The sequence below is a fragment of the Acinetobacter sp. AR_0276 genome (assembly GCF_003000705.1).
Classification (GTDB): Bacteria; Pseudomonadota; Gammaproteobacteria; order Pseudomonadales; family Moraxellaceae; genus Acinetobacter; species Acinetobacter nosocomialis.
Window position 1 is genome coordinate 3,859,940 of the sequence record NZ_PSQO01000004.1, and the last position, 57,671, is coordinate 3,917,610.

The window sequence follows — 57,671 nt, forward strand, 5'->3', positions numbered from 1 at the left end:
ATCTAAAGTAAAAATAAGCTGATCAGGAATCTCTATATCAGCTTATTTTTTAGACCACAACTAGTTAGCTTTTAGATATTCCTCCTCCTAAAGCTTTATATATTTCGATTTGGTTATTGAATTTCATCTGTTCAAGCGCAAGTAAGCCTTGTTGTGCTGCATAGGCAGAACGCTGCGCATCTAAAACCGTAAAATAGCTATCAACGCCTGCTCTATAACGTGCCATGGAGAGTTTATAGGTTGCATCAGTCGCAGAGACTAAGCGACGTTGTGCATCTAACCTTTCTCCGATATGTGCATGCGTAGCCAAAGCATCATTGACTTCACGGAATGCCGATTGAATAGCTTTTTCATATTTAGCCAATGCAATTTTCTGGTCAGTTTCTGCAATTTTAATATTAGCTTTTCGTGTTCCCCAATCAAAAATTGGTAGATCAACACTAGGTCCAATCGACCATGCAAAATTGCCTGTTTTAAATAAATCTTTCAGTTCAGACGATGCATAACCCGTCGAACCTGTCAGGCTGATGGTCGGGAACATGCGTGCCTTGGCAGCACCAATATTCGCTCCGGCAGCACGTAACTCATATTCGGCAGCTTTAAGATCTGGACGATGATTTAATAAATCACTTGGTAAACCGGCTGCAAAGGTTTTCTCAAAGGTAATATTTTGAATTGTATGATCAGGAAGTAAATTTTGCGGAACAGGATGACCTGCTAGCAAATCCAGTAAATTTTTTGCCTGTTGAATCTGAGTCTTATACGTGGCCACATCATTTCGTGCTGTTTCAACCGAAATTTGTGCCTGTTTTAACGGAACTTCACTATCAATACCAACTTCAAAACGCTTTTTATTAAGATGATAAGAATCGAGTTGTGTTTTTAGAGTCTGCTCTGCAAGATTTAAATTAGCTTGAGCAAAAGCATAGTTTAACCAAGCTTGCGTGACATTGCTGATTAAACTAATTTGAACTGCTTCTTTAGCACTTTGTGTTGCTAGATAATTATTTAATGCCGCATCTTTTAAATTTTGCACACGTCCCCAAAAGTCTAGTTCATATGCGGTCATTCCTAAACCAACCTGAAATGTAGAAGCTGGGTTATTAGGATTAATAGACGGATCAACTTGTCTTGCTGCACCTCCCATTACACCAATGGTGGGTAACTGGCTATTTTTTGTGATTTGGTATTCTTGCTGTACACGTTCAATATTGAATGTGGCAGTACGTAAATCACGGTTGTTATTTAAAGTTATTTCAATAACCTGTGCTAATTTCGGATTAGAAATAAACTCTTTATAACTTTGTTCAGCAATCGTTTTTCCAGAAGTATTTTGAGAAAAGTTGTGTGGAATATGAGATGTAATTGCAGGTTGTGGAGCTTGCATATTGACACATGCAACGAGTGCAATTGAGAGTGTAGAAATAACGAGTCCACGAGATACAGTTGCCGATTTCGACATAGTATTCTCCAAATAACAAAATGAGTTGAGTAGCTGTGTAGATCAGAGGAAATTTAGTATTCCCTCTGATGCATTGAATTTAGGAAGAGATTTTTTTCTTAGAGGAAAATAGCTTTTCTACTGCACCCAGAATGAAGATAAAGAATACGGGAACAAAGAAAATAGCCAGAATGGTTGCTGAAATCATGCCGCCAAAAACTCCTGTACCCAAAGCATGTTGAGTTTCCGAACTTGCACCAGAAGCAATCACCAAAGGAATTACACCACAGGTAAACGCAAGAGAAGTCATCAAAATTGGACGTAATCGAAGTTTAGCTGCTGCAACAGTGGCTTCAATCAAACTCATGCCTTCTTCTTTCAGCATTTTTGCAAATTCAACAATCAAAATTGCATTTTTTGCCGATAAACCAATAATGGTAATGAGTCCAATTTTGAAGAACACATCATTCATTAAGCCTCTAGACATAATGGCAATAATTGCGCCGAAAATACCGAGTGGCACAACCAGCATCACAGAAAGTGGAATTGCCCAGCTCTCATAGAGTGCAGCCAATACAAGGAAAACAACTAACATGGATAAACCAAGTAAAAAGGCCATTTGAGATTCAGACTGTTTTTCCTGTAAAGAAATACCCGTCCATTCATAACCAATACCTTTCGGTAATTTCGCAATCAATTGTTCCATTTCACGCATTGCCTCACCCGATGAAGTATCGAAGTTCGGAATACCGGCAATACTCAAAGATGGACGTCCGTTGTAACGGTTATATTGTTGCGGTGCTTTATTCCATTGTGGCGTCACAACTTCAGATAAAGATACTAATTGACCGCTTGAACCCATGACTTTCAGATTCAATATATCTTTCAATTGCATACGTGATTTGGCCTCAACTTGTACAATGACTTGTTGCATGCGTCCTTGATTAGGAAAGTCATTGATATACATTGAACCCATTGATGTAGAAATGATGTCTGAAACATCAGAAAACTTAACACCAAGTGCACTCAGCTTTTCACGGTCAATTTTTAAAGAAATATTGTCACCTTGTGGCAACCCCTCATTCCAAACCATATAGAACTTTTTATTCTTGGCTGCCATTGCCATAAGTTCATCTTGAGCAGCCAATAAAGCTGGCATACCTAAGTTAGCACGGTCTTGTAAACGTAAACTGAAACCAGAAAAAGTACCTAACTCATCAATAGCAGGTGGCAATACAGCCATGGTCTCACCTTCCGTACTATTTGCCATCGAGGTATTCACGGCGTTCGTCATTTCTGATGCCGTACCAGTTCGTTCTTTAAAGTCTTTAAGGGTAGTAAAAGCCACCGCTACGTTTTGTCCTGCACCACTAAAGCCCCAACCTAAAATAGTGGTATTACTTTTTACATCGGGGTTATCTTTCAAATTATATTCAAATTGATTGACTACATTTCGGGTACGTTCCGTAGTTGCATCTGAAGGTAATTGAAATGAAGTCATGAACCAGCCCTGATCTTCCTCTGGCATAAATGCAGTTGGCCAATATTTCATTCCGGCAAAGGTAATACCGGTAATCACTAAAAAGATCACCATCATTGGCACAGTATGTTTGATGATTTTAAGCAGCATCAACTCATACTTTTTAGTGACTTTATCGAAGCTGCGGTCAAACCATGCAAAGAAGCCTTTCTTCTGATGATGCCCATCAATTGGTTTTAGAATCGTAGCGCAAAGTGCCGGTGTTAAAATGAGTGCCAATAGCGCTGAAAATAAAATAGACACCGACATGGTCAAGGTAAACTGTTTATAGATAACCCCTACAGAACCACTCGCAAATGCCATTGGTAAAAATACTGCTGCCAATACCAGTGTAATACCAATAATCGGGCTGGTAATCTCTTTCATTGCTTTAGATGTTGCTTCTTTAGGATTTAATCCCTCAGTCGCCATAATCCTTTCTACGTTTTCAACCACGACAATCGCATCGTCGACAATAATCCCGATGGCAAGCACCATACCGAACATGGTGAGTACGTTAATTGAAAAACCGGCAAGTAGCATTACGGTAAAAGTACCGAGTAAGGCAATAGGTGCCACAATTGCTGGAATAAGCGTATAGCGGACATTGTGCAAAAATAAATACATCACAATGAAAACCAGAACCATGGCTTCAAGTAATGTATGAATTACTTTCTCAATTGAAATTTTAACAAACGGCGCGGTGTCGTAAGGAATACTAAACTCCATGCCTTCTGGTAAATTTAACTTTAGCTCTTCAATTTTTGCTCGAACACCTTCGGCAGTTTTCACGGCATTCGCACCGGGACTTAACTGAATTGCTGCCGCAGTCGCAGGTTTACCATTTTCCAAAATAGCAAAGTTGTAGGCTTGGGAACCGATTTCAACATTTGCAACATCAGATAACTTGATAACGCTACCGTTAGTTTTACTTTTTAAACTGATATTTTTAAATTGCTCGACACTAGACAATTGCCCTTGTGCAGACAGTGGAATAGTAATGAGTTGCCCTTTCTCAGCGGGTAAATCACCAAGTCGACCGGGTGCAATTTCGACGTTGTTTTCTCGAATTGCATTATTCACATCACTAATTGATAAACCGTAAGAAACTAACTTATTTGGGTCGACCCAAATACGCATAGCTTTCTCGGCACCAAAAGATTGAACCTTCCCTACACCTTCGACACGTTTTAGCTCTTCTACAACATTACGAACAAGGTAATCACTTAAATCAACTTCGGAATATTGATTATTTGGAGAGTTAATCCCGACCAGCATTAAAAATCCGGACGATGAAGCTTCCACCTGTAAACCTTGCTGACGCACAATCTGCGGTAAACGAGCTTCTACAGCCTTGATTTTATTTTGAACGTCGACCTGAGCCATCTCGACATCCGTGCCCGGTTTAAACGTAGCAGTAATCTCTGCTGTACCGGAGGTATCTGTTGTCGCACTATAGTAGAGTAGATTTTTTACACCCGATAATTCGCGCTCAATTAAGGTGACGACACTATCGTTAATAGTTTTAGCTGTAGCACCCGGATAAACCGCACTAATATTTACTTGTGGCGGAGCTACACTTGGAAAGCGCGCGATTGGTAATTTAGGAATACTTAGCAATCCAAATATAATAATAAAGATCGCGATAACCCATGCAAAAACAGGACGACGAATAAAAAATTGTGACATCATGATTGAGCTCCTTCAGTTGTAGAAGCTTTCTTTTCTATACTTGGAGCGTCATTTACAACGGCTGGTGCTTTCCATACAGCCATTGCCAATTTTTGATTTGGCTTAATGCGTTCAATGCCTTCAACAACAACTTTATCGCCAATTTTCAAGCCTTTGTTGGCAATGTAATATTGCTCATATTGTTGTCCAATTTCGATAGGACGAATTTCCGCTGTGCCTTTAGCGTTAATAACATATACCTGCGGCTCACCATTAATATTACGTTGGATCGCTTGTGCCGGAACCAATAACGCTTGAGGAATAGAAGCACGGTCAATATTGACGCGCACATACATGCCAGGAAGTAATTTTCGTTCAGTATTATTTACCTCTATACGGAACGTAACATCGCCCGTTTCAGGATCAACATTAATATCTTCAAATAATATCTTTGCTGTTACGTTATAAGGCTGCCCATGACTGTTAGTAATACGAACGGTTTTGTCACTATTTGCTGTTAGCTCACCGCTTTGCAAAGCAGCTTGTAAACGCTCATATTCACTAATTGATTGCTTTACATCAACATAGACTTTATCAATTTGCTGGATGGTTGCCATGGTATTGGTATCACCTTGACCAACCAATGCACCTTCAGTAACAAAAGATTGTCCAATCCGGCCGGAAATAGGCGCTCGAACTGTTGCATATTGCAGATTCAAGTTTTGTCGAGTCAATACTGCTTTCATTTGAGCGACATCAGCTAAAGCTTGACGATATTGAGCTTGGGCATTACTTACTTCTTGCTTACTAATTGCATTACTTGGTAAGAGCTGCTCATAACGTTCTAGCTGAACTTTGAGCCTCGCAACCTCTGCTTCAGCCTTATTTAACGAAGCCCGATTACTATTTACATCTGCCTCAAAAGTTTCTGAATTAATTTTATATAAAGCTTGCCCTGCTCTAACTTCACTACCCTGTTTAAATAAAACCTTTTCAATGATGCCTCCCACTTGTGGACGGATCTCAGCCGTACGGAACGCATGTACCCGTGCAGGAAGATTTTCACTAAAGTTTACCGATTGCGGTTGAATACTTAATACACTGACTTTAGCCGGCGGTGGCTCAGGTTGAGTTGCTTCTTTTGAATCACACCCCTGTAATATAAGCCCAATAGATAAAAATAAAGGAAGTAAAAGATGCTTTTGCATACTGTCCGAACCTAGGGAGTTTTTTGATGGTCGTATTATTTTTGATGAGTGTGTAGGGATAATCGCTAAAGTGTGGAGGAAGTGTGGAGAAACACGGATAATTTAGCGTATGATGGATTGAAGCGCTTTAATAGATAGATTTTCTATGTTCGATCATTCTTTTTCTTTTGATTGCCAAGATAAAGTTATTCTTGTGGTAGAAGACGACTACGATATTGGCGACATTATTGAAAATTATTTAAGACGTGAAGGAATGAGTGTGATTCGTGCCATGAATGGAAAACAGGCCATTGAATTGCACGCTAGCCAACCTATTGATTTAATTTTACTTGATATTAAATTACCCGAGCTAAATGGCTGGGAAGTGCTAAATAAAATACGTCAAAAAGCTCAAACTCCCGTGATTATGCTAACGGCGCTCGATCAAGATATTGATAAGGTGATGGCACTACGCATAGGTGCAGATGACTTTGTGGTTAAGCCATTTAACCCAAATGAAGTGGTCGCTAGAGTTCAGGCAGTATTAAGAAGAACTCAATTTGCAAATAAAGCTTCTAATAAAAATAAGATCTATAAAAATATTGAAATTGATACTGACACTCATAGTGTTTATATACACTCTGAGAATAAGAAAATCTTGCTTAATTTAACGCTGACCGAATATAAAATTATTTCCTTCATGATTGACCAACCACATAAAGTCTTTACACGTGGTGAACTCATGAATCATTGTATGAATGATAGCGATGCCCTAGAACGAACCGTAGATAGCCATGTCAGTAAACTGAGAAAAAAATTAGAAGAACAAGGAATCCTTCAAATGTTCATTAATGTACGTGGCGTGGGATATAGACTGGATAATCCACTAGCTGTGAAAGATGATGTCTAAATAATATAAAAATATAGCTAGAGAATATGTTATGAAATATAAGTTAGGAATTAGCAAACAGCTTTTTATCGCATTAAGTATCGTTAACTTAAGTGTTACCCTATTTTCTATTTTAATGGGGTATCTGGTTTATAATTATGCGCTTGAAAAAGGCTGGATTACTTTAAGCTCAATTCAAGAAGACTGGACAAGCTTCCACCTCGTAGATTGGATCTGGTTATGTACTGTAATCTTCTGTGGCAGTATGATTTCCTTAGTGATCGGTATGCATCTTGCGAAGCGTTTCATTATACCGATTAATTTCTTAGCAGAAGCAGCCAAAAAAATTAGTCAAGGCGATCTCTCTGCTAGAGCTTATGACAATCGAGTTCATTCTGCTGAAATGTCAGAACTTTTATATAACTTTAATAATATGGCTCAAAAGCTAGAAGTTTCTGTTAAAAATGCGCAAGTTTGGAATGCTGCCATAGCCCATGAGCTAAGAACTCCCATAACCATTTTACAAGGTCGATTACAGGGAATTATTAATGGTGTTTTTAAACCTGATGAAGTTCTTTTTAAAAGCCTTTTAAACCAAGTTGAAGGATTATCACACTTAGTCGAAGACCTACGGACTTTAAGTTTGGTCGAAAACCAGCAACTCAGATTAAATTATGAATTGTTTGACTTTAAGTCGGTACTTGAAAAGGTTCTCAATGCATTTGAAGATCGCTTGCAACAAGCGAAGCTAGTGCCAGAACTAGATCTGACAACGACTCCTGTTTTTAGTGACCGCCGTCGTATAGAGCAAGTTTTAATTGCTTTAATTGACAATGCTATTCGTTATTCAAATGCAGGTAAACTTAAAATTTCTTCAGTAGTTGATTCACAAAACTGGACATTGAAAATTGAAGATGAAGGCCCGGGAATTGCAACCGAATTCCGAGATGATTTGTTTAAACCTTTTTTTAGATTAGAAGAATCAAGAAATAAAGAGTTTGGTGGTACAGGCTTAGGACTTGCTGTTGTACACGCAATTATTGTGGCAATGAAAGGTACTATTGAATACAGTAGTCAGGGTCCAAAAAGTATTTTTACCATAAAAATTTCTATGGGTTAGCGAGAAAAACCTTAGCGTTACAACTCTTCACTCTCATTTATTTTTCTACGAATTTCTTCTCGCCACTTTGTGGCGTTTTCCTGTTGTTTGTTTAAGAGTACACCTAACACATAAGCTGTGACTGCTGCCCCAATTAAGGCAATGCCGGTTTCATAAATAATATCTATCACAAACTCGAGCACGCCTTCAGACAAAAAATCTAATGTGCCAGAAAATTTGAAGAATTTCGCTATAGCGACCACCACAATTCCTAAAAAAGCACCCGTCCACAAAAATACTTTATGAATGTTTATAGGTGCTGTGACTTGATCAATTTGATCGGGATATTTTCGATAGTATTCAACCTCGTCTTCGGTTACTTCCGATGAGGACTTAAATAGTAATTTAATAAACAACTTATCTTGATCAAGTTTTGTATTTTTCTTCATAGATGCGATGTGTAATAAGTCTTTTAACATTTAATGTTATACATTTTTTTCTTTATTAAGTAAGAGGTTTCGTGTTCTGTAGCAGTTTAAAAAAACTTCGGTTTGCATAAGCCAAACACCATTAAGCGCTATAAATTTATAAAATTGACTTAATATTCATTTTTAAATACAATAAAAATGAATAAATAATCACTTTTATTAACTATGACTGAGCCTCAGCTTGTAAAACGTAAACGTAGCCCTAGCCTCGAAAAAACACAAGCAACCAAAGAAGCTATTCTTCAAGCTGCACGTATCCATTTTGCAGAGGTGGGTTTTGCTAAAGCCAAAGTTAGCGATATTGCAAAGAAAGCAAACATTGCCAATGGTACGATTTATTCTTATTTCAAAACCAAAGAAGAACTTTTTGAAGGTGTGATTGAAGATATCTTACAACAAGATCTTCGTTTAATTCGGGCTACAGATTTACAGGAAAATCAAACTGTTTATTCTTTTTTGCTAGAACATCTAGATAAAATTGTGGGTACTGTTGAAAAATCTGGCCGAGATGGCATTTCACGATTGGTCTTAAAAGAAGGTGAAAATTTTCCAAATATTAAGGAAATTTACTTTCGACGCATCCTTTCCCCATATTTGGTTGAATTTGAAAAATTAATCCAAATTGCTATAGATCGCAAAGAAATTGCGCCTGTAAATACAAAAGAGTTTTCTCTATTACTCATTGCACCCACATGGATGGGTGTCTTATATAACGGCATGCTACAAAATATTGAGACAATCAATATCAATAATCTTTTCCGTACAAATTTATATGCGCTATTTCATACAAATTTTCATAAGCTCGAATAAGCCTAGAAATATGCTCATTTCTTAAGAACGAAGCGTACCCAGCTCTCGTTCTTTTTTACGTTCTCACTTATCTAAACGATTGCATTTTAAATGCGTCGGTAGATTTTTACGCCTTAAATTTGTGAAGCAGAGGCTTCAGTTATGCAAAGAACGCCAAAATATTTAGAGCCTATGCCTAACTGGACGGAGACAGAACGTCCAGCATTGATTGGCTCACCTGCCTCAATTGAGCATCCGAATCACCTGAGAGTGGCTTACTTGTTTATTGGTGTATTTATCGCACTCTCGGCAAGTCTAGGAAATGGTTTAATTATTTCCAATGCTTTGCTCTTTCAAGGTGAATTTGGCCTTACCCCAAGTGAAGCAGCTTGGCTACCTGCAGCTTTCGTTATTGGAAACACTGCTGCAAATTTATATGTCATTAAAATTAGGCAACAGTTTGGACTTCGTTTATTTGCTGAAATCAGTTTAGTTTTATGCTGTATCTGTATTGGTTTACATTTACTTGTAAATAGCTATGAAATGGCTTTAGCGGTTCGATTTTTTGCAGGTATTGTCGCAGCTCCTCTGACTTCGATGAGCGCACACTATGTTATTCAGTCTTTTAAAAAACCGTCAGCACTGAAAGGTATTTATGTCATTTTAGGCCTACAACAGTTTGGTTTACCTTTGGCATGGATGATTTCACCCGGCATTACCCACGGTGAAGGATGGACAGATTTAGCCTATTTTGAACTTGGACTTTATCTATGCTGTTTAGCAATGGTGGTCAGCCTCAAATTACCGCGTAGTATCCGAGCTGCCGTATTAGAAAAAGCCGATATTTTTCCCCTTCTTTTTATCTTTCCTGCCATAGCTTTATTCAGTGCAGTACTTGTTCAAGGCCCTATTGTTTGGTGGTTTAACAACACTTGGATTGCTTATGCCCTTGCTTTGGGCTTTGTCCTCTTAGTCATTGGTCTTGTGATTGAACATCATCGCCAACATCCGCTCATCGTGACCCAATGGCTTGTCATGAAATCGACGCTTACGTTTATGATCGGTGCCTTTTCAATTCGCATTCTCATGTCAGAACAAAACTATGCGGTCGGACATTTTTTACAAGCGATGGGCTTATTACCCGAACAATTAGTAGGACTCTACGGCATGATTGGGCTGGGTGTTCTCGTTGGAAGCGTTGCAAGTATCTTAACGTTTAAACAACACCTATTAATGCAGCAATTACTGGTTGCAGAACTGCTTATTCTGATCGGTTGCGGTTTAGATCTTGGCCTCACGCATGATATTCGACCTCATAATCTCTACCTTTCGCAGTTTTTGATTGGCTGCGCAGGCGGTATTTTTATGGGACCACTCGTATTGATTGGCTACTTCCGTGTACTACAACACAGCCAATGGAGTGTGGTGACTTTTGCGGTGTTATTGGGAATTACTCAAAACTTAGGTGGGTTAATCGGTACGTCTTTCTTTTCAACCTACCAGCAACATCAAACTCGTCTACATCAAAATGCGATCTACACAAATCTAGATACAACCAATGCTACGGTAGAGTCTCGGCTTCAGATATATAGCAATCAGGCTCGACAAAACAGTACCGATCCCAATTTTCAGCAGAATTATGCACAAAAATCTTTAAATCAAGTTGTTACCCGTGAAGCTCAAGTTCTCGCATTTAATGACGTAATCAAAATCAATGCGCTACTGGCAACCCTCGTATTTATCTTTGGCGTGACTTCATTGTTATGGACGCGTTATAGCGCACGCAAACAAGCATGAGTGAGTAATTAAAATGGCTGAACAAGCACAAACACTGGGTTCTTCAGCTCAGTTTAGTTCCAAATTAATTAAACCGAAGCAATCGACCCTTATTATTATGGCAATTGTACTACTGGTCGGAGTACTGTTTATTTTCAGGGCATGGCACTTACCGCCATTTGCTCTAAACAGTGAACAAACCGATAACAGCTATATTAAAGGTCAAACCACGATTTTATCCTCACAAATCAATGGTTATGTAAAACGTGTTTTAGTGAAAGATTTTGATCATGTCAAAAAAGGTCAACCGCTCCTGATTATTGATGCTCAAACCTATGATCAAAAAGTAGTTCAGGCACAATCAATGGTTGAACAAGCAAAAAATAATTTGGCCAATCAACAACAGACTATTGCACAGCGTCAGGCCGATATTGCCTCAGCGCAAGCAAAAGTGGATCAGATTCAAGCTGAATATGATCTTTCTGTGGCTGAGTCAAAACGTTATTCACAATTAGGAAGCTCTGGTGCTGCCTCACAATCCGAACAAGATAAAGCTTTTGCCAATGAAAGAAATAATTTGGCACTTCTTAAACAAGCTTTAGCAAATTTGTCGGTTGCAAAGGAGGCTTTAAAAACGGCGCAAGTGGCTAAAGTCGGTTTACAGGCTGAGGTTAATAATGCCCAAGCTCAACTGGATCAGGCAAAAACAACTAAAAATTATAGTGTGATTTATGCACCTATGGATGGACAGTTGGGTGAAGTCAATCCACGTGTTGGACAATATGTATCAGTGGGTTCTCAATTGCTTTTTTTAATTCCCCAAAAGACTTGGGTGATTGCCAATTTTAAAGAAACCCAAATGAAAAACATGCGTATTGGCCAAAAAGCTACTTTTACGGTCGATGCGTTGGGCCATCAAAAATTCACAGGTCATGTAGAAGAAATTTCACCTGCTGCCGGCTCTGAATTTAGTGTTATTAAACCGGATAATGCGACAGGAAACTTTACCAAGGTGGTACAGCGCATTGCGGTGCGAATTGCGATTGATCCAAATCAAAAAGATTTAAATCGCTTAAGTCCGGGAATGTCCGTGATTACCACAGTAATGAATTAATACTTATTATTTCAAATAAGTGCGCTTAAGAAGATCAATCTGATTAAGCGCTATACCTTATTAAAATTTTCTTTTAATGCATTGATTAAGATATTTAATAAAGGCGCTTGCTCACGTCTATGCGGATAATACAGGTGATACGGTTCATAGCTATGTCGCCAGTCCTTTAGCGTTTCTTTCAGTTCACCACTTTCAATATAAGGCTGAACCATATCAATAGGTAGATAAGCGATGCCTACTCCACTTCTTACTGCTTGAAGCACGGGAGATAAGGTTGTGAAAACAATTTTAGCGTTAACGTTAACACTCTGCGTTTTATTTCCTTTGGTAAATTGCCAACGATAGAGTTCACCATGTGTGGGTAACCTTAAATTGATACATTGATGTTCAACTAAATCTTTTGGCTGCTTAGGATGACCATAACGTTCTAAATATTCTTTGGTAGCCACTGTCAGCATTTGTATAGGTTCACTAATTTGTAAAGCGATCATGTCTTTAGAAACCAAACCGCCTCTTCGAAGCCCTGCATCAAAACGACCATCTACAATATCGACCAGACCATAATCAGAGGTAATTTCGACTGAGATTTTTCGAAATTGTTGTATAACTTTTTCAACGGCGGGCCATAAAACAGTCTGGATGCCATATTCATCGGCACTAATACGTAATGTTCCTGCCGGATCATTTTTTAAAGCACTGAGCTGATTCATGCCATGTTCTATTTCTTCGATGGCAGGTTGAATCAAGCTAAGCAGATATTCACCTGCTTCTGTCGGTGCGACACTTCTGGTAGTTCTTGATAATAGCTTTATACCAATTCGGTCCTCTAAATTACGGAGCGTTTGGCTAATGGCTGATTGTGAAGTTCTAAGTTTTGCAGCCGCACGAGTGAAGCTTCGCTCCTGTGCAACCACAATAAATGTATGCAAATCATTCAGATTTTCTTTCATTATTTATAAGTATTCAATATAAGTGCTATCTCATTATAGTGGATTATCATAATGAATCACTAGGGGTATATTGGTTTCATCGAGATAGTTCTTCTCTTGGAGAAAAATGATGAAAACTGTAACTTTTAAAAATAAAGATATTGATGTTTCTGCAACCATACGTTTTCCAAAAGATTTTGATGAAAACAAAAAATATGCAGCGATTGTATGCGCCCACCCAATTAGTAGCTGTAAAGAACAAACTGCCGGCGCAATCTATGGTGAAAAACTTACTGAAGCTGGGTTTATTACTTTAGCATTTGATGCATCGTATCAAGGTGCTAGCGGTGGCGAACCACGTTTCCTTGAAGACCCTGCAACACGTGTAGAAGATTTCCGCTGTGCAGCCGACTATTTAACAACGCTTGCTTATGTCGATGAAAACCGTATTGGTGTATTAGGCGTATGTGGTGGTGGCGGTTATGCTGTTAATGCTGCTATGACTGAACGCCGTTTTAAAGCAGTCGCAACTGTGGTTGCAGCAAACTATGGTCGTTTAATGCGTGAAGGCGACCAAACACCTGAAGCTGCCATTAAAACTTTAGAAGCCATTGCAGCACAGCGTACTGCGGAAGCTCGTGGTGCCGAACCATTTATTACCCAGTACATTCCAAACTCACAACAAGAGCGTGAACAAGCTGGCATTCATGATATTGATATTAAAGAAGCTGTAGATTACTACAAAACCCCGCGCGGTCAGGCAGAAGGTTCACCAAATAAACTTCGCTTTTCAGGTTTAGCGGCTGCTGTTGGGTTTGATGCGTTTCATTTGGCAGATCACCTACTCACCCAACCCTTACAAATTGTGATTGGTGGAGTTCCGGGAGGCTTCGGTTCATATCGTGACGGTTATGAGCTATATAGCAAAGCGGCTTCTAAAGATAAAAACCTCTTTGTGGTTAAAGATGCAAGTCATTATGACTTATATGATCAACCTGAACCTGTTGCTCAAGCCTTAGAAAAAATTATTCCATTTTTTCAAAAACATCTTTAATTCATAAATTGGAAAGTTTCTCAAGCAGGGAAACTTTCCACTCCCTTCACCTCGTGTTTCACCCTCTCTTTATAAGCTGAATATATCTATGAAAACTGTTCTTATCACTGGTGCCAGCTCGGGTATCGGTAAAGCGCTGAGCTATAAATTTGCGGCTGAAGGTTTTAATTTAATTATTGTTGCCCGCCGCATTGAGGCACTTGAGCAAATCAAACAAGATATTGAATCGAAATATCCTGCCATTAAAGTACATATTGAAACTGCCGACTTAAGTAAAGATGGCAGTGCAAAACAACTTTATGAAAAGTTAAATTCTTTCCAGATTGATGTCCTCATTAACAATGCTGGCTTTGGTGATTATGGCTTTCCATGGGATGTTAACCTAGAGAAAGCCAACGATATGATCAACCTGAATATTAAGGCTTTGACGGATTTATCTTTGCTGTATGTAAAAGATTATGCAGACAAAGATTCAACCTTAATCAATACCGCTTCAATTGGTGGATACGCCCAATTTGATATTGCAGTCACCTACTGCGCCACCAAGTTTTATGTTGCCTCGTTTACCGAAGGTCTAGCTTTAGCTATGCAGTCTCAAGGCAAAAAAATGCGAGTTAAAGTCTTGGCACCGGGTGCAACGGCAACCGAATTTGTAGGCCAAGCTTCTGTTAATGGCGGCATAGATGGCGACCACCTATTTAGTCCAGAAGCATTTATTAGCGCTGAACAATTAGCGGATTATGCCTACCAACTGTATCAAAGCGACAAAGTGGTTGGCATTGTCAATGAGCAAAATGGCTTCGATCTCAAAGATCTTATTTACCCTCGAGTAGTTCTTGGCTCATAAATTCAAAAGTTGAGATTTAAAGATGAAAACTTATGGCTATGCTGCTGTAGAGCAAGGCACGTCCCTTGTGCCTTTCACATTTGAACGTCGCGAATCAAATGGCGATGACGTGACAATCGAGATTTTATATTCAGGCGTCTGCCACTCAGATTTACATATGGCAAAAAACGACTGGGGACGCGCGGTCTACCCGTTGGTTCCCGGTCATGAAATTGTTGGCAAAGTAATTGCCATTGGTCGAGATGTGACCAAGTTCAAAATTGGTGATCATGTCGCCGTGGGAACTTTTATTGATAGTTGTATGGCGTGCGATCAATGTCAAAAAGGTGAAGAGCACATGTGCCGTGAAATCCTGACCGAAACCTATAATGGTCAGGATCGTGTCACAGGTGAAAATACCTATGGTGGATACGCCAAACATATTGTCGTGAAGGAGCATTTTGTTTTAAGCATTCCGGACCGTTTAGATATTTCGCGTGCAGCACCTTTACTATGTGCAGGCATTACTACCTATTCTCCTCTACGTACTTGGAATGTTGGCCCCGGTACTCGTGTAGGTATTATCGGGCTTGGTGGTTTGGGTCATATGGCAGTAAAACTTGCTGTAGGCCTAGGTGCAGATGTCACGGTACTTAGCCGTTCAAAAAATAAAGAAGCGGATGCTTTGCAATTGGGTGCCCATCATTTGTTAGATACTTCAGATGAGGCTGCCATGCAACAAGCATTGAATGGCTTTGATGTGATTTTGGATACAGTGCCGGTAAAACATGATATTAACCCTTATATTCCATTATTAGATATTGATGGAACTTTTGTAGTGGTTGGGCAATTAGGGTTACTTGAAGAGCCGTTTACCGTTCCAATGATTATGGGCCGCCGTCGAATTGCAGGCTCTATGATTGGCGGTATCGCTGAAACTCAGGAAATGTTGAATTTCTGCGCCCGTCAAAATATTTTACCTGACTGTGAAATGATTCGTATGGATCAAATTAATGAGGCATTTGAGCGCCTAGAACGTTCTGACGTGCGGTATCGTTTTGTCATTGATATGAGCACTTTATAAACTCAGATAGTTTCTGACTAAATTTTCTAGTTGAGAGTTGTTTCCTTTCTAAAATCAGCGCAAAAGATTGAAGATAATACCCCTCTCAGCTAGAAATTTTTAACTGAATATTTATTTGAAAAGACTTTGAATATAAAAATTAAGTGATCAATGAGTTGCTCTATAGATACTTATAGCAACTAAACAAGCTGCTTATAATAAATGGCTGTGCCGTCATAGTTCCCGTTTGAGCTTAATGCGAAACTTGGAATTACACCTACACGAACAAATCCAATTTTGCTATATAAAAGTTCGGACACATCGCCTTCACGTGTATCTAAAACAAGTAATCGCAAGCCCTTTTCTCGTGCAAAATTTTCTAGTTCATTCATTAGTAATGTTGCTATCCCTTGTTTTCTTGTAGATGTGAGCACCATGAGTTTTTCAACTTCGGCTCTATGAACGCCGTTCTTTTTACTTACTAAGGATAATTGGACACTACCTACGATTTTTCCTTGTTGAATGGCAATCCATAGACGGCTACTACCTTGTGCTAATTTATGGTTGACCTCACCCCAATAATTTAAAACATCGTCCTTTTCTACGGGAGCTAAGAAACCGATTGAAGCTCCGCTATTAATAGAATCTTCTAACAGTAGCGATAAGCCTTCTTCATAATCGCCAATTTCATTTATTTCTAAAATTTCAATATTTTTCATATTTCTTCTCAAAGTTATTTGAAAAAAATTTATTAGGATGGTTCGCAATCCTTAATTAGATTTAGCATGTGTAGAAAAGACAACTTTCAATTAAGCAATTTTCTCATCATTGTTAATATTTTCATAGTTTTATATACTAAATTTATATGATTAATTAACTTAGCCTATAAATTTCAGAGTTTTCAAATGAACAAAAAATTATACTATTGGGGGCATGATTTAGATCAATATTCTTCTGACAATGTGGAAGACTATGGCGAAATTATTGAAATAAAGCGTCTAAATTTTTTTATCGGTAAAAATAATTCTGGAAAAAGCCGTTTTCTTAGAAATTTATTTATTTCCGATTATCCTAGCAATTTTTTTAGACATATTGAAATTTTAAAAAATATCAAAAGATTGAAAAATTTTATGTTAATTAACGATTTTTCTCAACATCGTGAAAAATTAATAGAAATGAAAGGATATTATGATGCTTTTTTCACAAACTCTAAAATAGGTAATTTCAACCAACTTATATATTATATTTCAAAAATAGATCAAATGTTTTCCAGATTACCAACGAATTATCGCTCGGAAGCCAATTATCAAGATATTAATTTTAGTCAAGATGATATAGAAAAGATAAATGATCTTTTTCAAGATAAATTTTATATCCCTACTTTAAGAGGTATGCGACCTGTAACAGATATAAATAATAAACAACCTTATCTGGAACGTGCCCAAAAGGATTACTTTCAAGATAAGTCTAGGTTTAATGCTGAAAATATAATTACCGGTGAATGTTTATACTATGAATTAAAAATTCACTTACTTGGTAAACCTGAACAACGTGAACTTATCAAAAAATATGAAGAAAAATTGAGTCAATATTTTTTTGATAATGATGTAGTTACATTAATTCCGATGTTTGGTAAAGATGAGAATGGAAATGAAAATGACGTAGTCCATATTAAAATTGGTGATGAAGAACAATTTCCAATTTATAAATTAGGAGATGGTTTACAACAAGCTATCATTATGACCTATGAGGCTTTTATTAAAAAAGATAAGACTCATGCTTTTTTTATAGAAGAACCTGAACTACACATGCACGCAGGAATGGTGCGTCAGTTAATGAATTTCTACTTAAATGAAACACAGCATTACTATTTTTTTACCACACATTCTAACCACTTGTTAGATATGGTAGATGAATCAGATCAAGTCACAATTCAAAAAATTATCAAAGTATTAGATGATGATAAGACGTTTTCTTTCAAAATTTATAATTGTGACAAAGACCATGAATTATTAACATCTTTAGGAGTTCGCCCCTCATCTGTTTATCTAGCTAATTGTACAATTTGGGTTGAAGGCGTTACTGACAGAATGTATTTATCTAAATTAATGGATAAATATTTAAAGGAAATCGAATTTTCAAAACCTGAAAAGTATAAAAAATACAAAAGCTTTATGCCTAACTTCCATTATACTTTTATTGAATATGCTGGTGGAAACATAACACATTGGAGTTTTATTGATGATTATCCATCAAAAGAAGAGGCACTAAAATTTCTTGAAAATAGCAAAGGCCTGACTGCCAAAGCTATTTCTAAAAATATATTATTATTAGCGGACGGGGATAATGAAGGAAAAGCAAAAAGATTACAAGAATGGGAATCTGAATTAAAACCAGAGAATGTTTATATTCTACCTTGTAAAGAAATAGAAAATACATTGGATTCATCGATAATTCATAAGGCATGTTTGATAAAGTTTCAAGGAATAAATAAAACAAAGGATCAAATCACATTAAACGATGAAACCATTATCAATCTAAATCATAGAGGATTTACTAAAGATACTTCTAATTTTGATATCGATCAATTGAATTCTTCTACTAATTTTATAAGTAGTGAAGGTATCGGAAAAATTATTGATGAGATTATTATCAAAGATAAGAACTTATTACTTCAATCAAATCCACCTCGCTTATTTTCAGATGCTTCTGGTACAATTGATGACAAAGTCAGTTTTTGTGAAATATGCAAAATTTTAATGACTTACGAAGATTGGGTGCTTACCGAACCTGCAAAAGAACTTTGCGAAAAGATCTTTAAACATATTGAAGCCTGCAATACTTAATTTCTTCTCAGAAAAGCACCTAAACTTACATTTTTAAAAGGGTATTATAAAATAGCTATAATAATACCCTCACCCCATCCCCCTCAAAAACACCTCCAACCCCCTTTCATCAACTTCATCTGAGCTTAAACGCTGAATGACAGCGCCTTCGATCATATATAAAAATAGTTTGGCATCGGTAAAAGAAGCATCGGGGTTAAGTGCTCTAAGCTGGCTATATATTTCGTTGGTGAGCCATGTTCTATATCTCACGGCGGTTGTATAGGCGTTTGGGTAGTTATTTTTCGTTTCAAAAATGGCTTTAAATAATAGGTAATACAGCCCGTCTATGTCTGCGTGTAAGTTATAGAGCTTTTTGAGTTTATCGGCTGCGCTTGTGTCGTGGTCGTATTCGAGCATAGTGACTACTTTTTCTTGAAGTCGTTCTTTTTGCACCATCAGGCAGATTTCAATAAAGCGTTCTTTAGATTGAAAGTAGTTATAAAACGTCATTTTTGGTATTTCTGACTCTTTCACAAGTCTGTCGACACCCACGATATGAAACCCGTTGTAATGGAACAGCTCAATTGATTTATTGACGACTTTTAATGCACGTGTTGGGAGAACTAAATTTGGCATATTTTTACCGTTATAAATTAAATTTTTTGTTGTATATAAATGAGATATAAAAGCCTTCCACTTTTCTAAAGGTGAAAAAAAGGCGTAGCAAAGCCGTAAAGACTGTGCCTAGCACATCTCAAGTTTTAGTTGTTGATGAAAGTTTTAAGTAATAACGAGTTAAAGCCTGAAAAAGCCTTACGGCGACCAAGCTGTGTTAAATGTTTTAAGCTGTGTTGTTATAGCTTTTGGCAATGGGTGCCAAGAAATGATGGATGCGCAAAGCTAACTCCTTATATATGGAGTTCTGCCAAAGCATAAGATTTATGGTGGCAGAACGAAAGAGGGTTAGCAGACTAGTCACTCAACTAGCACACCCGTAGGTGTCCCTCTCCCGTCCTACCGCTACGGGAAAGAGACGAGAGGTACACATAGAACTATCCCTCAGAAGGAATAAATTCTGATGCGGAGTGAACGGTCTGCTAAAACCGTCTGGCGATGTAGGCCAGCCCGCAAATGGTAATCTCCAATATTTGAAGTGTCAATGTGAAATTGGCTAGAAAATATTTAAATAATTATTATTTTTCATTTAATTACATAATTAAGGATATTCTTAAGTAATATTTACAATCTGCTTTTATATCATTAAGTTAAATTTTAAAGTTGAAAAAATTTATATATTAGATTGGTTCAAAAATTATCATTTTAGTGTTCACAAGCGTTCCCTTGTGAACATTTAAATAGTTTCTTACTCGTTTGGCTTTATAATTTTGCTAACAATATGTTCATGCGTAGGTACAAGCCCTGCTTTTAAACCAAGTGGTTTAAACACTTTATCTAACACAGACTGAGTGAGTTTACCTTTATCCTGCTCAATGTCCGTTAAAGTCCGACGGCTTATACCCACCAAATTAGCATATTGTTCTTGCGACAAACCCAACACATTTTTGCGTAAATACGATAGCAATTGCCCCAAAGTAATCTCACTCAACAAATATTGTTTATATAAATCTATAAGAATCTGCTGACGGTCTTTGGTTTGATTTTTTACATTCATAGCAGTTCCCATCTTTTCAATTTAGCTTCTATGTAATCAAATGACAGCGCTGGCATTTCAATAATTTGTTTTGGTACACCTTTATCAACTAATCGTTGCTTTAAGCCAAGCAGGTTATTCGCCAAAGTCCTTAATGTTGCTAGAGATAAATCGGGATCGCACCAAGGAGCAAGTTTTTGTGTAATTTGCGCCCAACGGTATTCACCACCTTCCTCGTACGGACTTCCCCAAGTCGTCGACCTGGTCACAACTTCCGGATCGGCTTTCATAGGTGCAAAGTCATAAATAGGCGAAAGATAAATTTTTCCAGATTTTTTTAGAAATGATGTATTACGCCCATGGTTATCTGAGTTACCAAAAATGATATTGAGTAAATCTCGTTGTAACCACTCACAAATAAATTGTGGTACATCAAAATCTGAATCAATACTTGTGAGTAATCTACATAGATCTTCAATCACTTCAAAATGATTAAGATGACTGCCAGAAGACTTATTTAGTACCGAATACACAGACTCTAGACCATAGCGGTGCCAATATTGATCACACCATTCTGTATCGAATCTTGGAAGCCACAATGACGGATATTTTGTACCTTCAATGAGCTGCATTTGAGTCGTCTCTATCGTATTGAAACCTAACTCATTGAGTATTTGATAGTAATAATATTCAGCTCTGAGAATATCGCAATCAATCTCGCTACGTTTATTTCGCGGAAATTTAACTAAATAATGCTGATCTGGCTGATCAAATTTTTCTTGGTAGGTGTCAATCCAGACTTTTTGTTCTGGTGAAACACGAATAAGCAACTTGGGAGCTTCACCGCCTGCACCAGTTGCACCACCACTAATTGCTCCCATTTGTTGAGCATATTCCAGAAAATCAATATTACGCTCAGCCACATCTTCCTTACTAAAATAACGTAAGTGCAAGGTTGACTCTGGGTTTAGTGGAGGCAATGCTTCTTTAATTCGTAAATTACCAACAGGTGCCATCCCACCTTTTTCTAATAGAATACTTTCTTGTTCCGCATAGGTTAAGCGTTGTAAATCTAGATAATTCACCCAATAACGGCGTGCAGCGCCAGATGGAACAATATCATCTAAAAAGCCAAACCATGTGTCCGATTCGTGTTTGATAAGAATTTGTACAGGAAGTGATAAACTACAGGCGTGCTCATCTCGTCTGTCTAAATATTGAATTGCATAATCCAATTCATATTCTAGTTCACTGGCGCTAGCCGAACCCAACTTAGGTTTCAGCAGTTTTAGTTCTGCTATATCTATCCAGTTTTTATTTAGTAAAGCCTGTATTGTTAATTTTTTCATTCGTGTAAATGAGCAATTATTTTCTCAAAAATACTATAAAAATAAGTTTTTGTGAATATATTTGCTCAATTTGATTTATTTTAGATAAAAGTGAGCAAATTTTTGCGCATCTCATATTTATAGATAGCAATAATTTATTTATCCGTTTTCATATGTTGAATATTACATTGTGGAGATTCACCAAACAAACGAGAGTATTCACAACAAAGTAGCTTATTCAGTATAAAATTATGACTTAAACTACCCATCTCGCCCATTAGGCCGTGTCATATACTTAAAGTAATAAGAGCAAAAAATGACTCAAAATAAAGTTGAATTGGCAGAGAAATTATCAAAAGAATCGCATCGAGGTCAAAAGTATGGTCCTCATGATTACTTTGATTACCATATTAAAGGTGTGGTCAATTCATTAATCGAGCATCAATTTTCAGAAGTCTATATTATTACCGCTCTTCTCCACGATAGTGTTGAAGACACGCCTCTTACCCTAGAAAAAATCGAAAGCTTATTTGGAAAAGAAGTCCGTGATGCAGTAGATGCATTAACTAAACGTGAAGATGAAACACGCGAAGAATATTTAATTCGTTGTGGTTTGAACCCGATCGCTCGAGTCGTAAAACTTCATGATGCAGCTTTTAATGCGCATAATTCACATAAAGAAAATAATCAGTCACGTGTCGACTATTACCTTCAAACCATGTTAACTGTTTCAACGGCGCAAGATAGGTTGGAATAAAAGACAACGAAATGAATCCGTTGTCTTTTTTATTTTTAAGATTGTGCAAATGCCCAAATGTCTTTTGATGCAACCGTGTCAGATACAAGTCTAAAACTCATAGGCTCTAAATCTTCATCTACCACAACATAACCTTTCGAGTTATTTTTTAGCGCATCACACTTGTTATCGGTAAGTTGATAGTTTGCCGTATTGGCTAATGCACTTTCAGTGATCACACCCGTAAACACACAATTTGGATCTTTCGAGACAATTTTGCCTTGTGCATTCACCTCGGCATTTACCGTTGTTCCATCTGGAAACGATAAATCGTAGGTGCCGACCAATTGATTAAGCAAAAGTTTTTGATCAGCAATTTTTTCATAATGTGCCAATTCAACTGTCATCGCTTGATTAGACTGGTTGCTCTTCCAAGTCTTATTTTTGGCATCGTAGCTCATCACAATCTTGGCACGGTTTTCATCATCATCTAAAACCAATAATTTAGTTCCATCTGCGCCAGAATAGTATTTACCCGCCATAGGTAACTCTTCATCAGTTTCGGTACTAATAATATAAGTACCGACATCTAAGCTTGGTGCTAAGGCAGGTTTTTCAGTCGAGACTTGGTCATCATGATCATTGTCATTACAAGCCGCCAATCCAAACCCAAGGAGTAAAACCAATAAACAACGTTTCATGGTCTTTCTCCTTACTTATTAAATAAGCTTTTTAAACGGATTTTAAGCCATTCTTGACCTGCTGGTCGTTGGTCATAAGCAACTTGCATGGCAGTCACAGCAATTTTGCTTTGCATTACAGCACTTTCATCCGACATTTGAGCGGCAGTTGGTGCCGATGGTGCCGCGTCTATTCCTAAACCAAATTGGTTGTTGCCTTTACTATCTTTGGTCACTTGGAACTTTAATTTATATAAGTCATACGTCCCAATTTTTGAAAATGCAAACGGCGTACTGGTTGTTAAATTTTTAGGGAAATTCACATTGAGGGTAATGCCTTTTGGCAACAACTGGCCCTTGCCTGCCTTAGCTTGTAATTCTTTTAATAACACTACGGTTTGCTTTGCCACAATCGCAGAGTTAGGGTTATTTAAAGTTTTGTCATCTACCGTGTTGGTATCGGCACTTAATGCGATAGATGGAATGCCACGACCTGCTGAAAACTGTACATTGCCAATCGTGCCAGAGTGTACAACGACTTTTCCGACATTTTGGCCTTCATTTGGGCCAGATAAAACTAAGTCTGGTGCTTTACCCCAATGCTTTGGTGCAACCACGTCTAGTCCATAAACGGTTGCCATGACTGGCGTACCATGCGTGTAATTCCAGTCGCCATTGGTATAGCCCGCTTTGGTAAAGGTTCCAGCCGCAGGTGCGCCAATCGGTGCTGCACCATTGTGACAACCGTTTTCAGCCGTAATTTGCTTATCATTATCTGCGTTAATCGTTGTTGAACTGTACATGACAATTGCACCACCACGACCACTTTGTGGTGAACATGGTACAGACACAAGCACGTTATGACCATTTGCTTTTAATTCATCATAGAGTGCTTTGATATTGCTGGTTAGACCGTCATCATTAACCAATAAAATATTTAATGCAAAAGCTTGAGTCGTACACAAAGACAGAATAAGGCCGCCCAATAAACTTTTTTTCATCACTTAACTACCATGTTCTTAAATTTTGATTTGTATAGTAGTTGGGCTATATGTAGGTTTAGTGACTAAGCACTCGTAAAAATCCAAATATTTTTCCATTAAAAATTAAATAATTATATTATAAGTTATTGCTATATTTCTTTTTATCAACTAATTATCAGCCTCATTGTTCATGTTAAGAATGACAAAACCCACTTTCGTGGGCTTCATTAAAAGTATCACCTCAGGCTTTAAATTAAATACGCCCAACTTCTAAGTATGGAATTAGGTTTTTATCAAAATTTGGTCGTGGGTCGCCTTCAAAACTAATAAAGCCATGCATACCCGTTAAACGCTCACCTTTATAAAACTGGTTTAACTGATAACGCGGGTCTTTATGGGAAAGCGTAAAACTCACCACGCCAACACCCTGCTGTTTTGACTTGTTATAGGCATCTTCGAGCATTTTATGATGCAAAGCCAAATCTTCGGGATGGCACATAAGCGTATGCAGTACGTGGTATTGAATAGAGTCGCCAAGTTTAGGCAAACGCATGCCCTTAGTTATTGGCGTCAATAAGTTATAAACGGGTCTAAGCACAGCTATGGCCGAGCTGTAATTTAAAATTTTAGTTTGCTTAATACTATGCTGATCCCACAAGCCAAACATACCCACCAGTTTTTCACCCTTAAAGTAAAGTGAAAAGTCCGAAAGTTTCATCCCTGAAAAATACTGATGACCTTGGGCAAGCTCTTCAAAGTTATAGGCCGGAATAAAGTTATAGTGTTCTGCCATGTCGCGAATAAACTGGTTCATAGCTGGTACATGCTGAGCTTCGGCAACACAGCTACGGATCTCTTGAAGATGACTCTGTTTAGCAGTCTGCTTTAAAAAAGCCGTGACTTTTCTTTTTGCGCCAGTGCTCGTCAGGCTGAGTGTCTCTATAAGCCCTTCATCATAATAATCGGGCATTCCCGTTTTGCCCGTTTGTATAGCGGCGCGTGCGGCATGGTTATCATCAAAAATAATCATCTGGCTAAAGTTAGGTGCGTGCATGGTATCTTTCACATGCTTACCTAATACCTTCACCAGTGATTTACCCCGATAGCTATGATCTACCCGTAAATCGCCCGCGTAGCGTAAGTTTTGTATATTTCGGTCGACATAACAAGGACGATAGCCATTGCTATAACAAGCCACTTTCTTTTGGCTTTCGGTATCTTCAATTACTACATGCAGTTTATGCCGATAGACAATGTCGGACGCCTTAAAATAACTCGGTTCACGCTGAAAGCTAATTTGTATACCTTTGGTGGTCATGGGCACCGCAATTAACTCTCGCAAAGCCTCGTCATCTGCCGAAGTCGCTTCACGGGTAATGAGAGTGTTATTCGCAAGTGGTGTATTTGTTTTATTCATTATTCACCTGTTGTGCGGTATGCACAGGAACCAAACTGTTTAAACGTCCCATTTGGTCGAGTAGCTGATAGACAAACACTACTTCGTCTTGGTCATTTACGGTTTTTTGGGTTTGGGCATCGAGTAGTTTCTGCTCGGTGTTGAGCAAATCAAAAGTGGTTTTGGTGCCGACATCAAACTCTTTACGTGTGTAGACGAAAGCAATAGACGCTGCCTCTATAGCGTTTGCCAGTGCGTCTTTATTTTGTCGGATGGTTTGAAGCTGCGCATAGGTGGTACGGGTACGCTTATTTAAGTCCAGTTCAAGACTTCGTATTTTCTGCTGAGCCAAATCGATATCGGCCTGTGCTTTTTTAACATTGGCCCGATTTAAACCATCGTCATAGAGCGGTACATTAAGCTGCACCCCAACCATATAGTTATTACTTTCAGAACCAATATAACTCGCTTCATCTTGCTTTCCGGCACGGCTGGTCAGCATAACCGTTGGCCAAAGCTCCCGTTTAGTTAAGGCATATTGTTTCTCTGCGGCTTGCATTTCATATTTCGCGCGCATTAAAGCGGGATGGTTCTTGGTTTGCGCCAAAATCTCATCTAGTCCATTCGGTATAGCTGGTAATTGTTTTATTGCAACAAGGTTGTCTGGTGTTGTACCTGTCACTTGGTAAAACTGTGCTTCACTTACAGTCAGGTTAGACTGCGCCTGTGTAATATCGGCTTGGCCTTGGGCGACTTGCGCCAAAACCTGAGCCAAGTCTGCACGGGTAATCATACCAACATCAAAACGGCGCTTTGACTCATATAAAGACCGTTGCAGGTTCGCCATGGTCTTTTGTCTAAGTTCTAAAATGGCTTTCTTTTTTAATACGTCGGTATAGACCATCACGGTATTTAAAATGGTTTCCGACCGTTGATCTGACAAGCCTTGGTGTTGGGCAGAAAGCTGACTTTCGGCAATATCTACACCCAAGCGATGCCGCCCAGAGGTATAAATCGGATAATCTGCCTGTAACTGCAAACTTCGTCCTTTACGGTTTCCTTCAGTTGGAAACATGACTTTTGGCGGTGTATCTATTCTTTCATAGTCAAGTTGCCCGACTAAATTGACTTTGAGTCCATCACGCTGTTTGGCCTGCTCAAGCATAGCGGTAGACTGGTTTACACTTAAACGGCTGACTTCAAGCTGGCTTTCATGTCTTAAACTGGCAGACAACGCCTCGTCTAAAGTCATGGCATGTGTATTGGACACAACCAACACGCCTAAATACAAGGCGTGTCGAAGTGTTAAAAAACGAGTATTAAAGTGCTTCATCCCTTTCATAGTTGTTCCAAACTATTGAGGGTGACTTTCTTAAGTGGCTCAGGCTTGATATTGCCTTCGATAATGCCATCAAACATGACCAGTTTTTTATAAGCATTCCAACCATTATTGGCTTGGCGAATTTGCGGCTCATCAAGCTGTCCCAAGTTTCGCGCAAGTTCATAATGGAAGTTTTGACGCAAAATACTGTCGATATATTCATTGTTAATGCTGTGATGAATTTCACCTTCAAAAAGCACGCAATAAAATGGTTTAACCTGTTGCTCCGTATCAATCGCCAGTAAGGAAATCGCTTTTGACTCGGTTTCGTTTAACTGAGACAACAACTGTTGAGCGGTTTCAGGTGCTAACTTTTCACCGACCAGATCTACACCAAAACGGCGGCCTTGGAACTCAAAACACGGGATTTGCTCTATAAAGCCAGTAACTCGTAAACAGTCATCCAGACAGTAACGCAGTAAGCCATTCCCCGAAGTAATCAGTGGGCTGACCACATCACCTTGTTTAAGTTGCCATGAAGGAACAATTTGGCCTTGTTTCTCACCTTCTAAATATTCAAATTCATAGAAGTGGCTTTGGTATGCGAGTGGGTATTGGTCGTTATAGGGAATGGTGACTACACCTTCCGTCGCCCATAATCCTTTGCCTTCAAACTGAACACTGGGCAATTTCTCTTTTAATTTTTCGGCCCAAGCTTTTGAACCTGCGGTATCCCAACTCGAAACCAGACTTAACTTTGGCCAGAGCTTTTTAAAATCGATCTGTGCGCCGTTTGAACTTGCAATTAAGGCTTGAGCACTTTCAGGGCTATGCGGTGCGGTCACTTCTTTTAATGAATCCTGACGATTGCCCCATTTACCACTTTGCAAAACTTCAATGACTTCTTTTTGCAGTGACTCCAAACGCTCAAGTAATTGCAGCGCAAAAGTCGGACTCCACACCGAAATCATGGCTAAGTTGCGGTTTGCGACCAAATAGCAAATGGTGGCAAACAGTGCATCGTCTGCATTGGCTGCAAAGGCAACGTTACTTGGAACCGCTTGGGTAAACTTGGACAATATACGTTTACCCACACCGAGTAATGCACTGTCATCATTTAGATTTTTATCTTTTAAAACTTCACGCTGACTTTCTGGCAACCATGACACCGACCAGTAGTGTGTACCCGAACTCAGCTGTGGGCATTTACGGTATAAACTTGCCATCCACGGTGCAATCGCATGGTCAAGTTCATCTAAAAACAGCTTGGTGTATGGAATAAACTTGATTTGCTCACTCGAACCACTGGTCGGCTGAAAACGAACCAATTTACTGCTTGAGAGTGAAAGCTTGTGTTCACGGTAACGCTGAATGTCTTCTCGCCAAGCGCTATAGCGAGTGGCAGGAAATGCTTTTACAAACTGCTCATAATTTTGAACCTTCTTATCTTTGGCAAAGGTCGAGGTCTGTAATATCGAATGCAAAATTTGACGTTGTGTGGTCTCTAGGGCATTAAACTGCTTTTGGAAATTACGGTCAGATGCATCACACCATTTTTTTAAAATAAGATGCGAGCCGAGAGTCAGCCATTCATTAGATTTCATTGGATAGCCTCTCTACGTTTTGTTTTATGAGTTACACGGGCTTCAAACTTTCCTTTACTGGTCGGCTTAGTCATCAGCTTTACGGGGAAACGGGCAATATCTTTCCAGCCAAGACGACCAATACACGGCAGTTCTGTACCGGCTTTCCAAGTTGGATTTTTCTGTTCAAAGAAATGAATATTTGGGTTCTTTTCTCTCATTTCGGCAGTAATCGGTGCGACTTCGCCTTTTAGTGGCTGATAGTCATCACCAAAGTTAAGCAAGCCTGCTTCACGGTCATAATATTCACCAAAGAATTTTTCACAGTAGTGCTCAACCACTTCCGAAAGATGTTGGTTTTCATCTTTAATGTTTGGGTAATACACATAGTAATTATTGGCTAGTAAGAGATAGGTCTTATAGCCTTTAGAAATAAGGAGCCAATAAAGTTCGTTAAAAGGATATTTGATTCGGAGCTTAATCATGAGTTTAAGCATAGTGCTTTGTAAACTACGCGTGCCCCAGAACTTCTTCAAAATAACCGTATCACCGCTAAAGAGTACGGTGTAGTCTTTACCGTTTAAATAAAAGTGCTGCACAACAACCGTCGAGAAACCGACTATTTCGTCTGTTTCAGAGTCAAAAATTAAAATCGCACCGCTTTTATTTTCAAAATCATCTACAAAAATAGAAAATCTGGTATTTTCATAATACTGTTCGTAAATGGAATACATCACTTTTAGTCGATCAGTATCAATTTGCTCTTTTTCAAAATATTGCCCATAAGTTGCATTTTTCAGGTTCAATTTTGAAATCAGTTTATATGTTGTATTAATCATAATACTTTAATCTCCCACATTCAGATCTGTGAGTTCCAATCGCTTATACGGCGATATTAGAAACTCGTATAAATGTTCTTTTTCTATGAAGGGATACGTTTTGATATGCCCTATTGTTTTTCATTCTTTAAAAGCTGCCCTCTACTGCTAAAACCTTACATATTCATTTTCTTCCCCCTATCCATAAAGATGGTTAAAAAAGCGGTCACAAACATGATGATTGCGAGCATGCGTAATAAATCGTTGAAACTCGAAGTTAATGCTTGAAAGTGAATGTCACGGTAAATCACACTTAGCGCGATTTGCTGAGCATTTGCGCCGACTTCCTGATATTGCGCCGTGAGTTGGTCGAGTCGTTCTGTAAATATCCAGTTTTGCGGTGTCATCGCCTGATTAATCTGGGTGACGTGCATGGCTGTTAGCCAGTCTAAGGATGAGTTGATAAGTGCCAGTCCAACCGCGCCGCCAATATTGCGCATGAGGTTATAAATACCGCTGGCATCGGCTACTTTACTGAGTGGCAAGGTGCTCATAGCCAAATGTGACACCACAATCAGGCAAATCATAAGACCAATACCACGGTAAATTTGCGGCCAAAACATGAAGTCATAATCGCTATGAATGCTGAGGTGCGAATTGAGCCATACACCAAAACCAGCCAGAACCATTCCAACAAATACGGTTTTGCGGGTATCGAAGTTAGGAATAAGCCACGCAAGAAACGGTGCAAAGCAGAACATGACAATGCCTGTCACCATCATGATGTGACCAATCTGGCTACTATTCATTTCACGGACTTGCCCAAGAAACACAGGAATCATGTAACCCAAGCCATACAGCGCCATGCCAATCACAAACGTTGTAATAGCACTCAAAGTAAAGTTTTTATTTTTAAATACCGATAAATCGAGCAAAGGCTTAGGCTGGGTAAAACTTCTAGAGAAGAAAATCATGCCGCCTACAACGCAGATCATAAAAGCAATACGAACGCCCGTGTCTGCAAGCCAGTCATGTCGTGCGCCTTCATCGAGGAAATATTCAAGCCCACCCAAAAACATTGCCATACCGACCAGACTGAGCCAGTCCATGCTTTTGATGAGTGAATAATTGGCACGGTCAATATTTGGGCCTGAGTAAATGACCGTAGCAATGATAATGCCTGGAATAATATTGATCAGGAACATCCAGTGCCATGAGAAGTTATTGGTGAGCCAACCGCCAATGGTTGGACCAATCGCTGGACCTAAAGTACTGATCATGCCAAACATGACCAAAGGCAATGAGCGTTTTGCTTCTGGAAAGAGTAAATACAACGCCGTCATGGAAGTCGGAATCATGCCGCCACCCATAAAGCCTTGAATGCCACGGAACACCAGTAAACTTTCCAAGTTCCATGACAAAGCACAAAGTAAAGAACTCACCGTAAACCCAATTGCACACATGGTGTAATACACCCGTGTTGAAAGCACTCGCGAGACAATACTCGACATTGGAATTGCAATAATTTCGGCAATTAAATAAACCGTTTGTACCCAAGTGACTTCATAACGACTTGCACTCATACCAGCTTGAACTTCGTTTAGAGAACTCGCCACAATCTGAATATCAAGAATCGCCATGAAGTTGCCAAAAATCATGGCAGCAAAAATTGCCCATGCAGTTTTTGCAGGAAACCTCCACTCGGCTTCAACATGCTTATTCATTTTTTTATTACCTAAAATTTTTTTATTAAGTTCTTAGGTCAACGGTGGCACTCACCGACATTCCAGGTTTAATCAAATCAATATGTGGGCTTGAATCTATGGCAATACGTACAGGAATACGCTGTACAACCTTGTTAAAGTTACCCGTTGCATTGTCTGGTGGCATGAGTGAAAAAGTTGCGCCTGAAGCTGGTGAAAAGCTCTCAATTTTTCCGGTATAGGTGAGGCTCGGATAGGCATCAAGTTTTAACTTCACTTTTTGACCGATATGCATTTTTTCAATTTGGGTTTCTTTGAAGTTCGCTTGTACATACAAACTATTTTCAGGAATGATCGCCATTAAGCGGGTTTGTGGAGAAACGCGTGAACCTTTTTGAATTGCAAGGCTACCGATCTTACCCGAAACAGGACTGATCACTTTTGAAGAAGCTAAATCAACCTGATACAAGTTTAAATTTGCATTGGCACTTTGAATATCTGCTAAAAGCTGCGCTCGGCTCGCTTGTAAGCTCCCCAACTGAGCTTCTGCTGCATTTACGGCGGCTTGTGCTTTGCTGAGCTGTGCTTGAGCTGTTAAATATTGAGACTGGATCCCTTCAAAATTTTGTCGGGTAATCACGCCATCTTTTAATAAGTCTTGATAACGCTCGAACTCTTTTTTCAAACGAGATAGGTCGGCTTGTGCTGCCACTACACCACTATTTGCTTCGGTAATTGAAGACTTGGCAGACTTTTCATTTTGTTGTTGTACGCCCAGTGCGGCTTCTTTTAAGCTGACCACAGAACGGGCTTGGTCATAACGAGCTTGATAGTCACGATGGTCTAATACCGCTAAAGTTTCCCCTTTTTTTACCACCTGATTATCGTTAATTAATAACTCCATCACTTCGCCTGAAATTTTTGGCATGACCCAAGTCACATCGGCTTGCACATAAGCATTATCAGTAGATTGATAGAATCGGTATACCAAAAAATAATATACGATACCGGCAACTAAAAATAACAGCAGGACACTAAAAACACCCCAAGTTATTTTCTTTCGACTTTGGAAATTAGTATCAGTTTCTAGCTGAGCTACGTTATCCATATTCATTCCGCTTATTTGTAATATTCGATTTTTTATTTAAGCCAATAAAATTATTGGTTTCTTTTTTACGTAACTTTTCACTTGGTTTTATTCAATGAATCGTGACAGCGTAAAATTTGGTGCAAATTATGGTTCTGAAGTTAATTAAATATCATTGACTTCTTTGCCATATATTTTTTCTATTTATGTCAATAAAGCATATTATATAAACTATGTTTAAAAATTATGTAATTCGAACTAGTGTAGATTTCTCGTAATTAATCCATCTAAAAATTCAATACAAGCTATTGTTAATAAACAATTTAATTTTTATTTAAGCTTCAATAAAACTCCTTTAATAAAAGCAATATATTGCAGAAATATTAAGAATAAATTTTATTATGTAATATTTAAGTATTATTAATTAAAATAATATGTAATTTAAAAATGAGTTAACAATAAAAATTGTTATACTTATAAAAATAGAATATATATGATTTATAAATATTATATTTTATAAAATTAACAACAACAAACTGACAAAATATTAAATCTAACAAGCAATGATTGCTTAATAAATAAGCCATTATAACAAGTAAAATGGCTTATAATTTTTTGGATAAAAAACAGTCTTAAAATAAATTTAGACCTATTATTAAAAGACAAACAAAGCTTTAAAAATAGTGATTTAAGCGGTTTTGTCTATTGATTTAAAACCTTAAAAATTTCTTCTAAAGTTATTCCAATCGCAAGCAATTCACTATCTTGATGAGCTAAGCCATCTATTTCAAATCCGATTGGCAGTTTTGATTTCGCGCCCTTTCCAATAGGTAAACTCAGGCCCGGTATTCCAATATTACTGCCGGGGTCTGTATTTCGCATGAGTGTCTGGAAAGTTTCAATTGAATAGACGTCTTCGTTTGCTAGTGGTGCAACAATCGGTGATGTCGGAAATAATAAAGCATGTAAGTTATGCGCTTTAAATGTGTTTTGGTAGAGTTCAATCAATTGTGGACGAGCTTCACTGATGGCTTTTTCATAGAAAGTAAATAATTCTTGATCATCAATAACAGCTCTAGCCATGTTTAGGGTTTACGTTAATAACAAAAAATAATTTTAGTTTTAAATTTTGTCAAAATAAACAGAAATAAAATATTTTATCTCACTAGCAGTTTTACTAAAAATTAAAAAAAATCTTGCACCTTAAAACTTCAGGTGAAATTAAATCTAAAGCCCCCTAATTGAGAAGTTAAAGAACCCACCATAAGGAGGGTTCACAATATAAACTAATGTTAATCTGCTTAGCTAGGCTAGCTATTACCACATGAGACTATACAAAAATTTACTTCTACATATTCAGAGAGAATAGTATTTGATTCATTTTTTAGAATAATATGACATGAGCCCGTTTTTATATTTGAAGCTCTAACTGAATATAAATCAGAATTACCACTCGGCATACTTCTCACATTTACAATCACCACATCATCCTGATAAATGAAATTGTTTTCCAACACGAATGCAACAGAAGAATTAGCTCCCAACGCACTTGCGGCCATGCGAACGCAACCGGATGGAAAGTTACAAGTTACCGACCTGTCTTTGAAACTATACTGCAGAATATAAGATCCTGCTCCTCCACCATAACCAATCTTACCTTTTCTTGAAAGAAAATTACCTGATAAGTCTAGTTCCACCATACCAGCTGAATTAACAAGATATAACCGTCCATTTTCTTTGTTTTGTATCATTAGGTCTGATTCAGTGACATAGATCAATCCACCATTATTTCTATCTTCTGAACCAGTAGAATCAGATGTGAGTTGTAACATCGGCAGACTCTTATCATGAATATGTAGAGTACTTTTAGGTTTATCCACTCCTATACCAAGACGAGTTTTAGAATCTTCGCTACCTACTACCACTACATCAATCGTTCCTGAAATATATCTAGCTTCAGAATTCATAGATTGCGATGTACCATTAACACGATCAATAACTACTTGGTTTCCTCCGTTTTCTTCAAACCAAGAATTCATTATAATAATCGGAGAAAATAAAGTACTTGGGATATCAAAGTCCATAAATAACCCAAAGCCTTTATTGAATTGAAATGTACAGTGATTAAATAACCACTGTCCCGTTCCATGGGTTTTATCATAATAAGCTGCACCCGCAATAGCATTCTCACTAAAATTACAGCTATAGTACATATCACAACCCGAATGCATGATTGCAAGTGAGTTAGGGATAGCTACTTGGTTACTTGATGCATAAACACCGTATTTGCAGTTTTCAAAATTACAATTGTAGTATTTATTACCGATGTTTCCATTTACTTTTCGAATACCGTGCATAAAACCACTAAACCACACGTTATTCATAACCACTCGGCCAACACCATAATAATCATTAACTGCAGGTAGCACACCATAACTGAAACCAACTCCTGTGAAATTCGATGATTTTAAAGCTAGATTAGATACAGAATCGTTAGACCAACTTAAAGAAGATATATTGATGTTAGTTAAAATAGGCTTATTAATGTCGTAAGGTTTTAATATAGACTCTTTCCCAGAACCAGTGATATTGAATGATTTTTTAAGATTCACATTGCATAGGAACACACCTCTAGGTACATATAGATCAGTAACTGCATCTACAGCTTTTTGGAATGCATCTGTATCATTATTAGTGTTATCTCCAATTGCCCCAAACATAAAGACATTAGGTGTTTAGTCCCAGATTTTAATGGTGCAATATTCTCAGATAAATGGAAGGAAGCACTATGGGACAAGTTCTACACAGCAGCGCCACAACGACACAGGCAGTGCGTCGAGCAATACAAAATAGTCAAGAGAGCTTAAGAACGCTAGCCAAGCGTTACGGCATCAATCAAAAGACCGTCGCAAAATGGAAGAAACGTACTTCAGTAGATGATCTTACAACCGGCCCAAAGAATCCTCGCTCAAGCGTGTTATCGCCTGAAGATGAGGCGGCAATTGTTGCTTTTCGAAAACGCACTTTGTTGCCGCTAGACGATTGCCTTTATGCATTGCAGCCGAGTATTCCTTATCTGACACGCTCGTCGTTACACCGCTGCTTACAGCGGCATGGTATTTCACGACTGCCTGAGGTACAAGGTGATCGCCCTGTCAGGAAGCGCTTCAAGAGCTACCCCATTGGTTACTTTCATATCGACATCGCTGAGATGCAAACAGCACAGGGTAAGCTTTATCTCTTCGTTGCCATTGATCGCACTTCCAAGTTTGCGTTCACTGAATTGCATACTAAAGCCAGTAAGATGGCAGCCGCGGAGTTCATGCGCAATCTGGTTAAGGCTGTGCCCTATAGAATCCATACGGTGCTAACAGATAACGGCATCCAGTTCACGAACCGCACCTGTGATCGCTACGCCTCTGAGCACATCTTTGATCGGGTTTGTACTGAATGTGGCATTGAACATCGTCTTACCAAGGTTAAGCATCCATGGACCAATGGACAGGTCGAGAGGATGAACCGAACGATTAAAGAAGCTACTGTCAAACGGTTCCATTACGACGATCACACTCAGCTATGCATTCACCTTGCTGATTTTATTGCTGCATACAACTTCGGCCGCAGACTCAAAACACTCAGGGGCCTGACTCCCTACGAATTCATCTGCAAACAGTGGACAGATGAACCTGAACTTTTTAAAATTGATCCGATCCATCAAATGCCGGGACTAAACAATTAGGTACACAATCAAACTCCCGTACCCAGCCATTAATTGTTAATCCATAATCATTTATGGCTTTTTTTCCAGATGCATAAATAAACTTACCACCACCTTTGTTTAATCCTTGATAATAAGACTTCACATATACGGTCTGTCCTTCTTCTGGACTTTGAATAGCCGTTAGTTCTGCAATACTTTCTACTGTTGTAACTGTACTCATAACCTTATCCACATATAAAATTTTAGAGCGCAAAAAACCAATACAAATATATGTTTTATTTTGATAAATTGATTATTTACTTATTATTAATATATGTTTTAAATAATTCAAAAGCAATGCAACTTACAGCACAAGCGACATTAATTGTCGCATATACAAATTAACCTCATAAAATTAATTAAAAATAAAAAGCCCATCTATTATTGATGAGCTTTAATACCTGTAAATCGCTTAGACTTCAACTACTATAATGCAAAAATAATATTACTCTATACAGGATCAAGTTTTGTATACAATTTATCACGTTTTTAATTGGTTAAAATTCATTAGATTTAAGAATTGATTATGTCGTTCCCAAGCTGTCTTGTATTGTTTTTGCCACCCTTACTATTTAAATGGCTTATGCCCTTAGAAGATGCCAATTCCAGCAAAGCCCCGTAAACTGTTACTTTCTCGCCATTTTTATAAACTAGAATAGTAGTATCTTCCAATTGCTCTATCAAATAATCACTATATTCAACTTAACGTTTCAACTGATCCTTTGAAGTGTTAATAATTTCATAGTTAAAGTTGGCTGCAATTTCTATTAACTGATAAATATTACCTTTTCCCCATTGGTTGGAAACAACATATATATCTCCATTACTCATCTGTAAATGATGTTCCTTCTCAATAAAATAGCGGTCATATCTTTGTTCATCCAGTTGGTTAATTTTAACCAGCAATCTATCCAGATTCGGATATTCATTAAACTCTGCTCTAAGATCTTCGATATTCTTATTATCGATTTCATCAAACCGGCATTTAATAATTTCCAGAGCCAGGTAACGTTTATTCAGAGTTTTACCATTGAAGATGAAGCTTGAGTAATCCCTTGCATTCGTAAGCTTGGCTTCTCGTCTTTCTTCTGATTTTTTCTGTGCCTTAATCTGATAATCCTTTGCTTCCGGTAAAGGGATGATTTGTTGAATATCAACCAGAATCTGAGAATTGTGAGTATATAATCTATATTTAAAGGGGCTTTTATTCCGGAATTAATCTATCCGCCACCTACAGTATTAGCTTTTAAAAAATTTCTATGAAAATTATAAATCAGCTCTCATATTTATTAAGTTTATTCAAAAAAATTAAAAATTTGAATTATCGCCGTCCTTAAGGGTTAATACAAAACTTAAGCCTCAGCCCCTAAATACCAATTTTTCCAAGAACTGGTTCCTCTCGTTTCAAGTGGTACCGTTGGAATCAGTTTTTCTTTTAGCACTTCGGTTTGCTTAACAGCTTTAGCAAGTCTTGCTTTAACGGAATGAATACATTCACGGTCACCAAATTCGCAGCGGTCTAAAGTTGTACCGCCACAAGGCCCGTTGGCTAAACCTTTTGGACATGTTTCAGGGCAAATATATAAGGTGTCACTTAAACGGCACTGACCACAGCTTTCACAGCCCACTAGGCTATGTTTACTCAGCACTTCTGTTTTAAGTAAGAGTTTAGCGATCAAAGCGTTTTCCCAAAAAAATGCTTTGAAAATAAAACGTCCAAATCCTTTGGCAATTTTTGATCCAAACATTGCTTCATGCATAACATGTAGCTGACGATATTTAATTAATTGTTTAGATGTTGGCTGACGTGAAAAACGAGCAATTTCAGGCGAAAACTCTTTACCTGTAGTGACTTGCCAAAGTGAATTCCAAAGCTCTTCTAAAACGTTAAGCTCCAGATGTCTGTATTGCTCAATGTAGCTTTCAAGCAACATTTGTTCTTCTGGCTTATGGCACGCAGATAAGTGGATTCCTGCAAACCCTAAATGTTTACATATTAAAATTTGTAAAGCGCAGCGCAAATAAACTCGGTCTGTATGCCCTGCCTGTTTTTCATCTGCCAAGACTTTTAGCATGTGTGGAGTAATTACAATACCTGCAACTTTATGCTTTACCATGAAGTTGGCACGACCTAAAGTCAGTGGCATGACACAAGCCAGTATTTGCTGTGAATAATTGTTCTTGGTTAAAAATGATTTGGCTTTCTTTAAGGCTTCAATGTCATAGCCCAATTGGGTAATGATAAAGTCAGCGCCTGCTTTAATTTTCTTATGTAGTTTTAAATACTGTGCATCACGCTCAGCTTCAACATATTTAAATGGGTTAAAAGCCACCCCAATACGAAACCCGCCATGTTGCTTGGCAGCCATTACGGCGTTTACTGACTCTAAGTAACGACTACGAGGCTGTCCATCTCGACCATTATGGTGTTCTTTAAGTTTATCGCCTGTAAGCAATAACAAGTTTTGAATATTGGCTGCTTGAGCTTGTTCTAAAAATTGTTCAAAGTCTTGTATGTCTCGGGCCTTACCTGAAAAGTGTAAAACTTTCTCTATTGAGTCAGGGTAGCTTTTGCTGGCTTCAAGCGGCGCAATATCATGATCTGAATGTACGCGATCAGCCAATGTTATTGCAGCCGGATATCCTGCAAACTCAAGTCTTACAGGATAAATTTCATGTAGTGAAGTGAGGTACTCCACCAACACAAAAAACTGGTTTTGCTGGAAGCAGGGAGAAACGTGTGACATAGGCAAAGCGCTTATCAAAACATGACATCAATCATAAGCGCGGCATTATAAATCAAAGCGCATCAAGATGCTCTAGTCAGAAAGCTCATTGTTTTGCTTATCTTCACCCTCTTTATTTCGAGGTAATTCGAGTGAGCGAGGAAATATAAAATCGAAAGAATCAAGTGCATAGCGGTAAAGCTGAGCTGGTCGTTTGCCTACAATTTTACTGTGGTTGGTTTCTTCAACTGCGCCTGCTTCTATCATACGGCGTCTAAATGCTTTTTTATCTAAGGATTGCCCAAGAATAATTTCATAAATAGTCTGTAGCTCGGTCAGTGTAAATAACTCGGGCATGAGACTCGCTGGCAAAGCGGTATAGCGGGTTTTATTGGTTAAACGCTCTAAAGCTAATCTGAGCAATTCATTATGATCAAACGCCAATGCTAAATCTTGTGCTTTTGCTACAGGCACCCATTCGCTGTACTCAGCTAAGGCTTGATGTTGATAAGCATTAAAATCAATTAAAGCAAAATACAAAATCGTCACTGCCCAACCACGCGGGTCACGTTTGGCATTGCCCACAGAGGCAACTTGTTCCAAGTAAGGTGAAGCAATCCCTGTTTTTTCGACCAGCTTACGATATGCGGTGGCCATCAAATCTTGATCGTGCTTTAAATCGGCAAAACCACCCGGTAAAGCCCATTGGTCTTTAGCTGGAAAGTTGGGCCGCTTAATGAGTAATACCCGTAACTGACCATTAAATACCGAGAAAATAGCCATATCTACAGTGAGTAAAGGTGCGTCATAATCTCGGCGATCATAACTGGCAAGGAATTCTTGTTCAGTTTGAATAGTCACGTTCAGTCTCTCAATGAAAATGATGAGCCGATACACATGCAACGGCTCATCTAAACTCAGTTATGCGATGGATAAACGCTCACGTATTTGATCCAAAGTACACTCATATTGAAGTTTACCATTTTCAAAGACAGTTTTTAGTGCTCCACCTTGTTCTTGTTCGGCTGTTTGCTCATCAAACAAGGTAAAACCATTTTCACTTTCTTCAATGCGTAACAGACCTTTCGCAGATTTTTTTACACCTGAGTCAGTAATTGGGTCTTTAAATAGTTCTCGGCCTACACCATTCACTTGTCCCCAAGTTGCTTTCACAGCAAACCCAAAGGTATCGCGAGTTAAGTAGTTATAGGTAAAACTGCCTATACCAAACACCAAGTTGTTTGAAGCGAAACCTTTGGCTTCAAGCCCTTCTAAAATACGCTGTGCACGGTCTAGGGTAATTGAGTCACCATAAATTAAACCAACACGTTCATTGAGTACTTTATAGCCTTGATCAGTTGTTGTACCGCCAAACACTTCCCATAAACATTCAACTGCGCCTTTATAAGCTGGGCTGCCACTTTCCGCGTCTGGATCACCACAAATAATTTTAACTGGGTCACCAGAGTCTGGACGGAAAACCAATTTAGCCAAACCTAAAGCATTGGGTTGTCGCGCCAGAATTTCAGATTTTAAAGCCACCGTAAATTCTGTAATGACTCGCCAAAAGTCCCAAGTATCAGACACAATACTGACAACACCCGACGGATAAAGCTCGCAAATTAAACGTTTAAATGTGTCTAGCTCACTGTTTTCTGTACCCATACACATCACACTGTGTTCGGTCGCTGGTACAGAAACCCCAATCACACCTGTGGCATTGTAATATTCTTCTGCGTAGTCAATTGAAGCAACCGAGTCTGTTCCAATAAAACTGGTTAAGTGCCCCACACCCGATTGTGCCGCATCATAAACTCCACTCATGCCACGGCTACTAAAATCGTGTCCTTGCACAGGTACAAAATCGAGTGGTGCGCCAGTTTTTACGGCATATTGCGTTAATAAACGTTTGTACTCGTAGGCAATCGTTGCTGTAGTGCAGCTTTTCCAAAGTTCAGCACTTAATACAGTTTCAATATAGTTGGTTAGCCAAAAGAAACGCGGGTCTGTATTAATGACGGTAAGCACAGGTACACGCATATTGACGCGGCTACCTTCCGGCAAAGCTTTAATCCGTAAAGGTAAATAGCCCAAGTCATGTAATGCTTCAATGTGATCGACTGGTACAGCACCTTCACCTAGTGAACTATCCATACGGCGTTTATAAGCAGCCACGACTTTGTCTTTAGGTTGTTTGAAAAAGCCTTCATTCCATGTATCCATTAAAAAGTGTTTAATAAAACCTTGAAGCCCAAAGAACACAACTTTATCGTCAAAGTCAGGCAACATTTTTGCGAGTCGAGATGACCGTGGCGTAAAGTTTGCGTAAACGTACTCTGTACCTGCCGGATACTGACGTCTGTGATCAGCTTTATAAAAATCGATAGCGTTTAATGGATTAAGTTTAATAGTCATCTTTATTCTCTTTATTTTGCTGCAAAAGCAATTACTGAAATTTTGTCTGATGGTTGTTGAGGAAAGCTGTCTGAGGTAAACAGTTGGTCAAGCAATCCATCAAAAACCTCTATTCCTTTACTGAAAATACCGTGGGTCACGTATAGAACGACCTTATGGCAATTGAGACGACGCAGTTCTTTGGCAATACCAATAAAGGTTGCACCGCCGTCGCAAATGTCATCGGTAATGACCGCTGTTAGGCCTGATAAATCAGTTGTATGTACATGTGTACCCAAAATTTTGCCAGTCACTGGATCACGTTTTTTATCGCACTGAACAATATTGATTGGTTGTTTGCGCTCAGAATTAAAAGCATCTGCAACCATTTGTGTACGTGCTTTTGCGCCTTTGTCTGGGCAAATCAGTACTGTTTTTTCATCTTTTAATAATGTACTTAGCGCTTCACTCTTTTCGATGATGTCGACTGAACTCACATTTACAACTTCACTAAAAGACGTATTGGCAGCAAGTAAGGCTGTAGTGACTTCACTATGGCAGTCCCAAACAGTCACTTTGCCTTGTTTGCCTGCTTTTTTATCTGCATTAATGTTGAGTAACTTAGTCATCACATCAAGCGAGAACGCTTGGCCTACTGCACAAATACGGTCCTGACGTGCATATGGAAAATACGGAACTTCTAGGTCAATGGTTAAACCTTGAGTCAGCAATATATTTTCAAGTAGTAAATAGTCCATCACATCGTGACTTGAGGTCATTTGCGCGCGGACCAATACCTTGCCAGATAGTGAACCTAAGGTTGTCTCATCAATTTGAACATGACGCTCGCCACCAGAAAACTGCGTAAATTTCACTGGAATTTCATTTCTTGCCGCATCTAAAAGCTGGATAGCCATATCATCCTCTTTTTGTCTGATGACCTTCGATGAATATATAGTGGCATAAAGCCACTATATATTTCAAGTCTATTTTTCAAACTTTTTTCAAAGCCCTTTAAAACATAAAATTTGCAGTTTTAGAGCATTTAGAGATTTGTTATTTAAGAAAATTTATTCTTCAAACATTTGAAATAAAAAATTAATTTACGAAAAGCATGACGAGTAGAACTATTATTAAAAGTAGCGGATATAACTTTGCCCGCCATAAATCAGGTAGTTTTGAAATAAATTTTTCTGAAAAATATAGTCCGATCCATGTTCCAGCAACCAAGAATAAAGCAGCTTCAAACCAGATTAGTCCGATAAATCCACTAGGTGCCCATGTAGATTGCCAAATTGACAATACACAGTAAGTAAACGTTGCAGTTAAAGACAGAGGCAGTGTGAGAATATTTGCAATAGCCGCGGCCTCTGCCATAGAACTACCCCGCCGCCGCAACAACGGAACTGTCATTACGCTGCCACCCACACCTAAAAGTGCCGCAACCCAACCAATTATTCCGCCTTTAATCAGTTCACTGTTTTGACCATGGTCTTGCTTTTGTTTTGATGCAACCATAAAGCCTGGTCGGTAATAACAATCTAGAATGGTTATGAATACATAACCCATAAATATCCAGCGAAGCCAATTTCCATTAAACAATGAGGCCATTACTGCACCCACAATTCCCCCAAATGCGATACCACCCCATAAAAAATTGATCTTTTGCCAATCTATGTGTCCAGACCGATAGTGTCGAAAGGTTGCAAAACTTGCCGAACACAGCATGACAAAAGCGGACGTAGCAACGGCGATTTGCATGGCATGTATGCCGACACTACTTTCACTGCTCCACTTTTGAATAATGACTGCATAAAGCAAAGGCACAGCAACAAATCCGCCACCAAAACCAAATAACCAAGTGGTAACGCCTGAAAGCAATCCAAATAAAAATAGCTCATATAGCATCGTTATCTTCCTCACGTTTATAGAGGCATGATATAAAATAGCTTTATGGCAAACTAACGTATAAAAGCCATATTTTTATTTATTTCAGACAAAAATATATGCGTAATATTTCAGTTAACGATGTAGACCATCTACAGCAAGCGGTTCTAGCGTTAGGATCGGACTATCCTGCTGATACCTTGTTAGATACGCATAGCCATCGCCGTGCACAGTTCTTATATGCACCCGAAGGCCTCATGAAAGTTGAAACTGAAGATGGACAATGGCTCGTGTTACCGTACAGCGGTGTATGGATACCGGCAGGCAAACCACATCAGGTATGGTTATCTAAAGTCAGTACTTATAGTTTGTATATAGAAGTGAGTAATGCCCCAAGACAAGCAAACTATTGCGAGGTTATACAAGTCTCGCCTTTGTTACATCAACTGCTCATTCAAGCAAATCAATTATCTATTGATTACTCGCACTCAGGCCGTGACGGTGCTCTTATCGATTTATTGTTATATGAGTTAGAAGCTGCACCAGCCCTACCTCTATTTATTCCATTGCCTCACAACACATTATTATCTAAACAGTGTGCTGAGTTTATGGAGCAACCCGATATTCATAGCAGCCCTAAAGATTGGGCACATGACCACAATAAAAGTGAACGAACTTTTCATCGTTGGTTTAAGTCTGAAACTGGCTTGTCCTTTCAAGCTTGGCGTAATCGAGTCTGCATTATTTATGCTTTAAATGCCTTAAAAGAGAATATCTCAATTACAGAAATTGCTTTTAGTTTAGGCTATGAACATTCGGCAGCTTTTACCGCAATGTTCAGTAAAATTATGGGTTATCCGCCTACCCATTTTCAAAAAAGATTTCATGCACATAATAAATCGCTATAAAGATTTACTCATGTGTATAGTGTCATAGGTATCGATCCATTCGCGTTGAATAACCTCAAAGCCTTGGAGCCGCCAAAACTCTTCAGCCGCAGGTAAAAATGGATGGGTATGCAAATACAAAGTTGTAATTGCTCTGTTTTTTGCATGACTAAACAACATGTTGCATAGCTGAGTCGCGATGCCCTTACGGCGGTATTCAGGCAATACAAACAACTTAACGACTTCTACCGTATTGGACGGTAAATTTAAATCAAAACGATGGTCATACGCCCGATATGCAATGGTACCAATAATACGGTTTTGGTCTTTTACCGTAATAAAGCAGCCCAATGGGTCTTTAACATAGGACTGCTCAAAATTCTGTAAATCTTTAGGAATTTGCCCATGATAGATTTCTGGGAATAACAACTGTCTTGTATAAAGTGCAAACTCCACCGCAGGCTCATAATCTGTTTTGCCAACCACCTGATAATTCAACATATTCATAGCCAAGAATGATCAGGAATCACAATGGTTTTGTCTTGAATCATGGCTTCATGAAACTCAACATCGTAGACACTTTTTAAAAACTTCGGATCGGTGATTCGAGTTTTTGACTCAGGCTTAACCACCTCATGTTGGCGCATAAAAAATAGATGATCTGCAAATAAAAAGGCCAAATTGGGATCATGCATAATTGCAATCACCGTAAAATTTTGCCGCGACAACTGACGCAACTTTTTCATTAAATAAGACTGGTAATAAACATCGAGATGATTGGTTGGCTCATCGAGCAAAATAACTTTTGGAGCTTGCACTAAAATACGGGCAATCATAACCAATTGCCGTTCACCACCCGATAACTCGGTATAAGGACGGTCACGTAAATGCTCAATATCTAAATCAAGCAAAGCTTGGTTTACACGTTCCCAGTCTGATTTTGAAGGTCTATATCTGCTAAAAGCAGCACGCCCTGTAATCACCACATCTTTAACCAAAAATGGAAATACGGTTTTATGAAACTGCGGTAAAAAGCCAAGTAACGCAGCCCGATCTTTTCCTTTAAAGTCCGATAATGGTTTTCCAGAGTAACGAATCAAGCCATCTTTTACGGGTTCTAGACCCGCCATCAATTTAAAAAGTGTCGATTTACCACAGCCATTACGCCCTAAAATCACTGAAAACTGATTTTCGGGAAACTCCAGATGAATATTTTTAAGAACCTGTTTGTGCCCATAGGCATAATTTAACTGATCAATTTGAATCATGCCCAATGAGTCCTCTGTGTTTTCATTAATAATAAGAAAAATGGCGCACCAAGTAACATGGTAAAAATACCAATTGGTATTTCAAACGTCAGTAAAACCCGAGAAAAGTTATCAATCAACAGTAGAAAACTGCCGCCCAGCACCATATTGGCAGGAATACTGTAGCGGTGATCTGGTCCAACCAACATTCTCACAATATGCGGCATAAATAGCCCATATAAACTAATAATGCCAGCAGCAGCCACAGACGTTGATGTACATACAGTTACTAGTACAATTAAAAGAAGCTGTTCCCATCTTGGATTAACACCAACCGCCTGCGCTTCTTCAGCACCGAGTGCCATTAAGTTTAAACGCCAACGCATCGCAAATAATCCGGCAAGGCCAATACAGATTGGTAGCACGGCGTATTGAACTTTTTGCCAAGACGCCTGATGTAAGTTGCCCATCGTCCATTGCACAATCGCTTGTAGTTTAAATGGATCACTTAAGTATTGAATAACGGTAAGTCCTGCCAAAAACAGCCCCGAAACAATCATGCCTGATAAAATTACCATGACTAAAGACGTCTGGCTTTCATGTTTCTGGTGCGCAAATAAATAGGTTAAGCCAACAGCGCATACACCAAAAATAAAGGCTGATAGATTTGGCGAAAGCCAACTTAATGAAAGCGCTAAAGCTGCACCGAACGCTGCACCAGATGAAATACCGAGTACATACGAATCGACTAAGGGATTACGAAACAATGCTTGCAAGCCATTACCCGCAGTTGCTAATGCGGCTCCCACCATAAAGGTCAGTAAAATTCTAGGCAATCTGACATTCACAATAATGTTCTGCATCAGCCTAAATTGTTCTGCATCAAAATATGGTGTACCAAAGACTGCTTGTACCCCCCACCGCAAATAATCCCATGCACTTAATGTTTGAGTTGGTCCAATGAGCAAAGAGATAAAAATCATGAGGAAAGGTAACGGGTAAAACCAATAATATTTCAGCTTTTCCATATTTATGACACCAACACTTTGGCAAGCTGCTCACCATACAACTTGGTTAAAATACGCTGTTGTAAAGCACTTACAGGTAAGTCGGACTGTTCAGGATAAATACTGTGATTTAGATAAATCGCCGTAATAATAATTTTGATGGTATGCGGGTTATATATAAATGCAGGACTCAAATTAAATACCTTTCGGTTTTGTACGGCACTTAAGTCTTGTAATTCTTTTCGTTCATAAATTAGTTTGGGATTGGTATTCCAAAGCACAATATTGTCAGGGTTCCATTCAATTAAAGTCTCAGGGTTTACGTTGGGCTGGTTAGCAGCAGTCTGAACAATGTTGTAAGCACCAGCCAGCTCAATAAAATCATTGGTAATCGACTCCCGTCCTGAAGTAGAAAAAATTCGCCCTCCTGACCATGCATAATAAATCGATTGTTTATTTGGCTGACGTGCAGTTTTGGCTGCGACCTCCGCCACAATTTCATCAGAGAAACTTAAGATTTCTTGAGCACGCTTTTGGGCACCACTAAGAAGGGCAATTTCAGATAGTTCTTCTTTCACCTGTTTATAGGTGCCTGACTCCATTACATATACAGCGATGCCAAATTGCCGTAACAGTTCAATCGTTTGGGTTTGCCCACTTCCCAAAATGACCAAATCTGGTTTTAGCAACACGAGACTTTCAATATTAGTTGCATTGGCTCCTTGTGAAGGTGCTGCAAGCTGCTTATTGGCAATGCGTTGATCTATTTTTGAATAGGCATTAAATAATAAAGGTTGAATATATACTTCGGCAGGTATACCAATCACTTTATGACCTTGCCCTAGCATATAGAGGCCATCTAAACCCGACTCAAACAGAGAAACGATTCTTTGCGCTGGTTTAGCTACACAGACTTTAGTATTTGTACTATCAAAAACACATATTGAATGGGAAGTTGAGTTTTCTTGAGTTTTTCTATTTTGCTCAGATGAAGAGCATCCGCATAGAATCAACAATGTGAGTATGGGAGCCAACAACCTCATGATGGCCCCAAATGCACAAACATAGTGCAAAATAAAAAGATGTGTTTATTTAGTGCATTTTTCATGTGAAAAAAACACCATAAGTGAGCAAGAGTGTTGGAATTATCATTAATACGTTAGCAAATTAAAAGTTGTGAAGAAGATAATTATGATTAAGCAATAAAAATGCCAGCACTACAAATGAGTTTGAATATGCAGCAGAACGAATCTGCTGCTTTTTTATAAAAAAATTAAAATTTACCAGTCTTAAGTAAAGCAATAATTACATATGATTCATGCGTTCTAATTCACGAATTAAGCCAGAATGATCAAGCTCACCGTCTCCGGCAGTAAGCATATTTTCGAATAATTGGCTGACTTTTTGGGCAATAGGTAAATTCAACTCAAGCGATTTAGCATAGCTAACGGCTGTATGAATGTCTTTATGCTGGTTTCGAGCTGTACCTCCCGGTTTAAAATCTCGATTTAACATGCGTTCGCCATGCTGTTGCAAAATCGGTGAATCAGCAAAACCACCTGTTAGTGCTTCTTTTAGTTTTATCGGGTCAGCTCCTGCTTTAGTGGCAAGCAATAAACCCTCACTCACGGTTGCAATGGTAGATGCGACTATCATTTGATTGACGAGTTTTGCCAACATTCCACAGCCAGCATCTCCAACTAAAATTGGTCGCCCCATGGCAGATAGAACATGTTCAGCATGTGAAAATATTTGAGCATCACCACCTACCATAATTGCCAGACTTGCATTTTGAGCACCTTTTTCACCGCCAGAAACAGGTGCATCTAAATATCCAAGTCCTCTTTCTTTACATTTTTCACTTTGTGTCTTTGCAACTTCAACAGGTATCGAACTCATTACTATGACCGTGCTTTCGGGTTTTAGCTGTGAGATTGCACCACATTCTTGAAATAGAATTTCATCACAGGTTTTTCCATCACTGAGTATACAAATCAGAAACTCTACATCTTTTCCAACTTGTTCAAGTTCACTACAAACATGTGCACCAGCTTCTTTTAAACTTTCTGCTTTAGATGAAGTTCGATTCCAAACCTTAACTTGATGACCAGCTTTTAATAAGTTCATGGCCATTGGCATTCCCATAATGCCCGTTCCAACAAAACCAATTCGAGCCATTATTTCATCTCCGTAGCAGTCCGCACTTTAAGTCGCTGTTGTTCTACTTTTAGGCTATCAGACTTTAACTTTGCCAAAAGCAGTAACCCCAAACCGCCCATGGCAACAAATCCGGCAATGGCAAGGAACGCTACTGTATAGGTGCCCGTGGTGGTATATAAGTAGCCTGTTAAATATGGACCAGTAAAACCACTTAAATTACCTACAGAGTTAATTAAGCCAATACCGGCTGCAGCGCCCACTCCTGTTAGAGTCTGCCCAGGGATAGTCCAGAAGATATTAATCGCACTAAATACACCGATTGCGAGCAGAATAAAGCCCACAATAATTGCCCACGGTTGATTCACAATCAAAGCAATCGCGATTGCGAAAGCCGCCATAAGTGCAGCACAAGCACCGTGTTTATAACGTTCTTGTTTACGGTCAGAACGGCGGCTCCATAAAACCATTCCAACCGCCGCAAATGCATATGGAATAGCAGTGAGTAAGCCATTTTGGATAAGGCTGATTTGCATACCGAAGGTATTACGGAACGACTCTAAAACACTTGGTAAGAAGAAGAACATCGCATTTGAACCAGACGTAATTCCAAAATAAACAATTGCCATAATCCACACTAAAGGATTTTTAAACACTTGTTTAATGAGTTCACCTTTTGTTAAAGCAGCATCGGCAGATTGCTGTTTTTCTCGTTCTTCACGCTCTAGCGTATTCATGAGCCATTGACGCTGCTCAGCTGTTAACCACTGTGCTTCTTTTGGGTTATTGGTTAAATATTTTAGGCAAACTAGTCCTAAAATAATGGAAGGAATCCCTTCTAAAACATACATCAAACGCCAGCCTTCATAGCCAATGGTATTGCCCCATTGCATAAGACCGACCGAAATTGGTGCTCCGATAATTTGAGCAATTGGTAACCCTAAATAGAAGGTCGCGAAGACACGGGCACGATATTTAGCAGGAAACCATAAGGTTAAATAAAAAATAACTCCCGGAAAGAAACCCGCTTCTGCAATACCCAGTAAAAACCGTAAAATAATAAATTGAGCCCCACTATGGATAAATCCCATAAGTCCGGCAATAATTCCCCAAGTAATCATGATTCGGGCAATCCAGATCCGTGCACCAAACCGATGAAGTAAAACATTACTCGGTACTTCTGCAATAAAGTAACCCAAGAAAAATACACCCGCACCTAAGCCAAAAATAGTTTGGGTAATTCCAATTGCATCATTCATATGTAGCGCAGCAAAACCAATATTGGTTCTATCTAGAAAGGCCATAATGAATAAAATAATAAGAAACGGGATAATTCGACTCGAAATACGCTTAATTGTCTGCTCTTCGAGAGCAGTGACATTTTTGATATCTTCCATAATAACTCTCACATGAATTGGCGATCACTGCCATTAATTTTGGGTATCTTCTATATGTGCCTGAATGATGCTTTCAAAATTCTCATCTGCTTGGAAACCTAAAGATTCGGCATATTCGGCTTTCACTTGAACCGGCCAACTTTGAACAATCCTTTGAATCGTTTTATCTTCCTGCCACTGCACTAAATCAGTTGCTTGTTTACCGGCAACTTTTTCAAGAGCCTCAAGCATTTGCTTAACGGTAACGGTCAATCCCGGTAAGGGAATAATTCGGTTATCTTGGAGTGCTTCTGAAGAAATTGACGCAGCCTTAATCATTGACTCAACACAGCGTCGTGGTGAAGTAATGAAAACTGGAGTATCTGGTGGGACTGGACAAATAGCCGTTTCACCTTTTAAAGGCTCGCGGATAATTGAACTAAAAAATGTAGATGCAGCTTTATTAGGCTTACCCGGACGAACCACAATTGTCGGTAATCTTAAAACACGGCCATCAATAAAGCCTTTACGCGAATAATCTGAAACGAGCAATTCTCCTACTGCTTTTTGCATACCGTAAGAGGACTTTGGTGTAACCACCGTATCATCTGTTACAACTTCTGGTAATTGACCACCAAATACAGCGCAGCCACTCGCAAAAATGACTCGAGGCATTGTTTGTTTTTTTCTTAATTCTTCTAATAAATTTAAAAGGCCATAAAGGTTTACATCCATTCCCAAGTCAAAATCAGCCTCTGCTGCCGAACTCACCACAGCAGCCAAGTGCCAAACAACATCAATATTTTCTGTGATGTTTGCGACTGTGGTTTTGTCGGTAATATCCCCTACAATCACCTCAATCTTAGGGTCTTGCGGTAAATCATCACCAGCAAATGCATCAAACAAAATAATTTTATCGATAGGCTTAGCTTGATTACCGTCTAAGGTTAGGCTTCCGGTTTTTAAAATCTCTTTGGCAATTTGCTTTCCAATAAAACCCGTGCCACCAGTAATTAACACATTCATACAGGGATCCTTTCCTAATTCTTATTCACTTAAAGATTTTTAATCATCATGAATTAAACGATAAGGAGTCCCTGTAATAATTTCCAATGAATAATTTCTAAATATTGATAACTTTTTAATATCAGTTTTATGATGAAACTTTGACTAAATTAAGTAAGCTTTCTTTTAATTTAAAAGCCCCAAGTCTTCTATGACTTGAGGCTGAGGACTTTACTTACGTTTTGCATTTTTAAGTAAAATATTGATAAATGCTGCGGCTATATCAGACACTGGTTCATCTTTACGTGTCAAAATTCCATAATCTTGGGCATCTAAAATCAGGTCTGTTTCTAAAATCTGTAGTTGTCCTTCTTTCACCTGATCAATCACCATTGCTTCTGGCAACATGCCCACCATAGGTGCACCTTTTAAGATCTGTAAAAAGGTTTGCATCGACATGGTATTTACCGTATTTAAAGGAATTTTGACTTTAGCTCGGGCGAATGCACCTTCCATACGCTCCCGAATGGGTGTGCCTTTAGGATAAAGTACCCACGGCCATTTTAATAATTCTTCTAATGTACAAAACTTTTTCTGGGCACATGGGTGCGCATTATTGACAACAATGCAGAAAGGTTCAGGGCCTAAAGGCTGGAAATCGAAAAACTGGCTTTGCGTAACATCGGTAAAACGGCCTATGGCTAAATCTAGAGTATGTTCACTCAACATTTCCATTAAATGGTCACTGGTCTGTTCAACAACATCGATAGAAAGTAGCGGCCATTGTTTCTTAATTTCGATAATTGAGTTTGGAATTACCACGGCGGTTGCTGCAAATATTCCCCCTACTTTTAAAAACCCATGTCCACCCAATCGTAAAATCTCGATGTCTTCAACAAAATGTTTTGCGTCATTCAAAACACGCTGTGCATAACGAATGACATGTTCACCCAATGCCGTTACGGGCATATTTCGGGGCAGACGCTCAAAAACCTGAAACCCAAGAAGGCCCTCAATTTCCTTTAGCATTTTACTTACAGCAGGTTGACTTAAATTCATCTGCTCGGCAGCCAAATGCATGTTATTGGTTCGAGCTAACGTCTCTAACAAAACCAAGTGCTTGAATTTAAGCCAGTTATTTAAACTTGAGTAAGTCAGATCTGCCATTTTTAAAATTCCTTTTCAATAACCACAGGTTATTAATAATTAAATTATTACGATTGGTGTTTATTAAATAAGAAACATATCATGATTTCAAATAAAAGAAGGATGCTTTAAATGAACTTTACGTTAAATTCCCAGAACTCATTACCAGACGACGCGACTCAAGGATGTTTAATTGGCCGTGCGTGGATTCCAAGTCAAATTTCGGGTCCATCCCCTATTATTTTAAGAGGCAATCAAGTTTTTGATATTTCGGAAAAATTTCATACTATTTCCGAGCTACTTGAAAGCGTTGATCCTTTAAAAGCTTTATCTGAAATTGAAGGAAGACAAGTTGGTTCAATTGATGAGTTATTTGCCAATACTGTCGCCGAGCCAGATACCAACAAGGCATACTTTTTAGCCCCAATTGATTTACAAGTAATTAAAGCGGCAGGTGTTACCTTTGCTGCAAGTATGTTAGAACGTGTGATTGAAGAACAAGCTGGTGGCGATGCACAAAAAGCTCAATCGATTCGTGAAGTTGTACAAGGCGTAATCGGTGATAGTTTAAAAACAATCGAACCCGGTTCTGAAAAAGCGCTACAACTCAAAGAATATTTAATCGAACAAAAAATGTGGTCTCAATATCTTGAGGTGGGTATTGGTACAGATGCCGAGATTTTTACTAAAGCCCCTGTTTTAGCAGCTGTAGGCACAGGACAAAATATTGGTATTCATCCAAAGTCTGAATGGAATAATCCAGAGCCGGAAGTCGTATTAGTTGCCAATAGCCAAGGTAAAATTTTAGGCGCGACTTTAGGTAACGATGTGAATTTACGGGACTTTGAAGGCCGTAGTGCCTTACTGTTGAGTAAAGCGAAAGATAACAATGCATCTTGTGCGATTGGCCCATTTATTCGCCTTTTTGACCATACTTTTACTTTAAATGATATTCGTGCTTGCGATGTTGAACTGCAAATTCAAGGCACCGATAACTTTGTGTTAAATGGGGTGAGTTCTATGTCGCAAATTAGCCGAGATCCTGAAGATTTAATTCAACAAACTCTTAATGAAAACCATCAATATCCAGACGGTTTTGTTTTGTTCTTGGGTACTTTATTTGCACCTACTCAAGATCGAGAACAAGCTGGGGCTGGCTTTACCCATAAAGTAGGAGATGTTGTCCGTATTCATTCACCTAAACTTGGTACTTTGTACAACACGGTTATGACCAGTGACAAAGCAACGCCGTGGAATTTTGGAATAAATGCTTTGATGCGTAATTTGAAGCAGCGTGAATTACTATAATTTTCACGTATTATCGATCGGTTGAATTGCAAGATTCATCTCGTAAATAAACTAAATTTCAAAAAGTATGAGTGAAAGGATCAAAAAATGAATGATCAAAATAAACGGATTTTTTTACGTAGCCAAGAATGGTTTGATGATCCTGAACATGCCGATATGACCGCTTTATATGTTGAGCGTTACATGAATTATGGCTTGACCCGTGCCGAGTTACAATCAGGTCGCCCAATTATTGGAATTGCACAAACCGGGAGTGATTTGACCCCATGTAACCGTCATCACAAAGAACTTGCTGAACGCGTTAAAGCGGGTATTCGAGACGCGGGTGGTATTCCAATGGAATTCCCCGTCCACCCGATTGCAGAACAAACCCGTCGTCCAACTGCTGCACTTGACCGCAACTTAGCCTATTTAGGTTTGGTTGAAATCTTGCATGGTTATCCGCTTGATGGTGTGGTGCTGACCACTGGTTGTGACAAAACTACTCCTGCATGTTTAATGGCAGCAGCCACAACAGATATACCTGCAATTGTGTTGTCTGGTGGGCCAATGCTAGATGGTCATTTTAAAGGTGAATTAATTGGCTCCGGCACTGTGCTTTGGCATGCGCGCAATTTATTCGCGACCGGTGAGATTGACTATGAAGGGTTCATGGAAATGACCACTTCTGCTTCACCTTCGGTCGGACATTGTAACACCATGGGTACAGCGCTTTCTATGAATGCTTTGGCAGAAGCGTTGGGTATGTCTTTACCAACATGTGCCAGTATTCCAGCGCCGTATCGCGAACGTGGTCAAATGGCCTATATGACTGGCAAAAGAATATGTGAAATGGTTTTAGAAGACTTACGTCCTTCTAAAATTATGACCAAACAATCTTTTGAAAATGCAATTGCTGTAGCCTCCGCTTTAGGCGCATCGAGTAACTGCCCTCCTCACCTCATTGCAATTGCCCGTCATATGGGGATTGAGCTGAGTTTAGAAGACTGGCAACGTGTTGGGGAAAATATTCCGCTTATTGTGAACTGTATGCCGGCGGGTAAATATTTGGGTGAAGGTTTCCACCGTGCGGGTGGTGTCCCTGCCGTTCTACACGAATTACAAAAAGCTGGTGTATTACATGAAGATTGTGCATCGGTTAGCGGTAAAACAATTGGGGAAATTGCCAAAAATGCAAAAACCTCAAATGCAGATGTCATTTTTCCTTATGAGCAACCTCTTAAACATGGTGCCGGTTTCATTGTGCTTAGTGGCAACTTCTTTGACAGTGCCATTATGAAAATGTCCGTGGTGGGCGAAGCATTTAAAAAAACCTATTTATCAGATCCAAACAATGAAAATAGCTTCGAAGCACGTGCAATTGTTTTTGAAGGTCCCGAAGACTATCACGCACGTATCAATGACCCTGCCTTAAACATTGATGAACATTGTATTTTGGTTATTCGTGGCGCAGGTACAGTGGGTTATCCGGGTAGTGCTGAAGTCGTCAATATGGCTCCTCCAGCGGAGTTGATAAAAAAAGGGATTGGCTCACTGCCTTGCTTAGGAGATGGCCGCCAAAGCGGAACATCTGCCAGCCCCTCTATTCTTAATATGTCACCCGAAGCGGCTGTAGGCGGTGGAATTGCCTTACTTAAAACCAATGACCGTTTACGTATTGATTTAAATAAACGTTCTGTCAACGTGCTCATTTCTGACGAAGAGTTAGAACAACGCCGCCGTGAATGGAAACCGACGGTCTCTGCCTCTCAAACACCTTGGCAAGAAATGTATCGCAACATGGTAGGTCAATTATCGACTGGCGGTTGTTTGGAACCCGCAACTTTATATATGCGAGTCGTAAACCAAGACAACCTTCCAAGACACTCTCATTAATTTCAGGATATTTGTTATGACCATTATCGGACACAACTTTATTGGCGGTTCACGTAGTGCACAAAGTACAAGCTTATTGAAAAGTGTAAATGCAACAACGGGCGAAACTTTGCCTTATGAGTTTCATCATGCAACCGAGCAAGAGGTTAATCAGGCCTGTGAAGCAGCCAGTCAAGCGTTTAAGACTTACCGTCATACGTCTCTTGAACAGCGTGCTGTTTTTTTAGAAAACATTGCCGATGAACTTGATGCATTGGGTACAGATTTTCTTGAAATTGTCTCACAGGAAACCGCTTTGCCACTTGCACGTCTACAAGGTGAACGTGCCCGTACCAGTGGGCAAATGCGTTTATTTGCCAAAGTGCTGCGCCGTGGCGACTTTTTAGGTGCCCGTATTGATACTGCTTTACCAGAGCGTCAGCCTTTACCTCGACCAGATCTACGCCAGATTAAAATCGGTGTTGGCCCTGTGGCAGTATTTGGGGCAAGTAACTTTCCTTTAGCATTCTCAACTGCGGGTGGTGATACTGCTTCGGCACTGGCAGCGGGTTGCTCTGTAGTGGTGAAAGCCCATAGTGGACATATGGCCACAGCAGACTTTGTAGCGCAGGCAATTGAACGTGCTGTAGAAAAATCGAATATGCCTAAAGGTGTGTTTAACATGATCTATGGTAATGGCGTAGGTGAACCACTGGTTAAGCATCCTTTAATTCAGGCTGTAGGTTTTACGGGTTCATTGCGAGGTGGTCGCGCTTTATGTGACATGGCTGCAGCCCGTCCACAACCGATTCCGGTGTTTGCTGAAATGAGCAGCATTAACCCGATGTTGATGTTGCCAGAAGCCTTAAAAAACCGTGGTGAAAAAATTGCACAGGACTTGGCAGATTCAGTGGTTTTAGGCTGTGGCCAGTTCTGTACCAATCCGGGTTTAATCTTGGGTATTAAATCGGTCGAATTTAGCCAGCTCATTAGCAAACTAACCGACATTATGGGTGCTAAACCTGCACAAACTATGCTCAATGCCGGAACCTTAAAAAGTTATACCGCTGGTCTTGAGCACTTAACCCAGCATCAAGGCATTAAGCATTTGGCAGGTCAGGCTCAACAAGGCAATCAGGCGCAGCCGCAACTGTTTAAAGCGGATGTTGAGCTTTTACTGGCGGGTGACCAGCTTTTACAGGAAGAAATCTTTGGGCCAACCACAGTCATCATTGAAGTTGAAGATAGAGCCCAACTCATTCAGGCGCTACAAAGCATGAATGGTCAGCTGACTGCGACTTTAATTGCCGATGAAGCTGACTTAACCGAGTTTGCAGATGTAGTGCCAGTTTTAGAGGAAAAAGCCGGTCGATTACTTATAAATGGCTACCCAACGGGTGTTGAGGTCTGTGATGCGATGGTACACGGCGGGCCATATCCAGCCACTTCAGATGCACGAGGCACTTCAGTTGGAACCTTGGCCATTGACCGTTACTTAAGACCTGTGTGTTACCAGAACTATCCGCAAAGTTTATTGCCAGAAGCCTTAAAAGACAGCAACCCATTGCAGATTTTAAGACTGGTGAATGGTGAGATGACTAGAGAAGCGATCTAAAAAATAAAAAGAGACCAGATGATGGTCTCTTTTTTATCGATATTCAAATCTTACGTATATAATATAAATTGCCAAATTAACTTGTTTTGTAATTGATATTTTTTAAAAATAAATCAACAGCGTAATCAACCCAAGCACTAATTTCATCGGTTGATATTAAATAATCAGGATGAGTCAAACATTTTAGATGAGCATCACTTCTTAACAGTGATAAAAATATATTTGCTGCGACTTCCGAAGAAGAAGTTAATTCAATTTCTCCTTGTTTAACCGACTTTTCAAGATAACCCGCAATAATATTTGCCAGACGTTGTGGCCCCACTTCAAAGAACTTTTCCGATAATTCCGGGAATCTTACGGCTTCTGCAATACAGACTCTAAAGAATGCCAAACCCGAATGCGATAAAATAAAACACAAATAAGTTTTCCCAATTTCAGTTAAAGCTGAACGTAAGTTTTTGGCCTTTGTCTCAACCAATATAATTTGCTCTTGCATATTGGCACATTTGCGCTCAATGACGGCAGCAAACATTGCTTCTTTATTTTTAAAACAACCATACATGGTGGCTTTTGAAACACCTGCTTCTTTTTGAATCATATCTGTGGTTGTGCCACTAAATCCGTGGATCAGAAAAAACTTTGTTGCTGCATCTAGAATTTTTTGATCTTTCTCTTTGGTTTTAGTGCAATCTAACATACGAACCTACAAACATATTTAGCAATTTCATTCTTAGTGTACCTCATCGAAAAGTTCAAAATCGAGAATTGACGTAATTTTAATAAGATAGTAGAGTACCGATCGGTACAGTTGAGCTTAAGATTTGCCCTGTTCGGTGCAATAAGCTCATTTTAAAATTTAAGGTAAAAGATGAATATACGACCACTCATCGGTTTGGCAGGTGCAATTTTTGCAGCCATGACTGTCGAATTTAATAACCGAATTAGCAGCATTACCTTGGTCGATATTCGCGGTGCAATGGGCATTAGTGTCGACGCTGGTTATTGGGTCAGTAGTATTTATGCCAGTGCCATGATTATTGGCATGATCCTGTCCACCAGTTGGGCCGTTATTTTTTCTATGCGTCGAGTTCTTCTTTTTGCGATAGGACTTTGCCTCTTCTCTAGCGTTTTAATTCCTTTTAGCCCAAATATCGAAATATTTTATTTATTACGGGGCTTGCAAGGACTCGCTAATGGTTTAACCATTCCTTTACTTATGGCCTGTGCCCTTAGATTCCTAGGACCTGAAATTCGTCTATGGGGTTTGGCCTGCTATGCATTAACAGCAACTTTTTTCCCAAACTTAAGTGCTGCACTTGCTGCCTTTTATTTAGATGTGATTG

At 39.0% G+C, this 57,671-nt stretch carries 49 protein-coding genes and 1 pseudogene (1 of these 50 cut by a window edge); 16 read left to right on the forward strand and 34 right to left on the reverse strand.

Annotation, left to right across the window (positions count from 1 at the left end):
* Window positions 1–64: 64 nt before the first annotated feature.
* The 3 genes from adeC to adeA all read right to left on the reverse strand — a co-directional run bounded on the left by adeC (window position 65) and on the right by adeA (window position 5,839).
* A complete protein-coding gene (gene adeC / locus CSB87_RS19460; protein WP_004887206.1) occupies window positions 65–1,462 on the reverse strand; it encodes a multidrug efflux RND transporter AdeABC outer membrane channel subunit AdeC in 1,398 nt (465 codons plus the stop codon).
* 79 nt (window positions 1,463–1,541) lie between these two features.
* Window positions 1,542–4,652 carry a multidrug efflux RND transporter permease subunit AdeB gene (gene adeB, locus CSB87_RS19465; RefSeq protein WP_004887205.1) on the reverse strand — a complete coding sequence of 1,037 codons (3,111 nt, stop codon included), beginning with the start codon at window positions 4,650–4,652 and terminating at the stop codon, window positions 1,542–1,544.
* On the reverse strand, window positions 4,649–5,839 hold the full coding sequence (gene adeA / locus CSB87_RS19470) for a multidrug efflux RND transporter periplasmic adaptor subunit AdeA (protein ID WP_106105140.1): 1,191 nt from the start codon (window positions 5,837–5,839) through the stop codon (window positions 4,649–4,651). The genes adeB and adeA overlap by 4 nt, the downstream gene beginning before the upstream one ends.
* Window positions 5,840–5,984: 145 nt before the next feature.
* Here adeA and adeR point away from each other — a divergent pair, with 145 nt between their 5' ends.
* Together adeR and adeS are read left to right on the forward strand one after the other, a co-directional pair.
* Window positions 5,985–6,728 carry an efflux system response regulator transcription factor AdeR gene (gene adeR, locus CSB87_RS19475; RefSeq protein ID WP_004887203.1) on the forward strand — a complete coding sequence of 248 codons (744 nt, stop codon included), beginning with the start codon at window positions 5,985–5,987 and terminating at the stop codon, window positions 6,726–6,728.
* 31 nt (window positions 6,729–6,759) lie between these two features.
* Window positions 6,760–7,827, forward strand: coding sequence for a two-component sensor histidine kinase AdeS (gene adeS, locus CSB87_RS19480; RefSeq protein WP_106105141.1), 1,068 nt, complete (start codon window positions 6,760–6,762; stop codon window positions 7,825–7,827).
* A gap of 17 nt (window positions 7,828–7,844) precedes the next feature.
* On the opposite strand, the gene CSB87_RS19485 is transcribed toward adeS, so the two are convergent.
* Window positions 7,845–8,255 carry a hypothetical protein gene (locus CSB87_RS19485; RefSeq protein WP_006580906.1) on the reverse strand — a complete coding sequence of 137 codons (411 nt, stop codon included), beginning with the start codon at window positions 8,253–8,255 and terminating at the stop codon, window positions 7,845–7,847.
* Window positions 8,256–8,459: 204 nt separating this feature from the next.
* Between CSB87_RS19485 and CSB87_RS19490 the strand changes: the two genes are divergently transcribed.
* From CSB87_RS19490 to CSB87_RS19500, 3 genes are all read left to right on the forward strand, one after another.
* Window positions 8,460–9,104 carry a TetR/AcrR family transcriptional regulator gene (locus tag CSB87_RS19490; RefSeq protein ID WP_004708743.1) on the forward strand — a complete coding sequence of 215 codons (645 nt, stop codon included), beginning with the start codon at window positions 8,460–8,462 and terminating at the stop codon, window positions 9,102–9,104.
* A gap of 141 nt (window positions 9,105–9,245) precedes the next feature.
* On the forward strand, window positions 9,246–10,880 hold the full coding sequence (locus CSB87_RS19495) for an MFS transporter (protein ID WP_004887198.1): 1,635 nt from the start codon (window positions 9,246–9,248) through the stop codon (window positions 10,878–10,880).
* A gap of 13 nt (window positions 10,881–10,893) precedes the next feature.
* Window positions 10,894–11,973, forward strand: a complete 1,080-nt coding sequence (locus CSB87_RS19500) for an HlyD family secretion protein (RefSeq protein WP_004887196.1) — start codon at window positions 10,894–10,896, stop codon at window positions 11,971–11,973.
* Window positions 11,974–12,023: 50 nt separating this feature from the next.
* On the opposite strand, the gene CSB87_RS19505 is transcribed toward CSB87_RS19500, so the two are convergent.
* Window positions 12,024–12,923, reverse strand: a complete 900-nt coding sequence (locus tag CSB87_RS19505) for a LysR family transcriptional regulator (RefSeq protein WP_004887193.1) — start codon at window positions 12,921–12,923, stop codon at window positions 12,024–12,026.
* Between the two features lie 109 nt (window positions 12,924–13,032).
* Between CSB87_RS19505 and CSB87_RS19510 the strand changes: the two genes are divergently transcribed.
* The 3 genes from CSB87_RS19510 to CSB87_RS19520 all read left to right on the forward strand — a co-directional run bounded on the left by CSB87_RS19510 (window position 13,033) and on the right by CSB87_RS19520 (window position 15,866).
* Window positions 13,033–13,956 carry an alpha/beta hydrolase gene (locus CSB87_RS19510; protein ID WP_004887191.1) on the forward strand — a complete coding sequence of 308 codons (924 nt, stop codon included), beginning with the start codon at window positions 13,033–13,035 and terminating at the stop codon, window positions 13,954–13,956.
* Between the two features lie 88 nt (window positions 13,957–14,044).
* Window positions 14,045–14,803, forward strand: coding sequence for an SDR family NAD(P)-dependent oxidoreductase (locus tag CSB87_RS19515; protein WP_004887188.1), 759 nt, complete (start codon window positions 14,045–14,047; stop codon window positions 14,801–14,803).
* A gap of 22 nt (window positions 14,804–14,825) precedes the next feature.
* Entirely contained in the window at window positions 14,826–15,866 is a 1,041-nt protein-coding gene (locus CSB87_RS19520; RefSeq protein ID WP_004887186.1) for an NAD(P)-dependent alcohol dehydrogenase, read from the forward strand.
* A 179-nt stretch (window positions 15,867–16,045) separates the two neighbouring features.
* Here the strand turns inward: CSB87_RS19520 and CSB87_RS19525 are convergent, their stop codons facing one another.
* Window positions 16,046–16,564: a GNAT family N-acetyltransferase gene (locus CSB87_RS19525; protein ID WP_004887184.1), complete on the reverse strand. Its 519-nt coding sequence runs from the start codon at window positions 16,562–16,564 to the stop codon at window positions 16,046–16,048.
* Window positions 16,565–16,750: 186 nt separating this feature from the next.
* Here CSB87_RS19525 and CSB87_RS19530 point away from each other — a divergent pair, with 186 nt between their 5' ends.
* Window positions 16,751–18,691 carry an AAA family ATPase gene (locus CSB87_RS19530; protein ID WP_004887182.1) on the forward strand — a complete coding sequence of 647 codons (1,941 nt, stop codon included), beginning with the start codon at window positions 16,751–16,753 and terminating at the stop codon, window positions 18,689–18,691.
* A 69-nt stretch (window positions 18,692–18,760) separates the two neighbouring features.
* Here CSB87_RS19530 and CSB87_RS19535 read toward each other — a convergent pair whose 3' ends face one another.
* The 3 genes from CSB87_RS19535 to CSB87_RS19545 all read right to left on the reverse strand — a co-directional run bounded on the left by CSB87_RS19535 (window position 18,761) and on the right by CSB87_RS19545 (window position 21,673).
* Window positions 18,761–19,309, reverse strand: a complete 549-nt coding sequence (locus CSB87_RS19535; RefSeq protein WP_004887179.1) for a TetR/AcrR family transcriptional regulator — start codon at window positions 19,307–19,309, stop codon at window positions 18,761–18,763.
* 727 nt (window positions 19,310–20,036) lie between these two features.
* Window positions 20,037–20,345, reverse strand: a complete 309-nt coding sequence (locus CSB87_RS19540) for a helix-turn-helix domain-containing protein (RefSeq protein WP_004887177.1) — start codon at window positions 20,343–20,345, stop codon at window positions 20,037–20,039.
* Window positions 20,342–21,673 (reverse strand): type II toxin-antitoxin system HipA family toxin, encoded by a 1,332-nt coding sequence (locus CSB87_RS19545; RefSeq protein ID WP_004887176.1) that lies wholly within the window; start codon window positions 21,671–21,673, stop codon window positions 20,342–20,344. The genes CSB87_RS19540 and CSB87_RS19545 overlap by 4 nt, the downstream gene beginning before the upstream one ends.
* 295 nt (window positions 21,674–21,968) lie before the next feature.
* On the opposite strand from CSB87_RS19545, the gene CSB87_RS19550 reads away from it, so the two are divergent.
* Complete coding sequence (locus CSB87_RS19550; RefSeq protein WP_004887174.1) at window positions 21,969–22,409, forward strand: HD domain-containing protein; 441 nt, start codon at window positions 21,969–21,971, stop codon at window positions 22,407–22,409.
* Window positions 22,410–22,444: 35 nt separating this feature from the next.
* On the opposite strand, the gene CSB87_RS19555 is transcribed toward CSB87_RS19550, so the two are convergent.
* The 10 genes and pseudogenes from CSB87_RS19555 to CSB87_RS19600 form a co-directional block, all read right to left on the reverse strand.
* Complete coding sequence (locus CSB87_RS19555; protein ID WP_004887171.1) at window positions 22,445–23,089, reverse strand: hypothetical protein; 645 nt, start codon at window positions 23,087–23,089, stop codon at window positions 22,445–22,447.
* Window positions 23,090–23,100: 11 nt separating this feature from the next.
* Window positions 23,101–24,072 (reverse strand): 5'/3'-nucleotidase SurE, encoded by a 972-nt coding sequence (gene surE, locus CSB87_RS19560; protein WP_079377104.1) that lies wholly within the window; start codon window positions 24,070–24,072, stop codon window positions 23,101–23,103.
* Between the two features lie 232 nt (window positions 24,073–24,304).
* Complete coding sequence (locus tag CSB87_RS19565) at window positions 24,305–25,468, reverse strand: hypothetical protein (protein WP_004887169.1); 1,164 nt, start codon at window positions 25,466–25,468, stop codon at window positions 24,305–24,307.
* Entirely contained in the window at window positions 25,461–26,789 is a 1,329-nt protein-coding gene (locus tag CSB87_RS19570) for a TolC family protein (protein WP_004887167.1), read from the reverse strand. Before CSB87_RS19570 ends, CSB87_RS19565 begins: the two co-directional genes overlap by 8 nt.
* Window positions 26,786–28,372, reverse strand: coding sequence for a GH3 family domain-containing protein (locus CSB87_RS19575; RefSeq protein ID WP_004887165.1), 1,587 nt, complete (start codon window positions 28,370–28,372; stop codon window positions 26,786–26,788). Before CSB87_RS19575 ends, CSB87_RS19570 begins: the two co-directional genes overlap by 4 nt.
* Complete coding sequence (locus CSB87_RS19580) at window positions 28,369–29,157, reverse strand: hypothetical protein (RefSeq protein WP_170318192.1); 789 nt, start codon at window positions 29,155–29,157, stop codon at window positions 28,369–28,371. Before CSB87_RS19580 ends, CSB87_RS19575 begins: the two co-directional genes overlap by 4 nt.
* Before the next feature lie 188 nt (window positions 29,158–29,345).
* Complete coding sequence (locus tag CSB87_RS19585) at window positions 29,346–30,893, reverse strand: DHA2 family efflux MFS transporter permease subunit (RefSeq protein WP_004887163.1); 1,548 nt, start codon at window positions 30,891–30,893, stop codon at window positions 29,346–29,348.
* Window positions 30,894–30,918: 25 nt separating this feature from the next.
* A complete protein-coding gene (locus tag CSB87_RS19590) occupies window positions 30,919–31,980 on the reverse strand; it encodes an HlyD family secretion protein (RefSeq protein WP_004887160.1) in 1,062 nt (353 codons plus the stop codon).
* Window positions 31,981–32,661: 681 nt separating this feature from the next.
* A pseudogene (locus CSB87_RS19595) lies at window positions 32,662–33,003 on the reverse strand (amidase family protein); the annotation flags it as partial.
* 266 nt (window positions 33,004–33,269) lie between these two features.
* Complete coding sequence (locus CSB87_RS19600) at window positions 33,270–34,679, reverse strand: glycoside hydrolase family 55 protein (protein WP_228133835.1); 1,410 nt, start codon at window positions 34,677–34,679, stop codon at window positions 33,270–33,272.
* 68 nt (window positions 34,680–34,747) lie between these two features.
* On the opposite strand from CSB87_RS19600, the gene CSB87_RS19605 reads away from it, so the two are divergent.
* Window positions 34,748–35,698, forward strand: coding sequence for an IS481 family transposase (locus tag CSB87_RS19605; RefSeq protein ID WP_031952559.1), 951 nt, complete (start codon window positions 34,748–34,750; stop codon window positions 35,696–35,698).
* On the opposite strand, the gene CSB87_RS19610 is transcribed toward CSB87_RS19605, so the two are convergent.
* The 6 genes from CSB87_RS19610 to CSB87_RS19640 all read right to left on the reverse strand — a co-directional run bounded on the left by CSB87_RS19610 (window position 35,655) and on the right by CSB87_RS19640 (window position 42,747).
* Entirely contained in the window at window positions 35,655–35,900 is a 246-nt protein-coding gene (locus tag CSB87_RS19610) for a hypothetical protein (protein WP_031952561.1), read from the reverse strand. The two genes, CSB87_RS19605 and CSB87_RS19610, sit on opposite strands and share 44 nt — an antisense overlap.
* Before the next feature lie 1,171 nt (window positions 35,901–37,071).
* Window positions 37,072–38,466: a methylenetetrahydrofolate reductase C-terminal domain-containing protein gene (locus tag CSB87_RS19620; protein WP_004887155.1), complete on the reverse strand. Its 1,395-nt coding sequence runs from the start codon at window positions 38,464–38,466 to the stop codon at window positions 37,072–37,074.
* Between the two features lie 72 nt (window positions 38,467–38,538).
* On the reverse strand, window positions 38,539–39,306 hold the full coding sequence (locus tag CSB87_RS19625) for an NUDIX domain-containing protein (protein ID WP_004887153.1): 768 nt from the start codon (window positions 39,304–39,306) through the stop codon (window positions 38,539–38,541).
* 60 nt (window positions 39,307–39,366) lie between these two features.
* Window positions 39,367–40,860: a nicotinate phosphoribosyltransferase gene (locus tag CSB87_RS19630; RefSeq protein WP_004887151.1), complete on the reverse strand. Its 1,494-nt coding sequence runs from the start codon at window positions 40,858–40,860 to the stop codon at window positions 39,367–39,369.
* An 11-nt stretch (window positions 40,861–40,871) separates the two neighbouring features.
* Window positions 40,872–41,756: a phosphoribosyltransferase family protein gene (locus tag CSB87_RS19635; RefSeq protein ID WP_006581565.1), complete on the reverse strand. Its 885-nt coding sequence runs from the start codon at window positions 41,754–41,756 to the stop codon at window positions 40,872–40,874.
* 181 nt (window positions 41,757–41,937) lie between these two features.
* Complete coding sequence (locus tag CSB87_RS19640; protein WP_004887148.1) at window positions 41,938–42,747, reverse strand: sulfite exporter TauE/SafE family protein; 810 nt, start codon at window positions 42,745–42,747, stop codon at window positions 41,938–41,940.
* A 98-nt stretch (window positions 42,748–42,845) separates the two neighbouring features.
* Here CSB87_RS19640 and CSB87_RS19645 point away from each other — a divergent pair, with 98 nt between their 5' ends.
* Window positions 42,846–43,634 carry an AraC family transcriptional regulator gene (locus tag CSB87_RS19645; protein WP_004887146.1) on the forward strand — a complete coding sequence of 263 codons (789 nt, stop codon included), beginning with the start codon at window positions 42,846–42,848 and terminating at the stop codon, window positions 43,632–43,634.
* Here CSB87_RS19645 and CSB87_RS19650 read toward each other — a convergent pair.
* From CSB87_RS19650 to CSB87_RS19685, 8 genes are all read right to left on the reverse strand, one after another.
* Window positions 43,629–44,120, reverse strand: a complete 492-nt coding sequence (locus CSB87_RS19650) for a GNAT family N-acetyltransferase (protein WP_004887143.1) — start codon at window positions 44,118–44,120, stop codon at window positions 43,629–43,631. The genes CSB87_RS19645 and CSB87_RS19650 overlap by 6 nt on opposite strands.
* Complete coding sequence (locus tag CSB87_RS19655) at window positions 44,117–44,881, reverse strand: ABC transporter ATP-binding protein (RefSeq protein WP_004887141.1); 765 nt, start codon at window positions 44,879–44,881, stop codon at window positions 44,117–44,119. Before CSB87_RS19655 ends, CSB87_RS19650 begins: the two co-directional genes overlap by 4 nt.
* Window positions 44,878–45,888: a FecCD family ABC transporter permease gene (locus CSB87_RS19660; RefSeq protein ID WP_006581568.1), complete on the reverse strand. Its 1,011-nt coding sequence runs from the start codon at window positions 45,886–45,888 to the stop codon at window positions 44,878–44,880. The genes CSB87_RS19655 and CSB87_RS19660 overlap by 4 nt, the downstream gene beginning before the upstream one ends.
* Window positions 45,889–45,890: 2 nt before the next feature.
* The gene (locus CSB87_RS19665; RefSeq protein ID WP_004887137.1) at window positions 45,891–46,910 is read right to left on the reverse strand and encodes an ABC transporter substrate-binding protein; all 1,020 of its coding nucleotides are present in this window, start codon (window positions 46,908–46,910) and stop codon (window positions 45,891–45,893) included.
* A gap of 262 nt (window positions 46,911–47,172) precedes the next feature.
* Window positions 47,173–48,045 carry an NAD(P)-dependent oxidoreductase gene (locus CSB87_RS19670; RefSeq protein WP_004887136.1) on the reverse strand — a complete coding sequence of 291 codons (873 nt, stop codon included), beginning with the start codon at window positions 48,043–48,045 and terminating at the stop codon, window positions 47,173–47,175.
* Entirely contained in the window at window positions 48,045–49,421 is a 1,377-nt protein-coding gene (locus CSB87_RS19675) for an MFS transporter (RefSeq protein ID WP_004887133.1), read from the reverse strand. Before CSB87_RS19675 ends, CSB87_RS19670 begins: the two co-directional genes overlap by 1 nt.
* 33 nt (window positions 49,422–49,454) lie before the next feature.
* On the reverse strand, window positions 49,455–50,426 hold the full coding sequence (denD, locus tag CSB87_RS19680) for a D-erythronate dehydrogenase (RefSeq protein WP_006581571.1): 972 nt from the start codon (window positions 50,424–50,426) through the stop codon (window positions 49,455–49,457).
* Window positions 50,427–50,636: 210 nt separating this feature from the next.
* Window positions 50,637–51,572, reverse strand: coding sequence for a LysR family transcriptional regulator (locus CSB87_RS19685; RefSeq protein WP_000774594.1), 936 nt, complete (start codon window positions 51,570–51,572; stop codon window positions 50,637–50,639).
* Between the two features lie 111 nt (window positions 51,573–51,683).
* Here CSB87_RS19685 and CSB87_RS19690 point away from each other — a divergent pair, with 111 nt between their 5' ends.
* The 3 genes from CSB87_RS19690 (at window position 51,684) to CSB87_RS19700 (ending at window position 56,328) form a co-directional block, all read left to right on the forward strand.
* Complete coding sequence (locus tag CSB87_RS19690) at window positions 51,684–52,859, forward strand: fumarylacetoacetate hydrolase family protein (protein ID WP_004887128.1); 1,176 nt, start codon at window positions 51,684–51,686, stop codon at window positions 52,857–52,859.
* 87 nt (window positions 52,860–52,946) lie between these two features.
* On the forward strand, window positions 52,947–54,734 hold the full coding sequence (locus CSB87_RS19695) for an IlvD/Edd family dehydratase (RefSeq protein WP_031952566.1): 1,788 nt from the start codon (window positions 52,947–52,949) through the stop codon (window positions 54,732–54,734).
* A 16-nt stretch (window positions 54,735–54,750) separates the two neighbouring features.
* Entirely contained in the window at window positions 54,751–56,328 is a 1,578-nt protein-coding gene (locus tag CSB87_RS19700) for an aldehyde dehydrogenase (NADP(+)) (protein WP_004887125.1), read from the forward strand.
* Window positions 56,329–56,404: 76 nt separating this feature from the next.
* Here the strand turns inward: CSB87_RS19700 and CSB87_RS19705 are convergent, their stop codons facing one another.
* Window positions 56,405–57,025, reverse strand: coding sequence for a TetR/AcrR family transcriptional regulator (locus CSB87_RS19705; protein ID WP_004887123.1), 621 nt, complete (start codon window positions 57,023–57,025; stop codon window positions 56,405–56,407).
* A 171-nt stretch (window positions 57,026–57,196) separates the two neighbouring features.
* On the opposite strand from CSB87_RS19705, the gene CSB87_RS19710 reads away from it, so the two are divergent.
* On the forward strand, window positions 57,197–57,671 hold the 5' end (the start) of the coding sequence (locus CSB87_RS19710) for an MFS transporter (RefSeq protein WP_004887121.1). The gene runs 1,103 nt beyond the window's last position; only the first 475 of its 1,578 coding nucleotides appear in the window; it begins with the start codon at window positions 57,197–57,199; the stop codon falls past the right edge of the window.

Coding starts and splice junctions, on each gene's coding strand:
- adeC (WP_004887206.1), bottom strand. CDS start 1,462: ATGTCGAAATCGGCAACTGTATCTCGTGGACTCGTTATTTCTACACTC.
- adeB (WP_004887205.1), bottom strand. CDS start 4,652: ATGATGTCACAATTTTTTATTCGTCGTCCTGTTTTTGCATGGGTTATC.
- adeA (WP_106105140.1), bottom strand. CDS start 5,839: ATGCAAAAGCATCTTTTACTTCCTTTATTTTTATCTATTGGGCTTATA.
- adeR (WP_004887203.1), top strand. CDS start 5,985: ATGTTCGATCATTCTTTTTCTTTTGATTGCCAAGATAAAGTTATTCTT.
- adeS (WP_106105141.1), top strand. CDS start 6,760: ATGAAATATAAGTTAGGAATTAGCAAACAGCTTTTTATCGCATTAAGT.
- CSB87_RS19485 (WP_006580906.1), bottom strand. CDS start 8,255: ATGAAGAAAAATACAAAACTTGATCAAGATAAGTTGTTTATTAAATTA.
- CSB87_RS19490 (WP_004708743.1), top strand. CDS start 8,460: ATGACTGAGCCTCAGCTTGTAAAACGTAAACGTAGCCCTAGCCTCGAA.
- CSB87_RS19495 (WP_004887198.1), top strand. CDS start 9,246: ATGCAAAGAACGCCAAAATATTTAGAGCCTATGCCTAACTGGACGGAG.
- CSB87_RS19500 (WP_004887196.1), top strand. CDS start 10,894: ATGGCTGAACAAGCACAAACACTGGGTTCTTCAGCTCAGTTTAGTTCC.
- CSB87_RS19505 (WP_004887193.1), bottom strand. CDS start 12,923: ATGAAAGAAAATCTGAATGATTTGCATACATTTATTGTGGTTGCACAG.
- CSB87_RS19510 (WP_004887191.1), top strand. CDS start 13,033: ATGAAAACTGTAACTTTTAAAAATAAAGATATTGATGTTTCTGCAACC.
- CSB87_RS19515 (WP_004887188.1), top strand. CDS start 14,045: ATGAAAACTGTTCTTATCACTGGTGCCAGCTCGGGTATCGGTAAAGCG.
- CSB87_RS19520 (WP_004887186.1), top strand. CDS start 14,826: ATGAAAACTTATGGCTATGCTGCTGTAGAGCAAGGCACGTCCCTTGTG.
- CSB87_RS19525 (WP_004887184.1), bottom strand. CDS start 16,564: ATGAAAAATATTGAAATTTTAGAAATAAATGAAATTGGCGATTATGAA.
- CSB87_RS19530 (WP_004887182.1), top strand. CDS start 16,751: ATGAACAAAAAATTATACTATTGGGGGCATGATTTAGATCAATATTCT.
- CSB87_RS19535 (WP_004887179.1), bottom strand. CDS start 19,309: ATGCCAAATTTAGTTCTCCCAACACGTGCATTAAAAGTCGTCAATAAA.
- CSB87_RS19540 (WP_004887177.1), bottom strand. CDS start 20,345: ATGAATGTAAAAAATCAAACCAAAGACCGTCAGCAGATTCTTATAGAT.
- CSB87_RS19545 (WP_004887176.1), bottom strand. CDS start 21,673: ATGAAAAAATTAACAATACAGGCTTTACTAAATAAAAACTGGATAGAT.
- CSB87_RS19550 (WP_004887174.1), top strand. CDS start 21,969: ATGACTCAAAATAAAGTTGAATTGGCAGAGAAATTATCAAAAGAATCG.
- CSB87_RS19555 (WP_004887171.1), bottom strand. CDS start 23,089: ATGAAACGTTGTTTATTGGTTTTACTCCTTGGGTTTGGATTGGCGGCT.
- CSB87_RS19565 (WP_004887169.1), bottom strand. CDS start 25,468: ATGAATAAAACAAATACACCACTTGCGAATAACACTCTCATTACCCGT.
- CSB87_RS19570 (WP_004887167.1), bottom strand. CDS start 26,789: ATGAAAGGGATGAAGCACTTTAATACTCGTTTTTTAACACTTCGACAC.
- CSB87_RS19575 (WP_004887165.1), bottom strand. CDS start 28,372: ATGAAATCTAATGAATGGCTGACTCTCGGCTCGCATCTTATTTTAAAA.
- CSB87_RS19585 (WP_004887163.1), bottom strand. CDS start 30,893: ATGAATAAGCATGTTGAAGCCGAGTGGAGGTTTCCTGCAAAAACTGCA.
- CSB87_RS19590 (WP_004887160.1), bottom strand. CDS start 31,980: ATGGATAACGTAGCTCAGCTAGAAACTGATACTAATTTCCAAAGTCGA.
- CSB87_RS19600 (WP_228133835.1), bottom strand. CDS start 34,679: ATGTTTGGGGCAATTGGAGATAACACTAATAATGATACAGATGCATTC.
- CSB87_RS19605 (WP_031952559.1), top strand. CDS start 34,748: ATGGGACAAGTTCTACACAGCAGCGCCACAACGACACAGGCAGTGCGT.
- CSB87_RS19610 (WP_031952561.1), bottom strand. CDS start 35,900: ATGAGTACAGTTACAACAGTAGAAAGTATTGCAGAACTAACGGCTATT.
- CSB87_RS19620 (WP_004887155.1), bottom strand. CDS start 38,466: ATGTCACACGTTTCTCCCTGCTTCCAGCAAAACCAGTTTTTTGTGTTG.
- CSB87_RS19630 (WP_004887151.1), bottom strand. CDS start 40,860: ATGACTATTAAACTTAATCCATTAAACGCTATCGATTTTTATAAAGCT.
- CSB87_RS19635 (WP_006581565.1), bottom strand. CDS start 41,756: ATGGCTATCCAGCTTTTAGATGCGGCAAGAAATGAAATTCCAGTGAAA.
- CSB87_RS19640 (WP_004887148.1), bottom strand. CDS start 42,747: ATGCTATATGAGCTATTTTTATTTGGATTGCTTTCAGGCGTTACCACT.
- CSB87_RS19645 (WP_004887146.1), top strand. CDS start 42,846: ATGCGTAATATTTCAGTTAACGATGTAGACCATCTACAGCAAGCGGTT.
- CSB87_RS19650 (WP_004887143.1), bottom strand. CDS start 44,120: ATGAATATGTTGAATTATCAGGTGGTTGGCAAAACAGATTATGAGCCT.
- CSB87_RS19655 (WP_004887141.1), bottom strand. CDS start 44,881: ATGATTCAAATTGATCAGTTAAATTATGCCTATGGGCACAAACAGGTT.
- CSB87_RS19660 (WP_006581568.1), bottom strand. CDS start 45,888: ATGGAAAAGCTGAAATATTATTGGTTTTACCCGTTACCTTTCCTCATG.
- CSB87_RS19665 (WP_004887137.1), bottom strand. CDS start 46,910: ATGAGGTTGTTGGCTCCCATACTCACATTGTTGATTCTATGCGGATGC.
- CSB87_RS19670 (WP_004887136.1), bottom strand. CDS start 48,045: ATGGCTCGAATTGGTTTTGTTGGAACGGGCATTATGGGAATGCCAATG.
- CSB87_RS19675 (WP_004887133.1), bottom strand. CDS start 49,421: ATGGAAGATATCAAAAATGTCACTGCTCTCGAAGAGCAGACAATTAAG.
- denD (WP_006581571.1), bottom strand. CDS start 50,426: ATGAATGTGTTAATTACTGGTGGCACGGGTTTTATTGGAAAGCAAATT.
- CSB87_RS19685 (WP_000774594.1), bottom strand. CDS start 51,572: ATGGCAGATCTGACTTACTCAAGTTTAAATAACTGGCTTAAATTCAAG.
- CSB87_RS19690 (WP_004887128.1), top strand. CDS start 51,684: ATGAACTTTACGTTAAATTCCCAGAACTCATTACCAGACGACGCGACT.
- CSB87_RS19695 (WP_031952566.1), top strand. CDS start 52,947: ATGAATGATCAAAATAAACGGATTTTTTTACGTAGCCAAGAATGGTTT.
- CSB87_RS19700 (WP_004887125.1), top strand. CDS start 54,751: ATGACCATTATCGGACACAACTTTATTGGCGGTTCACGTAGTGCACAA.
- CSB87_RS19705 (WP_004887123.1), bottom strand. CDS start 57,025: ATGTTAGATTGCACTAAAACCAAAGAGAAAGATCAAAAAATTCTAGAT.